50 protein-coding genes (2 of these 50 only partly in view) are annotated in these 57,671 nt (G+C 46.0%); 20 read left to right on the top strand and 30 right to left on the bottom strand.

Going from position 1 to position 57,671, the window contains the following annotated elements; genetic code table 11:
• Together MKA69_RS05440 and MKA69_RS05435 are read right to left on the bottom strand one after the other, a co-directional pair.
• Positions 1–1,927: the 5' portion of a PAS-domain containing protein gene (locus MKA69_RS05440; protein WP_305847653.1), read on the bottom strand. Its footprint begins 1,511 nt before the window's first position; 1,927 of the gene's 3,438 nt are visible here — the first part of the coding sequence; its start codon is at positions 1,925–1,927; its stop codon lies beyond the left edge, outside the window.
• A 91-nt stretch (positions 1,928–2,018) separates the two neighbouring features.
• Positions 2,019–3,209: a 3-phenylpropionate MFS transporter gene (locus MKA69_RS05435; protein ID WP_055029639.1), complete on the bottom strand. Its 1,191-nt coding sequence runs from the start codon at positions 3,207–3,209 to the stop codon at positions 2,019–2,021.
• 215 nt (positions 3,210–3,424) lie between these two features.
• On the opposite strand from MKA69_RS05435, the gene MKA69_RS05430 reads away from it, so the two are divergent.
• The 10 genes from MKA69_RS05430 (at position 3,425) to MKA69_RS05385 (ending at position 14,557) form a co-directional block, all read left to right on the top strand.
• On the top strand, positions 3,425–5,248 hold the full coding sequence (locus MKA69_RS05430; RefSeq protein ID WP_305847652.1) for a cyclic nucleotide-binding/CBS domain-containing protein: 1,824 nt from the start codon (positions 3,425–3,427) through the stop codon (positions 5,246–5,248).
• A gap of 8 nt (positions 5,249–5,256) precedes the next feature.
• Positions 5,257–5,886: a 3'-5' exonuclease gene (locus MKA69_RS05425; RefSeq protein ID WP_001104315.1), complete on the top strand. Its 630-nt coding sequence runs from the start codon at positions 5,257–5,259 to the stop codon at positions 5,884–5,886.
• A gap of 201 nt (positions 5,887–6,087) precedes the next feature.
• Positions 6,088–8,037, top strand: a complete 1,950-nt coding sequence (gene acs / locus MKA69_RS05420; RefSeq protein ID WP_055028337.1) for an acetate--CoA ligase — start codon at positions 6,088–6,090, stop codon at positions 8,035–8,037.
• 545 nt (positions 8,038–8,582) lie between these two features.
• Positions 8,583–9,035, top strand: coding sequence for a type II 3-dehydroquinate dehydratase (aroQ, locus tag MKA69_RS05415; RefSeq protein WP_000125570.1), 453 nt, complete (start codon positions 8,583–8,585; stop codon positions 9,033–9,035).
• 56 nt (positions 9,036–9,091) lie between these two features.
• Entirely contained in the window at positions 9,092–9,550 is a 459-nt protein-coding gene (gene accB / locus MKA69_RS05410; protein WP_000354614.1) for an acetyl-CoA carboxylase biotin carboxyl carrier protein, read from the top strand.
• Between the two features lie 14 nt (positions 9,551–9,564).
• Complete coding sequence (accC, locus tag MKA69_RS05405; protein WP_000884884.1) at positions 9,565–10,908, top strand: acetyl-CoA carboxylase biotin carboxylase subunit; 1,344 nt, start codon at positions 9,565–9,567, stop codon at positions 10,906–10,908.
• A gap of 196 nt (positions 10,909–11,104) precedes the next feature.
• Complete coding sequence (gene prmA, locus MKA69_RS05400) at positions 11,105–11,992, top strand: 50S ribosomal protein L11 methyltransferase (protein ID WP_305847651.1); 888 nt, start codon at positions 11,105–11,107, stop codon at positions 11,990–11,992.
• A 139-nt stretch (positions 11,993–12,131) separates the two neighbouring features.
• Positions 12,132–13,100: a tRNA dihydrouridine synthase DusB gene (gene dusB / locus MKA69_RS05395; RefSeq protein ID WP_005524774.1), complete on the top strand. Its 969-nt coding sequence runs from the start codon at positions 12,132–12,134 to the stop codon at positions 13,098–13,100.
• Between the two features lie 23 nt (positions 13,101–13,123).
• Positions 13,124–13,420 carry a DNA-binding transcriptional regulator Fis gene (gene fis / locus MKA69_RS05390; RefSeq protein ID WP_000462885.1) on the top strand — a complete coding sequence of 99 codons (297 nt, stop codon included), beginning with the start codon at positions 13,124–13,126 and terminating at the stop codon, positions 13,418–13,420.
• Positions 13,421–13,558: 138 nt separating this feature from the next.
• Positions 13,559–14,557, top strand: coding sequence for a substrate-binding domain-containing protein (locus MKA69_RS05385; RefSeq protein ID WP_055031685.1), 999 nt, complete (start codon positions 13,559–13,561; stop codon positions 14,555–14,557).
• Between the two features lie 73 nt (positions 14,558–14,630).
• Here MKA69_RS05385 and edd read toward each other — a convergent pair whose 3' ends face one another.
• Complete coding sequence (edd, locus tag MKA69_RS05380; RefSeq protein WP_095457127.1) at positions 14,631–16,427, bottom strand: phosphogluconate dehydratase; 1,797 nt, start codon at positions 16,425–16,427, stop codon at positions 14,631–14,633.
• Positions 16,424–16,939 carry a gluconokinase gene (locus MKA69_RS05375; protein ID WP_055034209.1) on the bottom strand — a complete coding sequence of 172 codons (516 nt, stop codon included), beginning with the start codon at positions 16,937–16,939 and terminating at the stop codon, positions 16,424–16,426. The genes edd and MKA69_RS05375 overlap by 4 nt, the downstream gene beginning before the upstream one ends.
• A 154-nt stretch (positions 16,940–17,093) precedes the next feature.
• On the opposite strand from MKA69_RS05375, the gene MKA69_RS05370 reads away from it, so the two are divergent.
• From MKA69_RS05370 to MKA69_RS05360, 3 genes are all read left to right on the top strand, one after another.
• A complete protein-coding gene (locus MKA69_RS05370) occupies positions 17,094–18,470 on the top strand; it encodes a GntP family permease (RefSeq protein ID WP_305847650.1) in 1,377 nt (458 codons plus the stop codon).
• A gap of 12 nt (positions 18,471–18,482) precedes the next feature.
• Positions 18,483–19,088, top strand: coding sequence for a bifunctional 4-hydroxy-2-oxoglutarate aldolase/2-dehydro-3-deoxy-phosphogluconate aldolase (locus MKA69_RS05365; RefSeq protein ID WP_000151471.1), 606 nt, complete (start codon positions 18,483–18,485; stop codon positions 19,086–19,088).
• Positions 19,089–19,292: 204 nt separating this feature from the next.
• Positions 19,293–20,933, top strand: a complete 1,641-nt coding sequence (locus MKA69_RS05360; RefSeq protein WP_305847649.1) for a methyl-accepting chemotaxis protein — start codon at positions 19,293–19,295, stop codon at positions 20,931–20,933.
• Positions 20,934–21,055: 122 nt separating this feature from the next.
• On the opposite strand, the gene MKA69_RS05355 is transcribed toward MKA69_RS05360, so the two are convergent.
• The 5 genes from MKA69_RS05355 to zntR all read right to left on the bottom strand — a co-directional run bounded on the left by MKA69_RS05355 (position 21,056) and on the right by zntR (position 27,511).
• Positions 21,056–23,191: a lysine decarboxylase CadA gene (locus tag MKA69_RS05355; RefSeq protein WP_001929329.1), complete on the bottom strand. Its 2,136-nt coding sequence runs from the start codon at positions 23,189–23,191 to the stop codon at positions 21,056–21,058.
• 109 nt (positions 23,192–23,300) lie between these two features.
• Complete coding sequence (cadB, locus tag MKA69_RS05350) at positions 23,301–24,638, bottom strand: cadaverine/lysine antiporter (RefSeq protein ID WP_032471641.1); 1,338 nt, start codon at positions 24,636–24,638, stop codon at positions 23,301–23,303.
• 287 nt (positions 24,639–24,925) lie between these two features.
• Entirely contained in the window at positions 24,926–25,153 is a 228-nt protein-coding gene (locus tag MKA69_RS05345) for a hypothetical protein (RefSeq protein WP_305847648.1), read from the bottom strand.
• Between the two features lie 173 nt (positions 25,154–25,326).
• On the bottom strand, positions 25,327–26,886 hold the full coding sequence (cadC, locus tag MKA69_RS05340) for a lysine decarboxylation/transport transcriptional activator CadC (protein WP_305847647.1): 1,560 nt from the start codon (positions 26,884–26,886) through the stop codon (positions 25,327–25,329).
• Between the two features lie 226 nt (positions 26,887–27,112).
• On the bottom strand, positions 27,113–27,511 hold the full coding sequence (gene zntR, locus MKA69_RS05335) for a Zn(2+)-responsive transcriptional regulator (RefSeq protein WP_000486335.1): 399 nt from the start codon (positions 27,509–27,511) through the stop codon (positions 27,113–27,115).
• Positions 27,512–27,544: 33 nt separating this feature from the next.
• Between zntR and MKA69_RS05330 the strand changes: the two genes are divergently transcribed.
• The 3 genes from MKA69_RS05330 to purD all read left to right on the top strand — a co-directional run bounded on the left by MKA69_RS05330 (position 27,545) and on the right by purD (position 30,740).
• On the top strand, positions 27,545–27,724 hold the full coding sequence (locus MKA69_RS05330; protein WP_000514449.1) for a hypothetical protein: 180 nt from the start codon (positions 27,545–27,547) through the stop codon (positions 27,722–27,724).
• Positions 27,725–27,799: 75 nt separating this feature from the next.
• The gene (gene purH / locus MKA69_RS05325; protein ID WP_095467646.1) at positions 27,800–29,392 is read left to right on the top strand and encodes a bifunctional phosphoribosylaminoimidazolecarboxamide formyltransferase/IMP cyclohydrolase; all 1,593 of its coding nucleotides are present in this window, start codon (positions 27,800–27,802) and stop codon (positions 29,390–29,392) included.
• 58 nt (positions 29,393–29,450) lie between these two features.
• The gene (purD, locus tag MKA69_RS05320; RefSeq protein ID WP_305847646.1) at positions 29,451–30,740 is read left to right on the top strand and encodes a phosphoribosylamine--glycine ligase; all 1,290 of its coding nucleotides are present in this window, start codon (positions 29,451–29,453) and stop codon (positions 30,738–30,740) included.
• A 75-nt stretch (positions 30,741–30,815) separates the two neighbouring features.
• Here the strand turns inward: purD and MKA69_RS05315 are convergent, their stop codons facing one another.
• Both MKA69_RS05315 and hupA read right to left on the bottom strand, forming a co-directional pair.
• Positions 30,816–31,505 carry a DUF1481 domain-containing protein gene (locus MKA69_RS05315; RefSeq protein ID WP_305847645.1) on the bottom strand — a complete coding sequence of 230 codons (690 nt, stop codon included), beginning with the start codon at positions 31,503–31,505 and terminating at the stop codon, positions 30,816–30,818.
• Between the two features lie 45 nt (positions 31,506–31,550).
• Positions 31,551–31,823: a nucleoid-associated protein HU-alpha gene (hupA, locus tag MKA69_RS05310; RefSeq protein ID WP_001044505.1), complete on the bottom strand. Its 273-nt coding sequence runs from the start codon at positions 31,821–31,823 to the stop codon at positions 31,551–31,553.
• Between the two features lie 371 nt (positions 31,824–32,194).
• Here hupA and MKA69_RS05305 point away from each other — a divergent pair, with 371 nt between their 5' ends.
• A complete protein-coding gene (locus MKA69_RS05305) occupies positions 32,195–33,253 on the top strand; it encodes a CNNM domain-containing protein (protein ID WP_095475264.1) in 1,059 nt (352 codons plus the stop codon).
• Between the two features lie 45 nt (positions 33,254–33,298).
• On the opposite strand, the gene MKA69_RS05300 is transcribed toward MKA69_RS05305, so the two are convergent.
• Positions 33,299–33,886: a YjaG family protein gene (locus MKA69_RS05300; protein ID WP_000941132.1), complete on the bottom strand. Its 588-nt coding sequence runs from the start codon at positions 33,884–33,886 to the stop codon at positions 33,299–33,301.
• A 73-nt stretch (positions 33,887–33,959) separates the two neighbouring features.
• Between MKA69_RS05300 and MKA69_RS05295 the strand changes: the two genes are divergently transcribed.
• The 3 genes from MKA69_RS05295 to MKA69_RS05285 are packed head-to-tail and all read left to right on the top strand — an operon-like array spanning position 33,960 to position 36,640.
• Positions 33,960–34,775: a D-2-hydroxyacid dehydrogenase gene (locus tag MKA69_RS05295; protein WP_305847644.1), complete on the top strand. Its 816-nt coding sequence runs from the start codon at positions 33,960–33,962 to the stop codon at positions 34,773–34,775.
• A complete protein-coding gene (locus MKA69_RS05290; RefSeq protein WP_095457132.1) occupies positions 34,775–35,347 on the top strand; it encodes a uracil-DNA glycosylase family protein in 573 nt (190 codons plus the stop codon). Before MKA69_RS05295 ends, MKA69_RS05290 begins: the two co-directional genes overlap by 1 nt.
• Before the next feature lie 54 nt (positions 35,348–35,401).
• Positions 35,402–36,640, top strand: coding sequence for a mechanosensitive ion channel family protein (locus MKA69_RS05285; RefSeq protein ID WP_055031695.1), 1,239 nt, complete (start codon positions 35,402–35,404; stop codon positions 36,638–36,640).
• 116 nt (positions 36,641–36,756) lie between these two features.
• On the opposite strand, the gene MKA69_RS05280 is transcribed toward MKA69_RS05285, so the two are convergent.
• The 18 genes from MKA69_RS05280 to hisF form a co-directional block, all read right to left on the bottom strand.
• Positions 36,757–38,073, bottom strand: coding sequence for an MBL fold metallo-hydrolase RNA specificity domain-containing protein (locus MKA69_RS05280; protein ID WP_305847643.1), 1,317 nt, complete (start codon positions 38,071–38,073; stop codon positions 36,757–36,759).
• 124 nt (positions 38,074–38,197) lie between these two features.
• Complete coding sequence (locus MKA69_RS05275; RefSeq protein ID WP_305847642.1) at positions 38,198–40,138, bottom strand: nucleoside-diphosphate sugar epimerase/dehydratase; 1,941 nt, start codon at positions 40,136–40,138, stop codon at positions 38,198–38,200.
• Positions 40,139–40,167: 29 nt separating this feature from the next.
• A complete protein-coding gene (locus MKA69_RS05270) occupies positions 40,168–40,722 on the bottom strand; it encodes a sugar transferase (protein WP_305847641.1) in 555 nt (184 codons plus the stop codon).
• A complete protein-coding gene (locus MKA69_RS05265; RefSeq protein WP_305847640.1) occupies positions 40,719–41,678 on the bottom strand; it encodes an SDR family oxidoreductase in 960 nt (319 codons plus the stop codon). Before MKA69_RS05265 ends, MKA69_RS05270 begins: the two co-directional genes overlap by 4 nt.
• A complete protein-coding gene (locus tag MKA69_RS05260; protein ID WP_305847639.1) occupies positions 41,675–42,118 on the bottom strand; it encodes a glycosyltransferase in 444 nt (147 codons plus the stop codon). Before MKA69_RS05260 ends, MKA69_RS05265 begins: the two co-directional genes overlap by 4 nt.
• 16 nt (positions 42,119–42,134) lie before the next feature.
• Positions 42,135–43,319: a mannose-6-phosphate isomerase, class I gene (manA, locus tag MKA69_RS05255; protein ID WP_305847638.1), complete on the bottom strand. Its 1,185-nt coding sequence runs from the start codon at positions 43,317–43,319 to the stop codon at positions 42,135–42,137.
• 77 nt (positions 43,320–43,396) lie between these two features.
• Positions 43,397–44,824, bottom strand: coding sequence for a phosphomannomutase (locus tag MKA69_RS05250; RefSeq protein WP_305848226.1), 1,428 nt, complete (start codon positions 44,822–44,824; stop codon positions 43,397–43,399).
• A 10-nt stretch (positions 44,825–44,834) separates the two neighbouring features.
• On the bottom strand, positions 44,835–46,241 hold the full coding sequence (locus MKA69_RS05245; RefSeq protein ID WP_305847637.1) for a mannose-1-phosphate guanylyltransferase/mannose-6-phosphate isomerase: 1,407 nt from the start codon (positions 46,239–46,241) through the stop codon (positions 44,835–44,837).
• A 665-nt stretch (positions 46,242–46,906) separates the two neighbouring features.
• The gene (locus MKA69_RS05240) at positions 46,907–48,004 is read right to left on the bottom strand and encodes a glycosyltransferase (RefSeq protein WP_305847636.1); all 1,098 of its coding nucleotides are present in this window, start codon (positions 48,002–48,004) and stop codon (positions 46,907–46,909) included.
• 214 nt (positions 48,005–48,218) lie between these two features.
• Positions 48,219–48,935, bottom strand: a complete 717-nt coding sequence (locus MKA69_RS05235) for a hypothetical protein (RefSeq protein ID WP_305847635.1) — start codon at positions 48,933–48,935, stop codon at positions 48,219–48,221.
• Positions 48,936–48,982: 47 nt separating this feature from the next.
• A complete protein-coding gene (locus MKA69_RS05230) occupies positions 48,983–50,197 on the bottom strand; it encodes a hypothetical protein (RefSeq protein ID WP_305847634.1) in 1,215 nt (404 codons plus the stop codon).
• A 104-nt stretch (positions 50,198–50,301) separates the two neighbouring features.
• Positions 50,302–51,519: a hypothetical protein gene (locus tag MKA69_RS05225; RefSeq protein ID WP_305847633.1), complete on the bottom strand. Its 1,218-nt coding sequence runs from the start codon at positions 51,517–51,519 to the stop codon at positions 50,302–50,304.
• On the bottom strand, positions 51,516–52,592 hold the full coding sequence (locus tag MKA69_RS05220; RefSeq protein ID WP_305847632.1) for a hypothetical protein: 1,077 nt from the start codon (positions 52,590–52,592) through the stop codon (positions 51,516–51,518). The genes MKA69_RS05225 and MKA69_RS05220 overlap by 4 nt, the downstream gene beginning before the upstream one ends.
• A gap of 113 nt (positions 52,593–52,705) precedes the next feature.
• A complete protein-coding gene (locus tag MKA69_RS05215; protein WP_305847631.1) occupies positions 52,706–53,839 on the bottom strand; it encodes a hypothetical protein in 1,134 nt (377 codons plus the stop codon).
• Between the two features lie 3 nt (positions 53,840–53,842).
• A complete protein-coding gene (gene pseI / locus MKA69_RS05210) occupies positions 53,843–54,895 on the bottom strand; it encodes a pseudaminic acid synthase (protein ID WP_305847630.1) in 1,053 nt (350 codons plus the stop codon).
• A gap of 7 nt (positions 54,896–54,902) precedes the next feature.
• On the bottom strand, positions 54,903–56,405 hold the full coding sequence (gene pseG, locus MKA69_RS05205) for a UDP-2,4-diacetamido-2,4,6-trideoxy-beta-L-altropyranose hydrolase (protein ID WP_305847629.1): 1,503 nt from the start codon (positions 56,403–56,405) through the stop codon (positions 54,903–54,905).
• Between the two features lie 15 nt (positions 56,406–56,420).
• A complete protein-coding gene (pseF, locus tag MKA69_RS05200; RefSeq protein ID WP_305847628.1) occupies positions 56,421–57,113 on the bottom strand; it encodes a pseudaminic acid cytidylyltransferase in 693 nt (230 codons plus the stop codon).
• A gap of 3 nt (positions 57,114–57,116) precedes the next feature.
• On the bottom strand, positions 57,117–57,671 hold the 3' portion of the coding sequence (gene hisF, locus MKA69_RS05195) for an imidazole glycerol phosphate synthase subunit HisF (protein ID WP_305847627.1). Its footprint extends 201 nt past the window's final position; the window shows 555 of its 756 coding nt (coding positions 202–756); its start codon lies off the right edge, out of view; the stop codon is at positions 57,117–57,119.

Raw genomic sequence — 57,671 nt, 5'->3', positions numbered from 1 at the left:
CCGCAATCCCTTGGCCAATGTGTTCAATCGCCCCTTGCAATAAGCCACGGCTGAAATCGTACAATTCAGAGGCTTCATCGACGATGGTCGCCACCTCTTCAAGCTGCATCTTGCGCCCTTGCAGCGCCGAGGTGAGCACCAATTTGGCCGAAGAGGCACCAAACACCCCCGCCAGCACCCGCTCAGTATGGCGAATTAAGGTAGAAGAGGCTTGCTGATTGGGCAACAGTGTTTCGCGCTGCTGGCTCCAATACTGGGCAAACGCATTACGCACCCGAGAACGTCCGACAAAACGTGAAGCCAACATTTCCAGTTCACCGACGGTCACGCGGCTTTGATAGAGGCTCATGTTTTCGTTTTCTGGTAGCGGAGTACCAACAAACGCCGCCGCTTGCAAACGCTCACTCAAACTGGCGCGCGTCACTAAAGAGATGCCGATATAACACAAGGTATTGAGCATTACGCTCAGAAGCATGCCCCAGTCGGCACTTTTTAAACCGAACGCCACCAACCAATCAGGAGGAGTGATCACCCACAGCAGCACGTTATTACTGGCATCCCCCGCCAGCATATCTGTCGCGCTCATCAGGGTAATCAGCCATAAAGCAAACCCAACAGCTAAACCGACATACACCCCTTTGCGATTGCCCTCTCGCCAGTACATGCCGCCAAAAATCGCAGGTGCAAACTGAGTAATGGCGGAAAACGACAGAAAACCGATCGCCGATAACGAAGGAATACTGTCGAGTACCAGATAAAAACCCCACGCACCAAACAGCAAAAGTAGGATTAAGGTGCGGCGGATCACCACCAACAAACCGGAAAAATGGCGATGCGTACGCTGCGACAAGCGCATCCGACGCAGCAGTAAAGGCATCACTAAATCATTGGATACCATGATCGCAAGGGCAATGGTCGAGACAATCACCATCCCCGATGCTGCCGACGTGCCACCCAAGAAGGCCAATAGAGCCATATCATGTGCCCCAGCAGAAGCGGGCAAACTGATCACAAACGTATCGGGTGAGGTACTTGGCAACAAACCTTGACCGGTCCAGGCAATCGGTAGCACAAACACACTCATTAACAGCAAGTAAACCGGAAATAGCCAACGCGCCGTGTGCAGATCTTGCGGCCGTTCATTCTCCACCACCATAGTATGAAATTGGCGCGGTAGGCAGACGATGGCAATCATAGTCAGCAGCGTATGGATAAATAAGGTCGGCCAGTTGGGTGCTTGGTAAGTACGAGAGGCGATCTCAGAAAGCTCCAATCCATTGGTACGCCAAGCCAAATACGCGATAAACACGCCAACACAAAGAAAGGCCACCAATTTGACGATCGACTCAAAAGCGATCGCCATCATCATCCCGCGGTGGTGCTCGGTATTGTCAATGTGCCGCGTACCAAACAACATGGTAAACAACGCCAATGCCAACACCACAAACCAAGACACATGAGACTCTTGGTAGCCGTATTCACTCATTAAATCAGGGGCAACGATGTTCAAGCCCATGGTAATGCCGCGCAGTTGCAGTGCGATGTAAGGCAAAATACCGAGCACGGCGATCACCGTCACCGCCACGGCTAACCCTTGTGATTTGCCGTAACGAGCCGCGATAAAATCGGCAAGTGAGGTAATGTGTTCACGTTTGGCGATCAAAATCAGCCGTGCCAAAACCCGCCAACCAAACACAAACATTAATATGGGGGCGATATAAATCGGTAGAAACGACCAAGGATTCACACTCGCCTGCCCAACCGTGCCGTAAAACGTCCACGAGGTACAGTAAACCGCAATCGACAAGCTATAGATCCATGGCCGCCAATTCGCTAACCAACGGGTTTGCCGGTCACCATACCAAGCAATCAAAAACAGCACGCCGAGATACGCGAGCGAAACGGGAATCACCAACCAACCTTGCATCAGACATCCTTGCCGTTGCGAAATTAAAAAAGCTTCTCTTGTGAGAAGCTTTATTTAAACGAGGTTACAAAATGAACTCAATCAGCACGGTTTAATTCTGTGCTTCAGGCTCCGCTTTCACGTGGCTGACATCTTGTACCTGTGAAGGAGGCATATCGACTCGAATCAATAATGCCAATGCTCCCATACCAGCCATAACCCAAAACACCATCGCGCCCCAATGTTCGTAACCCCAGCCGCTCAAGGTTGTCATACCGGCAATCACGGCGCCCAGAGGGATGGCGTTATACAACGCTTGCAGTGCCACCATTTTATTTTGCGGAACATGTTGGATGTACTGAATAGCCGCGATGTGCGCCATCGCAAAGGTCACCCCATGCAGCATTTGAATCGCCACCAACGCCACAATCGTCGTGGTTGATGCCGTTAAACCCCAGCGTACCATCACGCCAAGCGATGCCACCAAAAACAGAGTACGCAAGCTCCAGCCCGCGAACCAACGTTTGCTAAACGCAAACACCAACACTTCCGACACCACCCCTAAGCTCCATAAATAACCGATGATGTCTTCAGAATGACCCGCTTGCTTCCAATAAATCGAACCAAAACTGTAATACGCCGCATGGCTGCCTTGAATGAGCGCAACCAGCAATAAAAACTTCACGATCGGCCATTCAGTCAGTAACTGAGTTAATTTCGGACGCACCGCGTGGGCGGCATGTTCCGTCACCGGCATAGGGTTGGTTTGGCGTAAACTGAAAAGCAGTGATACCGCGACCCCAACCAGTGCGGTATACAAAATCATTGAGCTTCCCCACTGCGCGACCAAATAGCCCACCACGGTTGAACCCGCAATAAAAGCCACCGAGCCCCATAACCGCGTACGCCCATAATCAAGCATTTTGAGTTTCGCGTAGTAGTTCGCCATTGCATCCGAGAGTGGAACAATAGGGCCACAGCACAAGTTAAACAGCACCGTCGCTAACGCCATCAGCCAAAAACTGCCACCCGTAAAAAAGTGAAATCCGACAAACAACAACGCCGCAAAACTGAGCCAACGTAGTGCTGGCATGAGCTGCTCAACACGATGTAAACGTGGCGTGAGCACCAGGTTCGCGACACAGCGCGTTGCAAAACCAATTCCCACTAACAAACCAATATCGGTAGCAGAGACGCCTTGGTCAGCAAACCAAAGCGACCAAAATGGTAGGTAAACGCCGTACGCAAAGAAAAAACCGATGAAATATTGTGAAATCCAACCATAGGGAGTGGGGGTAAACATGATCATTCCTAATCAAAAAAGGGAGGTAAAAACGCGCACATTATGCATGTGGATTAACGTCTAAAAAAGGGAAGATTGCACAACCCATCATTTCCCGATTGCACTTAATCTCAGCCCTGAAATCCCCCACCTTCGTGCATTAGACCAAAGTCGTCTGGAGGGTAAGGGGAAATTTGTCACACTTAGTGAACCTGTCCCACCGATGAGTGCACCCTATGCCAGATAAGTTCAATATGCAGTCACCACCGTTCAACCGCTTGACGGTCGAGCAACAGCACCAACTGCGCAGTGCTTTGGATGTGGCCTATTTTCGGCAGCGTGATGTGCTGATTGACACACAACAGCCAAGCACTCATCTGCATATTTTGATCAAAGGGACAGTTGAAGAGCGCAGCCCCGACGGGAAAGAAGTCTTCGCTCATTACGCGAATGATGACTTGTTTGATGTGCGCGCCATGTTTGATGAACAGAGTAAGCATCAATACATGGCCTTAGAAGACACCTTGTCTTATCTGCTGCCTAAGACAACTTTCTTGCAGTTGTACGAACAAAACGGTGAATTCGCCGCGTATTTCGATAATAACCTCGCCAAACGCCAAGAATTAATTGAAGCCGCCGCGCAGCAGAAAAACATCGCAGAATTCATTCTGACTAAAGTCGATAGCTCCATCTATCATCCGCCTTTCATTTTGTCGCCAGACCTGCCGCTCAACACCGTGACTCAATTGATGAAAGAGCGGGGCATTGACGCGGCGTTAGTCGCTCTTGAGCCGCATGACCCAAGATTAGATCGCCTCCATGCCCATCCTTACGCGATTGTGACACGCACCAATATGCTGCATGCAGTCATGCTCGAAGGCCGCCCTTTGGATACGCCCGTCGGTGAAATTGCCACCTTTCCGGTATTGCACGTCGATGAGGGCGATTTTTTGTTTAATGCCATGGTGATGATGACGCGCCAACGCATTAAACGGGTTATGGTGTGTAATGGCAATCAAGCCGTGGGGTTGCTGTCGATGATTCAGATCCTCAGTGCATTCTCCACCCATTCTCATGTATTGACGCTCGCGATTGCCCGTGCCGCCAGCATTGATGAGTTAGCACTCGCGGCTAATAAACAGCGTGAATTGGTAGAAAATCTCATGTCACGCGGCGTGCGTACCCGTTTTGTGATGGAACTGATTTCCGCCGTCAATGAACAGATCATCGAAAAAGCCTTTGAATTAGTGGTTCCTCCGGCGTTGCACGATCAGTGCTGCTTAGTGGTGCTCGGCTCGGAAGGTCGTGGCGAGCAGATCCTCAAAACCGATCAAGACAACGCGCTGATCATTCAAGATGGTTTGGAATGGCACCAATGCCAACCGATCATGGAAAACTTCACCCACACCTTACTTCAACTGGGTTATCCACTCTGCCCCGGTAAAGTGATGGTCAATAACCCGAAATGGGTGCGCAGCCAAAGCGAATGGAAACGCACCCTTTCTGATTGGGTGAAAGCCGCTCGCCCCGAACAAGTGATGGACATCGCCATTTTTGCCGATGCCCATGCCGTGGCCGGAAACCGCGCCTTGCTGGCGCCAGTGAAAACCTATTTACGCCAATTAATGGCCGATCAAGAGCTCATCTTGGCCGAATTCACCCGTCCGGCTCTCAACTTCTCGGTACCGCTCACCTTGTTTGGTAACGTAAAAAGCAGCAAGCAAGGGATTGATATTAAGCAAGGCGGCATTTTCCCCATCGTACATGGTGTGCGCGCCTTAAGTTTGGAGCACGCCATCGAGGCCAATAACACCTTTGACCGAATTGAAGCGCTCGTACACAAACGCGTTCTTGAACAAGAGACCGGCGACAACCTAAGCGAAGCCTTTAAGCTATTTTTGAAACTGCGCCTAGCCCAGCAACTTGGTAATCAGCACAGCACTAACCAGATCGACTTCAAGCAGCTCGACCGTACCGAGCGCGATTTATTGCGTCACAGCCTGCATGTGGTGAAAAAATTTAAACAGTGGCTCGGTTACCACTATCAAATACGTGATTGAGGTGCGGAATGAACTGGTTACTGCGCCGCTACTGGCACGCCAAGCTTAAGGATTCTCCCTATCAACGGCTGTTTGAAACGGCTCGCCATCATGAGTACGTCTCGCTCGATTGCGAAACCACTAGCCTAGATCCTAAACGCGCCGAGCTGGTGACTATCGCTGCGACCAAAATTATCGACAACCGTATATTGACCAGTCAGCCGTTTGAAGTGCGACTGTGCGCACCGCAGTCGCTCGACTCGGGCTCGGTTCGCATTCATAAAATTCGCCATCAAGATTTGCAAGATGGACTGAGTGAAAAGGAAGCGCTGATCCAACTCATCGATTTCATTGGTAATCGGCCTTTAGTGGGCTACCACATTCGTTACGATAAAACGATTTTGGATATCGCCTGCCGTAAGCATCTCGGCTTTCCGCTGCCTAATCGACTGATTGAAGTGAGCCAGATCTATCACGATAAACTGGAAAAACATCTGCCCAATGCCTACTTCGACCTGAGTTTAGAGGCAATTTGCCGCCATCTGGATCTCCCATTGCAAGACAAACACGACGCGCTGCAAGATGCGATTGCCGCCGCTTTAGTCTTTGTGCGCTTGACCAAGGGCGATTTACCACAATTTATTGCTCCCGGTGTGTAATCAGCACTGCATTTCAGTGATCTCTCCCGCTCTTTTGTTGACTGGTTGCCGTGAAATCCCCTCAGCTCAGGCTTTCATCCTAAAGTCTAATTGTAGAAATTCCTGCCCTGACTGAGAGTTATAAGCGAAACGAATTTCCTCCTCTCGTGTTTCAAACGCGCCATTTCAGGAAATTTGCCGAATTCACAAGGAGAACCCGCAATGAGTGAAGCCCATATTTATCCGGTCAAACAGAACATCAAAGCGCATACCCATGCCGATAACGACACTTATCTGGCAATGTATCAGCAATCAATCAAAGATCCGGAAGGCTTTTGGAGCGAGCACGGCAAAATCGTCGACTGGATTAAACCCTTTACTAAGGTCAAACATACTTCTTTTGACCCAGGCCATATCGATATTCGCTGGTTCGAAGATGGCACCTTAAACGTCTCTGCCAACTGTATCGATCGTCATCTGGCGACGCGTGGCGACCAAGTCGCGATTATTTGGGAAGGTGACGACCCAACTCAAGACAAAACCCTGACTTATAAGCAACTGCACCAAGAAGTGTGCCGTTTTGCCAATGCGCTGAAAGAACAAGGCGTACGTAAGGGCGATGTCGTGTGTATCTACATGCCAATGGTGCCAGAAGCGGCAGTAGCCATGCTCGCTTGTACCCGTATTGGTGCAGTGCATACTATCGTCTTTGGGGGCTTCTCACCGGAGGCGCTAGCAGGCCGTATTATCGACTCTAACGCCAAATTGGTGATCACCGCCGACGAAGGGGTTCGTGGCGGCCGAGCCGTCCCCCTAAAGAAAAATGTGGATGAAGCACTCACCAACCCAGAAGTCAAAAACATCAGCAAAGTGATGGTACTCAAGCGCACCGGCGGCAATGTCGCTTGGCATGAGCACCGTGATATTTGGTGGCATGAAGCAACGGCAAAAGCGTCCGATCATTGCCCACCAGAGGAGATGAAAGCCGAAGATCCGCTGTTTATCCTCTACACTTCCGGTTCAACCGGCAAGCCGAAAGGCGTATTGCACACCACGGGCGGTTACTTAGTCTATGCGACCATGACCTTCAAATATGTGTTCGACTATCAACCTAACGAAGTGTTTTGGTGTACTGCCGACGTAGGTTGGATCACCGGTCACTCCTATCTGGTGTATGGCCCATTGGCGAATGGCGCAAAAACTATTTTGTTTGAAGGTGTACCTAACTACCCCACTACCGCACGCATGAGCGAAGTGGTGGATAAACACAAGGTCAACATTCTTTACACTGCGCCAACGGCGATCCGTGCGCTGATGGCCAAAGGTGATGAAGCGATTAAAGGCACCCGCCGTGACAGCTTGCGCATTATGGGCTCTGTGGGTGAACCAATTAACCCAGAAGCATGGGAATGGTACTACCGCACGATCGGTAACGAAAAATCACCGATTGTGGATACTTGGTGGCAAACCGAAACGGGCGGCATCTTGATCACGCCACTGCCGGGTGCAACCGCACTGAAACCTGGTTCGGCGACACGCCCCTTCTTTGGCGTACAGCCAGCACTGGTCGATAACATGGGCGAAATTGTGGAAGGCGCAACTGAAGGTAACTTGGTGCTGCTCGATTCATGGCCGGGGCAAATGCGTACTGTGTATGGCGATCACGACCGCTTTGAACAAACCTACTTCTCCACCTTTAAAGGCATGTACTTTACCGGTGATGGTGCACGTCGCGATGAAGATGGTTACTACTGGATCACAGGCCGCGTCGATGACGTACTCAACGTTTCTGGTCACCGCATGGGTACGGCAGAAATTGAATCCGCACTGGTGGCATTCAATAAGATTGCCGAAGCTGCCGTGGTCGGTGTTCCACACGACATCAAAGGCCAAGCGATTTACGCTTACATCACACTCAATGATGGGGTGTACCCAAGTGCTGAGCTGCATAAAGAAGTGAAAGATTGGGTACGCAAAGAGATTGGCGCTATCGCGACACCAGATGTCCTGCACTGGACCGATGCGCTACCGAAAACCCGCTCAGGTAAAATTATGCGCCGCATTTTGCGTAAAATTGCCACCGGCGATACCAGCAACTTGGGCGATACCTCAACGCTAGCGGATCCAAGCGTAGTTGACCGCCTGATTGCCGAAAAAGCGCAACTGAAATAACAACGACGATACCCTAATAACTTAACGTCACAGGTGGGTAGTTGAGTGAGTGAGACAATCCCAATTGCATCGACAAGCGATGTAATTGGGCTAACGAGCTTAACCACGGTAGCGTCAAGTAGAAAGGGATAAACCTTTGCTTGCTATTCAAAACTCCGGAACACTTGATGGCCGGAGTTTTTCTTTTGCCTTTACGCTAGCCAATCACTGTTCCTCGCGCATTGTTCCGCTCATGACGTAAAAATGAAGGGATCTGGTTACGAACCAATAACCATCTTGCAAGAAAACACACTCCACTTTGCAAAACATTGGGTTTAGGCTCATCGTATTCGCTGGTTATCTCCCCTATTTTGTTAACCTGACTGCAGATTCAAACCATCAAACTAGGTGATTAGACCAGTAAATTGCTGCCATTTGTTATGAATTAGCTATAATCGTGGGCAATTTAATAAAATCCGCGAACTTTTGACAAAAACTTTATGTCGAATAAGTAAATTTGTGGGAAACTGCTTATTCACCACACAATAAAGGACGATGGCTACACAATGACTGCAAAATCTCGCATTCTTGTTCTAAACGGACCAAACCTCAATTTATTGGGTTTGCGTGAACCTGCCCACTATGGTTCACAGACTTTGGAACAGATCGTATCGACATTGCACGAGCAAGCACAACAGGCAGGCATTGAGTTAGAACATCTGCAATCTAACCGCGAATATGAGCTGATTGAAGCCATTCACCAAGCTTTCGGCAAAGTGGATTTCATCATCATCAATCCGGCGGCCTTTACCCATACTAGTGTTGCGTTACGCGATGCCTTGCTTGGGGTGGCGATTCCTTTTATTGAAGTGCATTTGTCCAACGTTCATGCACGTGAGCCCTTCCGCCATCACTCCTACCTATCTGATAAAGCCCAAGGGGTGATTTGTGGTTTAGGCGCTCAAGGTTACGAATTCGCTTTGTCTGCCGCGATTCGAGCGTTGCAGGCCAAGCAATAAAGACACTCTGCAGCCCATTGGGGCTGTCTTATTCACAAGATAAAAGAGAAAGAAACATGGATATCCGCAAAATCAAGAAGCTTATCGAGTTAGTTGAAGAGTCTGGCATCGCAGAACTGGAAATTTCTGAAGGTGAAGAGTCAGTACGCATCAGTCGTTATGGCCAACCAGCTCCAGCACCTCAAGTGCACTACGCAGCAGCTCCCGCTCCCGTTGCGGCACCAGCGCCTGTTGCTCAAGCAGCAGTAGCCGAAGCACCTGTAGCAGCTAAAGTACCAACAGGCCATAAAGTGCTTTCTCCAATGGTCGGCACGTTCTACAGCTCACCAAGCCCAGACGCCAAAGCGTTTGTCGAAGTAGGTCAGAGTGTATCTGTTGGCGATACTCTGTGTATCGTTGAAGCGATGAAAATGATGAACCAGATCGAAGCGGACAAATCAGGCGTAGTAACGGCGATTCTTGTTCAAGATGGTCAGCCAGTTGAATTCGACCAACCGCTTGTTGTTATCGAATAATCGAGGCCACCTTTATGTTAGATAAAGTAGTCATCGCGAACCGGGGTGAAATTGCGCTCCGTATTCTTCGTGCATGTAAAGAATTAGGTATCAAGACGGTAGCCGTGCATTCAACCGCTGACCGCGACTTGAAACACGTGCTGCTGGCCGATGAGTCTATCTGTATCGGCCCTGCAAAAAGCATCGACAGCTACCTGAACATTCCACGCATTATCTCTGCAGCGGAAGTCACTGGTGCAGTGGCAATCCACCCAGGTTACGGCTTTTTGTCTGAAAACGCGGATTTCGCAGAACAAGTTGAACGCAGTGGCTTCATCTTTGTGGGTCCAAAAGCGGAAACCATCCGTTTGATGGGCGACAAAGTGTCAGCGATCAACGCGATGAAAAAAGCCGGTGTACCTTGTGTACCAGGTTCAGACGGCCCATTGGATAACGACGAAGCGAAAAACAAAGCTCACGCAAAACGCATCGGCTACCCAGTGATTATCAAAGCCTCTGGCGGCGGCGGCGGTCGTGGTATGCGTGTGGTGCGTAACGAAGCTGAATTGACCAAATCGATCCAGATGACGCGCGCAGAAGCGAAAGCCGCATTCAACAACGACATGGTGTACATGGAGAAATTCCTAGAGAACCCACGTCACGTTGAAGTGCAAGTGATTGCTGATGGTCAAGGCAATGCGATTCATCTTGGTGAGCGTGACTGTTCAATGCAGCGTCGTCACCAAAAAGTAGTGGAAGAAGCACCAGCACCGGGCATCACTGAAGACTTGCGTAAGTTCATCGGTGAGCGTTGTACCCGTGCGTGTATCGAGATCGGTTACCGTGGTGCCGGTACGTTTGAATTCCTGTACGAAAACGGTGAGTTCTACTTCATTGAAATGAACACCCGTATTCAGGTTGAGCACCCAGTGACTGAAATGATCACCGGCGTTGACCTGATCAAAGAACAGTTGCGTATCGCCGCTGGTCAACCGCTGTCTTTCAAACAAGAAGACATCAAAATCCGCGGCCATGCGATCGAGTGTCGTATCAACGCGGAAGACCCAGAGCGCTTCCTACCTTGCCCAGGCAAGATTGAACGTTTCCACGCAGCGGGCGGTATGGGTGTACGTTGGGAGTCACACATTTACTCTGGCTACACCGTACCAGCACACTACGATTCGATGATCGGCAAACTCATCACTTACGGTGAAAACCGTGATGTAGCGATTGCTCGTATGCGTAACGCGCTCAATGAGATGATTGTTGAAGGGATCAAAACCAACATCCCACTGCAACAATCGATCATGAAAGATGAAAACTTCCAGAAAGGTGGCACTAACATCCACTATCTGGAGAAAAAACTCGGTATCAAGTAAGCCGCCGTTTTTATTCTCATCGCGCATAGTCCAATCAACACTCCCCAAACGACTTGGATTGGCTGATTGCACTAGGAATACGATAAAGCCCACTCCGGTGGGCTTTTTGTTTTAATTCCGCACACTTTCTGGCCTGAACATCAGTGGCAAATCTGCTACACTCTGCGCCAATCTAAACCCGATGAGATCTTAAGCCATGCCTTGGATTCAAATTAAACTCAATGCGACTAACGACAATGCAGAAGCGATTGGCGATATGCTGATGGAAGAAACTGGCGCCGTGTCTGTCACTTTCCTCGATGCCCAAGATACGCCTGTATTTGAACCTCTGCCGGGTGAAACCCGCCTTTGGGGGGATACCGATGTGGTGGCACTGTACGAAGCGGATATGGATACCTCGCTGATCCTTCAGCAGATCAAAGCAAGCAACATGCTAGCTGAAGGTTTTGCTCACAAAGTGGAGCAAGTGGAAGACAAGGACTGGGAACGCGAATGGATGGATAACTTCCACCCAATGCAATTTGGTCGCCGCCTCTGGATTTGCCCAAGCTGGCGTGAAGTGCCAGACCCACAAGCGGTGAACGTGATGCTCGACCCAGGCTTGGCTTTTGGTACCGGCACTCACCCCACGACCGCACTGTGCCTAGAGTGGTTGGATAACCTCGACCTGACTGGCAAAACCGTGATCGATTTTGGTTGTGGCTCGGGCATTCTGGCGATTGCTGCCATCAAACTTGGCGCCGCGAAAGTGATCGGTATTGATATCGATCCACAAGCTCTACTGGCGTCCAAAGACAACGCAGCACGTAACGGCGTGGAAGATCAAATCGAAGTTTACCTGCCGAAAGACCAACCAGAAGGTTTGCTGGCTGATGTGGTAGTCGCGAACATTCTGGCCGGCCCACTACGTGAGCTTTCTCCGATCATCAAAGGACTCCTGAAGCCCGGCGGCCAACTGGCCATGTCTGGCATTTTAGATACGCAAGCCGAAAGCGTAGCGGAATTCTACCGTGACGATCTGGAACTTGACCCCATCGCAGAAAAGAGCGAATGGTGCCGCATTTCTGGCCGCAAGCTAGGCTAGACAAGACTTTGAAGCCTAATTGACTGATAAATCGACTATTTGGCAAAACAATTTGCCAATGCTCAAATATTAGTCTTTTCAGGCATCAAAAAAATGCGTAAAATGCGCGCCCTTGCTGGTACGAAGCTGTGAAGACGTTTTGAAAATCGGAAATCATCAACTTAAGAACAATCTGATCGTCGCCCCTATGGCGGGTGTCACCGACAGACCCTTTCGAGAGTTATGTTTACGCTACGGGGCAGGAATGGCGGTCAGTGAAATGATGTCATGCAATCCTGCGTTGTGGAAAACGGCCAAATCGCAAAACCGTATGGTACATGAAGGCGAATCGGGCATTCGCTCAGTACAAATTGCGGGAAGCGATCCACAGCTCATGGCCGAAGCCGCGCAGTTCAGCGTTGAAAACGGTGCGCAAATCATCGATATCAACATGGGCTGCCCAGCCAAAAAAGTAAATAAAAAGCTAGCCGGCTCTGCACTACTCCGCCATCCGGATGTGATTGAAAGCATCCTGAAAACGGTCGTCAATGCAGTGAATGTTCCTGTGACACTCAAAACCCGTACTGGCTGGGATACAGACAATAAAAACTGTGTCTCGATTGCTCAATTAGCCGAAGACTGCGGCATTCAGGCATTGGCTCTCCACGGACGTACCCGTGCCTGCATGTACAAAGGTGAGGCGGAATACGACAGCATTAAAGCGGTGAAAGCGGCTGTGAGCATTCCAGTTATCGCTAACGGTGATATCGATAGCCCGGAAAAAGCCCGCTACGTACTGGAGTACACCGGTGCAGACGCTTTAATGATCGGTCGTCCAGCCCAAGGACGACCATGGATTTTTCAGGAAATCCAACACTTTTTGGAACACGGCACCACAATGCCAGAACTTCCGATTTCGGAAGTGAAAGACATCATGCTTGGTCATGTAAAAGCACTCCATCAGTTTTATGGAGAGTACTTAGGCCCACGGATTGCACGCAAACACGTGAGTTGGTATCTGCAAGAGCATGAACAAGCGAGTGCGTTTCGCCGTACCTTCAACGCCATTGAGACTGCTGACCAGCAACTTGATGAGCTCGAAGGGTATTTTGATAACGTTGCATCATAATTAAGAGAAGAGCTAGACCGAATATGTTCGAACAAAATCTGACTTCAGAAGCTTTAACCGTTACTACCGTAACTTCACAAGACCAAATCACGCAAAAGCCACTGCGTGACTCTGTTAAAGCGTCTCTTAAAAATTACTTGGCTCAACTGAACGGCCAAGAAGTGACTGAACTGTATGAATTAGTTCTAGCTGAAGTTGAACAACCACTTCTGGACACCATCATGCAATACACTCGCGGTAACCAAACTCGCGCAGCAACTATGATGGGTATCAACCGCGGCACTCTTCGTAAGAAACTGAAAAAATACGGCATGAACTAATCTTCACCGACGTTTTTTAAGCCCTGACTTTGTCAGGGCTTTTTTATTGGTTTGTATTCCACACACTCAATGGTTGTGCGCATTCCGTCACTTCTTCATAATGTTACTCATAACATTTTATAAAAGACTCAATAACCTATGACAAGAAAACAGCGCGCGACATTGCAAGATGTTGCGGATCAAGTTGGCGTAACAAAAATGACTGTGTCGCGTTATCTGAGAAACCCGGATTCGGTGGCGGCAGCCACGCGGGAGAAGATAGCGCTGGTGGTCGAGGCTTTGGGATACATTGAAAATCGCGCCCCTGCGATGCTCTCCAAGTCATCCAGTAAAGCGATTGGTATTTTACTACCTTCCTTATCGAACCAAATTTTTGCCTCTTTTGTACAAGGAATTGAAGCGGTAACTAAAGCTAATGGCTACGAAACCCTACTCGCCCACTTTGGTTACGATGAAGAGGAAGAAGAGCGAAAAATTGCGTCACTGCTCGCTTATCAGGTCGATGGTCTCATCCTCACTGAAAGCCATCACACCAAACGTACCTTACAAATGATTGCCAACTCTGGCGTACCGGTAGTCGAAACCATGGAACTGCCCGCCAACCCGATCGATATGGCGGTGGGTATGGATCACGTTGAAGCCTCTTATCAGGCGGTGAAAAAAATCATCGCAGCGGGCAAACGTTCGATTGCCTATTTCGGCGCACGGCTCGATACCCGTACCAAACTGCGTATGCAGGGCTATGACCAAGCGATGCAAGAAGCCGGGCTTCCCATTAAACATGTATTAACCGGTTCGCATTCGAGCTTCTCTCTCGCGGCTCAGTTGCTTGATGAAGCCTTTGCTCGTTACCCCGATCTGGATGGCGTGTTCTGCACCAACGATGACATTGCGATTGGTACTTTGTTGGTGGCGCAACAACGCGGCATTCGAATTCCAGAACAGCTTTCGGTGATTGGTTATAACGCGTTGGACATCGGTCGTACCATTACCCCGAAACTGACCAGTGTCGATACGCCACGTTATGCGATTGGTGAGAAAAGTGCCGAACTGTTGATTGCCGCGCTCAAAGGGGAGCGCGCTGAAAATCATGTGCTGGATATGGGCTATCGTTTTACTGCGGGTGAGAGCGTATAACGCCAAAATCGATGACAGAGATACGAAAAAGGCGGTATACACCGCCTTTTTTGATGCTTCACCTTCTGCAAGGTTAAACAATAAAGCTCGCACCCAGCTCTGCCGAAGATACGGCTTGGCGCATCACTTTAAATAGTTCACGGCCCCACATTTGTTGGTCACGCTCGGTATCGAGTGCCAAGGCTTGGCGGTGACTCATGTCAGTCAGGTTTTCCAACGTACCCGTGCTGCAATCTAGGCGCACTAGGTCACCATCACGCACTAGGCCAATGGCTCCGCCGCGTACCGCTTCTGGTGATACATGGATAGCGGAAGGAATTTTGCCTGATGCGCCGGACAAACGACCATCCGTCACTAACGCGACTTTGAATCCAGCCTTTTGCACGTTGCCCAAAATTGGCATCAGTTTGTGCAACTCTGGCATACCATTGGCCGCTGGGCCATTGTGCGTCACCACCACGATGCAATCTTTATTGAGCTCGCCACGCTGGTACGCGGCTTCCACTTCATGCTGACATTGGAATACCACCGCCGGTGCTTCAATGATTCGCTGCTCCTCTTTCACCGCAGAGACTTTAATCACCGCACGGCCTAAGTTACCGCTGAGCACTTTGGTGCCGCCAGTCGCTTGGAAACACGCTTCGCTAGCCGCGATCACTTGCGCATCACGCGTGCCATCACACGCAACCCAACGCAGCTCGCCGTCCACCAACTCAGGCAGAGTCAGCTGATCACTAAACTCACCAAACACTGGTGTTACGTCTGAATGCAGCAACTTGGCTTCATGCAAACGCTTCATCAGCGCGGGTACACCGCCCGCTTGTTGGAAAGCGTTCATATCCGCGGGGCCATTCGGGTACACCTTCGCTAGCAGAGGAACCACGTCAGACAGATCACTCATGTCTTGCCACGTCAGCAAAATTCCTGCCGCACGTGCCACCGCCAGCATATGAATCGTATGGTTCGTGCTGCCACCTGATGCCAACAGAGCCACAATACCATTAAGTAAGCTTTTCTCTGTTACCACTTCATAGAGTGGTCGATATTGAGCGGAACCTTGCGTCATGCTAGCGATTTTTACGGTGGCATCATCATTCAATGCTTGGCGCAGCGCTGAGTGAGGGTGCACAAACGCCGAGCCCGGCAGCATCAACCCCATCGCTTCAAACACTAATTGGTTGGTGTTGGCGGTGCCGTAGAAAGTACACGTACCCGGCGCGTGGTAAGCCTGACACTCCATATTCAGCAGTGCCTCTTTACCCACTTCACCCGCCGCATACTTTTGGCGAATATCGACTTTCTCTTCGTTACTGATACCAGTCGCCATTAATCCTGCAGGCATAAACGCGGTCGGCAGATGAGCGTAAGAGAGCGCGCCCATCAATTGCCCCGGGGCAATTTTGTCACAGATGCCGAGCAGCAAAGTGGCATCAAACACATTGTGACTGAGGGAGAGTGCGGTCGCCTGCGCAATCAAATCACGCGAAAACAGCGACATATCCATCCCCGGTTGGCCCTGCGTCACGCCATCGCACATCGCGGGCACACCTCCGGCTACCTGCGCTGTGTGGCCATATTCAGCCAACACCATTTTAATGCGGTCTGGATAGTGCTGATAAGGTTGATGCGCACTGAGCATGTCATTGTACGAGGTGACAATCGCCACATTACTGCGCGTGAAATCGAGAATCGCTTTTTTCTCTGTGCTGCAAGAGGCCGCCACTGCGTGGGCTAAATTACCGCAAGAGAGTGAGGTGCGACCTTTGCCGGCTTTTTCTTGTGCTTGACTGCGTGCAATGAATGCCGCGCGTGCTTCACGGCTACGCTCGATTAGATTTTCAGTGACTTTGGCTAAAACCGGATGAATCATAACCCCTCCTGCTCTTGCAGTGCTTGAATGGCACCATTCACAATCTCTTGCACTGAGCAATCAATCGAAATGATCAGCGTTTTCGGCTCACCATCTGGGCGCTGTAAGGTTTCAAATTGGCTGTTGACCATGTTCTCTTTCATGAAATGGCCTTGGCGAGCGCGCATACGCTCCATGATCAGCTCTTTCGAGCCATCTAAGAACAAGAAGGTCACATTCTGGTTGCCTTCACGGATCTGATCGCGGTACTGCTTTTTGAGTGCCGAACACACAATCACGCCGTGTTCATTTTTACTCTCAAGGCTGTAGGCGGCATCGCGAATACGCTCCAACCAAGGCTTACGGTCTTCGTCATCTAACGGTTGGCCGGAGGCCATTTTCTGAATATTGGCGCGCGGATGAAGATCATCTCCATCAATGAATTTACGTCCAGTCTGCTTTGCCAATAACTCACCAATGGTGCTTTTACCGCAAGCACAAACCCCCATCACAATGATGCTACTACCGGCCATAACGACTCCTTAATACCAAACTTGCGCGTGATCGCATTTTTAAAATTCACTTCGAAATATGGGTTTATCTTATTCATGTTATGGGTAACATGTTACCGGTAACTTCACTAAATGTGAGCTATAACACAAACTATAAAATCTGGACGGTGAACTCATGGCCCCTTTACTACAAACCTCTGATCCAACCTATCTCTTATCCGTGGCGGCGGTTGCGATTGTTGCGCTACTGCTGCTGATTATTCGCTTTAAAATCCACGCTTTTGCTTCACTGACCTTAGTCAGTTTAGGCACGGCGATTGCCACTGGCGTCTCTTCAGACAAGGTGGTTTCCACCATGATGACGGGGTTTGGCGGTACGCTCGCTTCCGTTGCGTTACTGGTCGGCCTTGGTGCAATGATCGGTAAAATTTTAGAAGTGACAGGCGGTGCGAAAGTGCTGGCGGATACGCTGATCGGCCGCTTCGGCGAACAGCGCGCCCCGTTTGCGCTCGGCGTAGCATCGCTACTGTTTGGCTTCCCCATCTTCTTTGATGCGGGCCTGATTGTGATGATGCCGATCATTTTCAGCGTTGCGAAACGCTTTGGTGGCTCACCACTGAAATACGCGCTGCCTTCAGCAGGTGCGTTTGCGGTAATGCACGCCTTTGTTCCACCTCACCCGGGGCCGGTTGCGGCAGCCGAACTGCTGGGTGCAAACATTGGCCTGCTCCTGATGGTCGGTATTCTGGTGGCAATCCCAACATGGTATTTGGGCGCTTACTTATTCGGTCTGTATGCCGGTAAAAAATTCGACATCCCTCTGTCTAAAGCGTTCTTCAATACCGATGCGATCATTGATGAAGCCAAGCTGCCAAAATTCGCCACGGTAATGACCATTCTGGTATTGCCAGTACTGCTGATTTTCATGGATACCGGCTTAAACACCCTCGCGGTTGCAGGCATCATTGATGGCAAAACACCGGCCGTAGAATTCCTACGTATGCTGGGGAAAACTCCGATTGCTCTGTTGATCACTCTGCTGGTTTGTTTGGCGGCATTTGCCAAAGATTACGGTATGGCACGCCTCGAAAAACTGTGTGGTGACTCTCTTGCACCAATCTGTGCGGTGATTCTAGTGACGGGTGCGGGCGGCATGTTCGGTGGCGTACTGCGTGCCAGCGGCATTGGTAGCGCGCTGGCTGGCGTGCTCTCGGATACAGGTATGCCAATTGTGATAGCAGCATTTGTCATTTCTACCTGTTTGCGTGTGGCACAAGGCTCAGCCACTGTAGCACTCACTACCACGGCAGCCCTAATTGCACCAACGGTAGCGGCAACCACTGGCTTATCGGAACTGGATCTGTGCTTTATCGTGATTTCGATTGCCGGCGGTGCTACTGTGCTTTCACACTTTAACGATTCTGGTTTCTGGCTGGTGTCACGTTTGATGGAGATGGATGAAAAAACCACTCTGAAAACGTGGACCGTGATGGAAACCCTTTTAGGCGGTATCGCCTTCCTGATTGTGGCAACACTCAGCTTTATTCTGTAGAGGTATGGACTCATGACCATTGAACAACGCTTACGAGCGATCAAAATTGTCCCTGTTATTGCGATTAACGATGTCGCCCACGCACTGCCATTGGCCAAAGTGCTGGTAGAAAACGGTTTGCCTTGTGCAGAAGTCACTTTCCGTACCGAAGCCGCAGCGGAATCCATCCGCATCATGCGTGAAGCTTACCCTGAGCTGCTGATCGGTGCGGGTACCGTACTCACAAGCGCACAAGTGGACGAAGCGATTGCAGCGGGTGCGGATTTCATCGTAAGCCCAGGGCTTAACCCGACCACAGTGAAATATTGTCAGCAGCGCAATATCGCGATCATTCCGGGCGTCAACAACCCAAGTTTGGTTGAGCAAGCGATGGAAATGGGTCTACGCACTGTGAAATTCTTCCCTGCGGAACCTTCAGGTGGTATTGCGATGCTGAAAGCACTCAGCGCCGTGTACCCAGTAAGCTTTATGCCAACGGGCGGTATCAATCCAAACAATGCGCAAGAGTATCTGGCGCTTAAATCTGTCGTAGCGTGTGGCGGTACTTGGATGGTACCAACCGACCTGATGGACAAAGGCGATTGGGATGCACTGGCTGAACTGGTACGCAACGTCTAACACAATCAACACTCTTGATAAGGCCAAGCTATGCTTGGCCTTTTTTATTTCGACTTCGATACGCTTAAAAGAGACCCTGCCCACAACTTCACCACTTTTCCCCTTTGGTCGCATTTACCTTACTAAAAACAATTTGTTACAGTCTTGCGTGCGATGAAAATTTAACCCACGCGTTCGCCTGTCATATCTCAAGGAGTGATGCTTATGACGACCCTTAGCCTGCGCCACCTGTCTATCCGTAACCGCTTATTTTTACTAACGGCGGTCATTTTATTACTGCTTGCCATTCCATTCGGTATCACAGTGAAAGACTATCGAAGCGACCTTATGCTGGAGAAGCAAAGCCAAACCCAGCACTTGGTCGAAACCGCTTATACCTTGCTTGAACACTATGCTCAGCAAGCAACACAAGGCGCATTGAGTACGAAACAAGCGCAAGCCGCTGCCAAGCAAGCGATCGCCCAATTACATTATGGCAACAACGATTATTTCTGGATCAACGATGCGCAGCCTGCCATGGTAATGCACCCGATGAAACCCGATTTGAATGGCAAAGATCTACGCAGCTTTAAAGATCCAAACGGTAAAGCGCTATTTATCGAAATGGTCAAAGTCGCGCAACAAAGCCAACAAGGCGTCGTTGAATATCAGTGGCCGAAACCGGGCGCCGAGCAACCCGTCGACAAAGTCTCTTACGTCAAACTGTTTAAACCTTGGGGCTGGATTATTGGTACAGGCATCTATGTCGATGATGTGAATGCGCTGGTGATGCAGCGACTCAGCTCCGTGTTTGTCTGGGTTATCGCCACGCTCATCTTGTTAATTGCCTTTGCTAGCCTGATCGGCCGGAGCATTACGCAACCGTGCGGGGAAACACTGGCAACCCTAAAAAATATTGCGCAAGGTGAGGGGGATCTCACCCGCCAGCTCAGTGCAACCGGTAAAGATGAACTGACGCACATCGCCCAAGCCTTTAACCTATTTACCGGTAAAATTCGCACCATTCTGCAAGACATTACCCCGATCACCGACAGTGTTACTGGCTCTGCGGATGAACTGACTCAAGTCGCGCAAAGCGCGTCAAGCAAAGCGTATGATCAGCATCAAGCCGTCGATACCGTCGCCTCGGCAATGAATGAACTTCATGCGTCAAACCAAGAGGTGGCTCAAGCCGCTAGCCAAGCGGAACAAGCTGCTCGCAATGCCGACAACGCAGCTAGCCAAGGCCGCCAAGCGATTAATCAAACTTCTTCGCACATGCAAACCCTGCGCGATCAACTGACTCGTACCGAGCAAGAGACGCAAACTCTCGCCCAAGAGACTCAATCGGTTAGCGCGGTCTTAGAAGTGATCCGCGGAGTGGCCGAGCAAACCAATTTACTGGCACTGAACGCAGCCATTGAAGCAGCCCGCGCCGGTGAGCAAGGCCGAGGTTTTGCGGTAGTGGCGGATGAAGTTCGCACCTTGGCGACTCGCACACAATCTAGCACCAATGAGATTGAACAGATCATTGGCGGTTTGCAGAAAAAAGCGCAAAGCGTCAGTCAATCCATGACGCAAACTCAGCAGCAATCACGCGTGACGCAACAGCAAGCAGATCAAGCGCAACAGATGCTTAATGAGATTGAAGCGCAAATCCAAACCATTTTGTCTTTCAACCAACATATTGCCAGTGCGAGCGCCCAACAATCCGAGGCCACCAACGAAATTACCCGTAACCTCACCCAGATTGCCGAGCACAGCACCCAAGCCGCCGCTCAAGCGAATCAAGTGGCGGCGGCCAGTGAACAGTTGATGGAAAATGGCCAACATCTGGCTCGCAGCTTAGCGGTGTTTAAAATCTGATCCCGCTATCACGCTTTTCAGCCTAGATTGCATCATAAAAAAAGAGAGAGCCGTTAGGCTCTCTCTGTGTATCAGCGTCCATTGGGGAATTACGCTGTCTTTATAGGGTGATTCAAGCGGGCTTAGTCTTTCAGCACTTTCACGGTGTAAGAGCCATCTTTTTGGCGATACAAACCGTGAATGTCGGTCTCAAAACCTGGGTAATGCGCACCGATTTCACACAGCATTTCCAAGAAATCCAGTACAGGGCGAGAGCTGTCTGTCACCATTTCACCTGGCAGTACCAATGGCACGCCTGGAGGATAAGGCAGGATCATATTGGCGCTCACGCGACCCACCATCTCGTTAAGCAGGATCTCTTCGGTTTGACCGCGCAGCTCTTGTTGCCATGCCACGTGTGGCGTCACTTTCATCTCTGGCAGCACATCAAACGCTTTGTACATCAGCTCTGGCAGTTGGTATTTACGGGTTAAGTCGTGGATACCTTGCGCCAACTCTTGAATACGCATGCCTTCGTAGAAAGCTGGGTCTTCACGGTACAGTGAAGGCAGCATGGTACGAATGGTCAGGTTCAGATCGTAACCGCGTTTGAACTCAGTCAGGCCGCGCAGCAACTGCATCGCTTTTGACTTATCAATACCGATAGAGAACAGGAACAACAGGTTGTAAGGGCCGGTTTTCTCAACCACGATGCCGTGTTCATCAAGGTATTTAGAGACTAGTGATGCCGGAATACCGCTCTGCTCCAATTCGCCATCTTTGCTCATTCCCGGCGTGAGCAGAGTGATTTTGATGGGATCAAGGTACATGTGGTTGTCATCAAGATTCTTGAAACCATGCCAATCTTGGTTTGGATCGAGTTTCCAGCACTCGGTAGTATCAATGTTCTCGGGTTGCCACACATCGAAGAACCAGCCTTCGCTCTCGCCTTTCAGACGTTTGATCTCTTTACGGAAGCGAATCGCACGATCAATCGAATCCTGCATCAGCTTACGGCCGGTGTTGCCACGCATCATCGCCGCAGCAGTTTCCGTCGATGCCACAATACCGTACTGTGGTGAGGTTGAGGTGTGCATCATGAACGCTTCGTTGAACGACTCGCGATCAAACTCACCTTTGACATGAATCATCGAGGCTTGCGAGAACGCCGCCAGCAGTTTGTGGGTTGACTGGGTTTCGTAGAACACTTTACCCGGCATCGCTTCGCCACTCATGCCGCATTTGCCTTCATAAATACGGTTGAAGTTAGTGTAAGGTACCCATGCACTGTCGAAGTGGATGTGTTTGCAATCGAGAGACTCTTTGATGAACTGAGTGTTGTACAGTAGGCCATCATAAGTCGAGTTGGTGATCACCGCGTAGCTTGGCGCGCTCGCTCCCGGGGTGTTTGCCACTTTCTCTGCAATCACTTCACGGCTGAATTCGCTCTGTGGAATACCACCGAGAATGCCGTAAGCGTTACGGGTTGGACGGAAGTAAATGGGGGTGACGTCCGTCATCATCATTAAGTGAGTCAATGATTTATGACAGTTACGATCCACCAGCACTGTGCTGCCCGCCGGTGCGGAGAACATACCGACGATCTTGTTCGAGGTCGATGTGCCGTTGGTCACGATGTAAGAAGCATCTGCATTGAAGGTGCGCGCGATGTACTCTTCCGCTTCTTTGTGTGGGCCGGAGTGATCGAGCAGTGAACCCAGTTCTGGCATCGAAATCGAAACGTCCGCTTTGAAGGTATTTGGGCCGTAGAAATCGTAGAAAATACTGCCGACTGGGCTTTTTTGGAACGCAGTACCACCCATATGGCCCGGAGTACAGAAGGTGTATTTACCCTCTTCTACATATTTGAACAGCGCCTTAGTAAACGGAGGCATGATCGCGTCTTTGTATTCTTGAGTCGCTTGGTTGATTTTGATCGCGATGTCGTCGGCCATGCCCAGAGCGTATTCGAAGAAATGCACGTTGAGGCGTAGGTCGGTTAGCGAAATATCTAACGTCGATTGCTCATTGGCAAAGGCGTGCACTGGCAGTTTTTCATTGACTTTACTGATGCGCTCACACAGCTCTAGCGAGTATTTATCCCAGTCGAACAGCACGCCGCAAATGCGTGGGTTCATCTCAATCATCTTGATCAGATCTTTGTCATCCACCGGATAAACCACGTCGTAACCGGCTTTTTCTAATGCTGCATGCAGTTGGCGAACAGGCTCTTCTTTAAAGAACACACCCATGTGGTTCAAGATAGCGAATATATTCATTTGGACATCTCCAAGGCGAAAAAAGGCGCTCTCTGTGCACTGCACAGTGAGTAAGACGAGCGCCATAGTGAATTCAGAAAGCTGGCGTGGCAGACGCCAGCAGAGTCAATCAGAACTGAGCCGAAGCTGGTTGTGGATGAGTCTCAAGATATTTATCCAGACCCGCTTTTTTGCTGTAGAACATCAAAATAATCAGCGACATGATGAAGGTTGCAGTCAGGGTTGAACCTTCAGCTCCCGCCAGCGCCACCATACAGAACAGGCTGGCAATACCGGAGAACAGCATCACAAACGTATTGCGAGTGGTCATGCCTTCGAAGCGGATCAGGTTAATGCTGGAGTAAAAATAAGGCAGCATGGTCAGCAGTACCGCATCGGTGGTCAGTTGGTTAAACAGATCGGAAGCGTGCGCCGTTTCTGAACTGAAGAACATCAGTACCAGCATCAGCAGTGTCATCATGCTGGAAGCAATCAGCAGACCTTTTTTCGGTACACCGTTGCGATCGGTTTCACCGAACACTTTCGGGAAGTTGCCATCGTTAGCGGCACGTTTGCCAGCTTCGCCCACCAGCATCATCCAAGAACCAAGTGACGTGAAACACGCTAGTGCAGTAAAGGCAGAAACGAATGGCGCAGTCCAGCTACCAAACAGTGCAGTGGTCGCCAATGCAAAAGGTGCACCCGATGCCGCCACTTCAGAGGCAGGGAACATGCCGCTGATCATTTGGGTAGAAAGAATGTAGATAAGACCCGCAAGACCAGTACCTAACATGGTTGCCAGTGGTACCGTGCGTTTTGGGTTTTCGACCATACCGGAAGAAACCGCCGCCGATTCAACACCCACGAAAGACCACAGACAAATCAGCACTGCGGTGATCACCGCATGGCCATCGCTACCGGCAGACACGTTCCAGTTTTGGCTGTAAAGCGCGCTGTCAAAGTGCGTCCAACCAAACAGAGCCGTACCGACTACAGGGATCAAAATCAGCACCAAACCAATGGTACATAAGCGGCTTACCCAGCTACCACCAAGCAAGTTGACTAAGGTAAATAGCCAGACCGAAGCAATGGTCGCTAAACCAGCGGGGATCGGGTTATTCAGCACCGGGAAGAACACCGAAAGGTAAGAGACACCGGTAATCGCAATCGCCAAATTACCAATCCAGTTAGCGTGGTAGTAAAGCACGCCCGTTTGGAAACCAAACACCGGTGACACTTCCCCTGCATAAGCAATCGGGCCACCCTCTTGCGGGTTTTTGGTTGCCAAACGAGCAAACACAAACGCCAAACTGAGTGCGCCAACAATGCAGATCAGCCAGCTATAAATGGAAATTGAACCTACGCTTGCTAGCGTAGAAGGAAGCAGTGCAATGCCACTGCCCATCATGTTGCCAGCCACCACACCCGTACAGGCGATCAGGCCGATTTTTTTTGCATTTGATGACATAACATCTCCAAATCGATTCTACTTAAGTTACAAAACTCAAACTGAATGGGTTAGCGAGATGTCATGAGTGCAATCACCTGCGCTACCTCGCTAAATTTCGAGGTGCAGACTACGCCCAAAAAAACGAAAAAAAATAAACTTCCGCTTATCAATAAAATGATGAGCCAAGCATGAGTTTCTTGATATCAACCTGATAAACACCACCTATAAACCTCTTTATTTTCATATCGTTATTAAAAAACCTAAAAACATCAGGAGAGACAACTAAAAATATCAAGGTGAAAACATCAGGCTAAATGCTGTTCTGCGGAACCATCACGGGGGAGGTTTATCACCAAAAACCGTAAGTATTGCCGTGAGGTTTGCCACTCAACCGGTAAGACGTTCGATTTAGCAACATCCATCGGCAGAGAATGCCAATGGCGCTCACTGAATTTGGCTTGAGGAATAGGCTCAAACGAATGGCGATGACAAGTTAAACGGCTAGTGAGTACATAGACATCGTTCGATGTCATTAGCGGGCGTTTTTCAGTCAGAAGGATTCCGAGAGATAAAGCGGCGCGCCCTCCCCTCTAAACCGTGCTAAAGCCAGTTCGGAGAAAGAAGTCGCAAGTTCGCTCTATCCCCTTCTTACCAGTCATTCCAAGTCGTTTGGGGATAGAGAGATGAAATTGACCGTAGACGAGCGTTACAGTAAACGAACCACCGAAGGATGCACCGAGCGGTACATGGCGTAATCAATGGATTTTAGGTTGGAGTGGAACACCAAGTTTTCGCACAGCAGATAAGTTTCCAGCGACGTGTCCATGTAAAAGGCTTCACTATAGGCATCACTGGCCCCATCCAGATCGCCTTTGAGTTCAGCGTGCTTGCCTTGCAGCACATACGAGAGCACCGACTCCCGTAGACCCTGCGCTTGCGTCAAATAGTGCGTGGCCGCTTCCACTTGGTTTTCGACCGTTGCTTGCAGTGCTAAAGCCTCATAAATGCGTGGCTGAACCACTGCCTCTGGGGCATAGCTCACCTGTTGTAAGGTTTCACTCAAGACCAAGATTCGATCTTGATTGAGCGCCTGATCAGGGTTCAGAGCTTGCTGAACATGGTAGGCAATCAGTAATTCGGCTTGAACATAATGGTTGTCCGGCTCCAACTTCAGCACTTGCTCCAATAAATAAATGCCTTTTTGAAACTGCTGACGATCGGCAACATTCAAGTAATGATTGGCGCGCACATACAGCCCCAATGCCGCAGGTTGACGCGGAAAGTCCACCAACAAACGCTGCGCTTGCTGCTCTGCATTCGGGATTTTCAACGCTTGCATGACATCCCATTCTGCACTTTTCAACACAGAGGCCAGATGTTGGCTATCGAGCGGATATTGCCGACTAAACAGCACCGCATCGGAAGAGTTGTTTTTAAGCTCAAGATCTAAAAACTCATGCCCGTCCTTATCATTGACTCGCACCATGATCGACTTACCGGGCAAAATGCCTGAGCTATAAGCCGTTTTACCGAGAATCACTCGATAATCACTCACCTGGGTCAGATCGGCCATCAGCTTTTGCGCGATACCATCGGCAAGGTCATGCGTGAGCGCCTGTGCATGAAAACTGTCTTGGAATTTAAATTCAATCAGGTGGGTATCCACCACTTGGGTGATGCGCACTTGCGACTGTTGCACGGTAAAAAAGCCCATCGCTACAATCACTAGACCAATCCAGATCGCATTGAGCAAGTTTAAGCGCCAACGGCTCACATTCGGCTTAGCTGATTTTTTCGGCTGCTGACTTTGGCATACGGCGCGCGTTAACGGACCAGCAGGAAACACGATCTCGGGAACGGCTTCTTCCACTTCGTCGATATCGTCCGTCAAACCGACATCACTGGCCGCCGACTCTTCTTGACGAGAGAGGTAAGGATTGCCATCAAGGCGCTGCACATTCGCGACTAACTTATAGCCACGCTTGGGCACCGTCACCACATAACTGAGGTTTTCTTCGCGTCCGTCGCGCAATAGCTTACGCAACTCAAAAATGGATTGAGTGACCACTTGGTCGGTGACAATCGCCCCGTCCCAGACATGTTGAATGAGTTCCTCACGGCCGAATACCTCTCCGGCATGCTCCGCAAGAAAATGCAGTAAGTTAATAAGACGCGGCTCGGCCGAGACCTCCCTATCTTGGCGATACAGCTTATTCTCATCAATGCACAGAACCCAGTCATTGATTTGAAAACAGATTCCAATCATAGAATAGCTCTTTGTATCAGGAAGATAGCATCGGTAAGAGGCAGAATATGCTCGAGCACCACACACCGATGAAGAGCGAAATTATAAGTGCACTACTCTATTTCACCTACTATTGATAAGGCTAAAAATTGCAAACTTAGGTTGTTTAACCATCAGACAACGTCATTCCTAGTGGTAAAAACTAAATTACCCTTATCAATCAGAATATAAATTAGGCGTTATTTCTCTACTCTAACGCGGCTAAAATCGAGCAGTGGCTGGCGTTATCTTCCACATGCCCACAGCAGGCATCATTGATTTTTTTCAGCGCGCTGCGAATACGGGTCAGCTCTTCAATCTTTTGGTCGATCACCGCCAGCTTAGCGCTGGTGATCGCTTTCACTTCAGCACAGCTGTGTTCGGTCGCTTCCAAACGAATTTCGAGCAGCTCTTTAATCTCTTCGAGGCTCAGCCCTAACTCTTTAGCTTTTAAAATAAACGTGACTTGTTGCTGGCTCTTTTCATCGTACAGTCGATAGCCCGACTCGGTACGCGTTGCCGGAGCAATCAGCTCATTTTTTTCATAGAAACGCAGTGTATCGGTCGAAACGCCGCAGCGTTTGGCTAACTCTCCAATCTGAAACATCACTCCTCCTCCTCCCTGACTACTTGGAGTAGTTTGGGGAAATTTAAGCTTTCGTTAAAATTTGTGCTTGAAAAACCGTTTTTTAGCGATTATTTTTCCCATGCCAAACGATTGCGCGAGATCTTTTGTAATAAATTGGTTAGAATACGCGCCATTCAAATCGCGGCGGATAAGGTATTTCCCCAAATGGCTCTGTTGTTTTTTGCGCAGTGAGGCTTTGAAGCGAGCTTCCCCAACACCGCACAGCAGATCACTTTCGGCAAATATCTTTTAAAGGAAAATGGAAGCATGAACAACGCTCGTCCTATTCACCGTGCGCTTCTCAGCGTATCAGATAAAACCGGCATTGTTGAGTTCGCAAAAGCGCTTGCAGAGCGCGGCGTTGAACTTCTCTCCACCGGTGGCACCGCTCGTCTATTGGCTGAACAAGGCCTGACGGTAACGGAAGTCTCCGATTACACCGGTTTCCCAGAAATGATGGACGGACGCGTCAAAACCCTGCATCCGAAAGTGCATGGCGGTATTTTAGGCCGTCGCGGCCAAGATGACGCGGTGATGAACACCCACGGCATTCAGCCGATCGATATGGTGGTGGTGAACCTCTATCCTTTCGCCCAAACGGTAGCTAACCCAAATTGCACGCTGGCTGATGCGGTGGAAAACATCGATATCGGCGGGCCGACTATGGTGCGTTCTGCTGCGAAAAACCATAAAGATGTGGCCATTGTGGTGAATGCGCACGATTACGAGCGTGTGATCCGCGAAATGGATGCCAACCACAACTCCCTGACCTTAACCACGCGTTTTGATCTGGCGATTGCCGCTTTTGAACATACCGCGGCGTACGATGGCATGATTGCGAACTACTTCGGCACGCTGGTGCCTTCTTATGGTGATAACAAAGAAGGGGATGAAGAGAGCAAATTCCCTCGCACCTTCAATGCGCAGTTCATCAAAAAGCAAGATATGCGTTACGGCGAAAACAGCCACCAAGCGGCCGCGTTTTATGTGGAAGCCAATCCACAAGAAGCCTCGGTTGCTACGGCTCGCCAAATCCAAGGTAAAGCCCTCTCTTACAACAACATTGCCGATACCGATGCCGCACTGGAGTGCGTCAAAGAGTTCAGCGAGCCAGCCTGTGTGATTGTGAAACACGCGAACCCATGTGGTGTAGCGTTGGGTGACGATCTGCTGCAAGCCTACAACCGCGCTTATCAAACTGACCCAACCTCAGCATTTGGCGGCATCATTGCTTTTAACCGCGAGCTGGATGGTGAAACGGCCAAAGCGATCATCGAGCGTCAGTTTGTTGAAGTGATCATCGCGCCGAAAGTCTCGCAAGCCGCGATCGACATCGTCGCAGCCAAACAAAACGTACGTTTGCTGGAGTGTGGTGAATGGCAAGGCCAAACCACAGGATTTGATTTGAAGCGCGTGAATGGTGGCTTATTGGTGCAAGATCGTGACCAAGGCATGGTGGCACAAGATGACCTACAAGTGGTTTCGACTCGTCAACCTAGCGACGCTGAGCTGAAAGATGCCCTGTTCTGCTGGAAAGTAGCGAAATACGTGAAATCCAACGCGATTGTGTACGCCAAAGGCGACATGACCATCGGTATCGGCGCGGGTCAAATGAGCCGTGTTTACTCCGCGAAAATCGCCGGTATCAAAGCCGCCGATGAAGGCTTGGAAGTGGCAGGCAGCGTGATGGCCTCGGATGCCTTCTTCCCATTCCGTGATGGGATTGATGCTGCGGCAGAAGCAGGCATCACTTGCGTGATCCAACCAGGTGGCTCAATGCGCGACCAAGAAGTGATTGATGCGGCCAACGAACACGGTATGGCGATGATCTTCACCGGTATGCGTCACTTCCGTCATTAATTGGCATGATTCGTATGGGGTGCAACGCGCCCCATCTTGTTTAAGTAAGGATTTCACAATGCAAGTTCTCATCATCGGCTCTGGCGGTCGCGAACACGCACTGGCGTGGAAAGTGGCACAAAACCCACAAGTTGACACCATTTACGTGGCTCCCGGTAATGCGGGCACCGCCCTTGAGCACAAGGTGCAAAACGTCAACATTGGCATCACCGATATCCCAGCACTGGTTGCCTTTGCCCAAGATAAAGCGATTGAGCTGACCATCGTTGGCCCAGAAGCACCACTGGTGATTGGTGTGGTGGATGCGTTTCGTGCTGCGGGTCTGCCGATTTTTGGACCAACCCAAGGCGCAGCGCAACTGGAAGGCTCCAAAGCTTTCACTAAAGATTTCCTCGCTCGCCATAACATTCCAACCGCAGCTTACGCCAACTTTACTGAGATTGAGCCAGCATTGGCTTATGTGCGTGAAAAAGGTGCGCCGATTGTGGTGAAAGCGGACGGTTTAGCGGCGGGTAAAGGCGTGATTGTTGCCATGACTCTGCAAGAGGCCGAAGACACAATTCAAGACATGCTAGCTGGTAATGCGTTTGGTTCAGCAGGCAGCCGCGTGGTGGTTGAAGAATTCCTCGACGGTGAAGAAGCCAGCTTTATCGTGATGGTCGATGGTGAAAACGTACTGCCAATGGCCACCAGCCAAGATCACAAACGTGTTGGTGATGCCGATACTGGCCCAAATACGGGTGGTATGGGAGCTTACTCACCAGCGCCAGTAGTGACACAGGACATCCATGATCGCGTGATGCGTGAAGTGATTTACCCAACCGTGCGCGGCATGGCAGCCGAAGGCAACACCTACACTGGCTTCCTCTACGCCGGCTTGATGATTGATAGCACTGGCGCACCGAAAGTGATTGAGTATAACTGCCGCTTTGGTGACCCAGAAACTCAACCGATCATGATGCGTCTGCAATCGGATCTGGTTGAACTTTGCCAAGCAGCGATTGCGGGCAAGCTGGATCAAATGGAATCGAAGTGGGATCCGCGCGCCTCGATCGGTGTGGTACTGGCCGCTGGCGGCTACCCAGGCGATTACGCCAAAGGTGAGGTGATTTCAGGTCTACCGACTCAAGAAATCGCTGGACAAAAAGTGTTCCATGCGGGCACCGAAACCCAAGGCGACCAAGTGGTGACGAATGGCGGTCGCGTGCTATGTGCAACGGCGCTGGGTAATACGGTATTAGAAGCGCAGCAACGCGCTTACCAGCTCGCCGATCAAATCCGTTGGAATGGCATGTTCTGCCGCCGCGATATCGGTTATCGCGCGATTGCCCGTGAGCAAGCCAAGTAAGGCAAACTTCATCGTCTACGCATTAAAAAAGCGCGAACTTCGCGCTTTTTTATTTCATGGCATTGGTTAACCGATTTAATCGATCAACTCAGGTTGTTGCACACAGTCGTGATCCGCATCATCGAGCAATAGCAGCTCATCAATATGCACTTTACCGTTGCGGATTTTGCCCAAAAACGCCACATAGCTTTCAATAGAAGCAAGACGATTAAACACAAAGCTCGGTAAGGTTTTATTAAACTCGACACGCTGATACTCAACCCCAGCACAGGTTTCAAACACTTTACCATTCCAATAGCCTTGAATAAGCTCTAAGCCCTGCTTATCTTGCTCTTTCGTGGCTTCCGCCACCGCTTTCGCTTGCAATACATAGTGAGCGATCTGCTCTTCGCTCATCGGCAACACCTTTCCACCCAGTCGATACTGCTGGTAGACAGCTTCGCCCTCTTTACTAAAACGAATATGAACTCGGAACGGTAGCAATTTTTTGCCATCCAGATGTTCACCCTCACGGCGAATTTCACGTACTTGCCCCTCTTCCCAGTGATAACTGGTTTGGTAGCTGCCGTAATCACCAGAAGTCACGTAATCGGAGGCTGAGCTCGGCTTTAGAAAGCGCTCGGTATACCAATAAAAGCTGGTCGCATCACCAATCGTTTTACCACCGGTAAATTGATTGATCTGCTCAAGATTAGGATTTGGAGTAGAAGAACACCCAGCCAACAGGCCAGACATCAAAAGAAGAATAGGAAATTGATGCTTCATAAACAAAAACGCCGAGATGTTTAGTCTCGGCGTAGTATAAAGCAATTACTTGATCGCGTCTTTCAGCGCTTTACCTGCTACGAATGCAGGAACGTTAGCTGCCGCAATTTTGATCTCTTCACCGGTTTTTGGGTTACGGCCAGTACGAGCAGAACGATGATTAACTTTGAATGTACCAAAACCAATCAGTTGTACTTGGTCGCCGTCTTTCAGAGCACCTTCAACCGCACCCAGAGTCGCTTCAAGAGCCGCTTTCGCTTGCGCTTTAGTCAGGTCCGCTTTCTCTGCGATAAAGTCGATCAATTGGGTCTTGTTCATTTAGGTTTCCCTTCTCAATAGGTTATCGAATCGAGCTCACTCTAAAACATAAATGCCCGATCTGGCAAAGGTTTGTCGCGCAACTTTCGCTTTTATGACGCACTTTTAACCGTAATCTGAGTAACAACTCACAATTTGTTACTAATCAAGCCGCAGGTCCGCTTGTAATTGACTGCCTGAGGCCTTATTAAAAGAGAGCTAATCGACTGGGAAGCCTGTCATTTCAATCGATTTAGTGACTGAAAAAAGCACTTTCGACTCCTTCAGGCGAAGCGATTTTTCTTCATATTCTCACCGCAATGTTCAGCATCCGCTCAACGTTAGTGAGAAGAAAAGAGCTCGAACGTGCACTCTAAAAACCAAGGAATTTTATGTTTCTGCTTGCGATATATATTTCTGTCGCGATTGGCGTATCGTTTATCTGTTCAGTATTAGAAGCGGTACTCCTGAGTATTACCCCGAGCTATCTTGCCCAACTGCGTCAACAAGGCCACCCTGCGGCCACTCGTTTGGCGGAGTTAAAAGCGGATATCGACCGTCCACTCGCCTCGATCCTAACCCTAAACACCATTGCCCACACGATTGGTGCCGCGACTGCCGGTGCTCAAGCTGCGGTCGTGTTTGGTAGCCAATGGCTCGGCCTATTTTCTGCCGTGCTTACGTTGGGTATTTTGGTGCTGTCTGAAATCGTCCCAAAAACGATAGGGGCAACCTACTGGCGCGAGCTGGCACCGAATTCAGCCTTAGTGCTGCGTTGGATGGTGTGGGCGCTGACGCCGTTCGTCTGGTTCTCCGAACAAATCACGAAACGTTTGGCGCGCAAAGTCGAAGCCCCAAAGCTGCGTGAAGAGATTTCTGCGATGGCGATGTTGGCTAACGAGAATGGCGAATTTGCCGAGGGCGAATCGAAAATGCTCAACAACTTGTTGGCCATTCAAAGCGTGCCAGTAACGCAGGTGATGACGCCGCGTCCCGTTCTGTTTCGCGTTGCCGCCGATCTAACGATTGATGAGTTTCTTGAACAACACCGTGACACACCGTTCTCGCGCCCGCTGATTTACAGCGAAGAGAAAGACAATATTGTCGGTTTTGTGCACCGTCTTGAGCTGTTCAAACACAAACAAAATGGTCAAGGCACTGCCACGCTTGGCGAGGTGATGCGCCCGATCCATGTTCTGCTCAATACCTTGAGCCTGCCTAAAGCCTTTGATCAGATGATGCAAAAGCGCTTGCAGCTCTCGGTAGTCGTCGATGAATACGGCTCAGTGCAGGGTTTGCTGACTTTGGAAGATATCTTCGAGCATCTGCTCGGCGAAGAGATTATCGATGAAGCCGACCGCACCACCGATATGCAACAACTGGCTGCTGAACGCTGGGAACATTGGAAGCGTAAACATCGCATGATCGAAAGCCGCGACGAAGAAGAATAAAAAACGGGAGCTTAAGCTCCCGTTTCTCTTGGCAATGAAGGGGAATTACAACTCCACTCCGATATTGCTGACCCCCTCTTCGCGCAGCTCTTTGCGTAGGTCTTTGATGAGATCAATGTCGCGCTCAACCGCTTCACGCAGCGGACGGAAAATCGCCCACTGTACGTCCCATTCGGCGCACACGGCTTCATTCTCTTTTTGGTTATCGTTGGTGATAGCTTCACCGGTTTGTGCTTCTTCCAGTTGAGCGACAGTTTGTACCGAAATCTGGCTCACTTTGATCATAGATTCCGCTAAATCATCACGATCCAACAAACCGTGCAGCAGGGTTGCTAAGCCTTCACAGGCATCAATCGCGGGATACACGGCGTACAAATCAAACGCATCCGAAGTTGGGATCAGCTCTTCGAGCTTTTCAAGCTGATGCTCAAAGTTCACTTTGGCATTTTTTACCGTCATCAATTCCCACACGCTGTCGAGAATGTCACGGTAGATACGCGCCTCAGCAAACTGCGTGTGCTCACAGAACATAGCGTAATTCGGATACATACGTTCACACAGACAGGCCATAAAGGTAATCTGTTGCCAAGGTTCAAACTTCTCAAGACGAAGCTGTAGAGGGTTTTGTAACATAGTCACTTCAAATCGTTGCGGAAAAAGACAGCGGAAGTGTACTGGATAACCATAAGGGAAAAAAGACGCGCCTATGAACAATTTCCACCAGCTGTATATTCTGACTGAACATGATGAACACTACCGCGAGCTGATCTTAGAGCGTCAGCTCGCTGGCCTTAGCGTCACCAACGATCGCACGCAAGCCACGATTTTATTGGCCGCACCACCGATGGCGGCGCGCTGTTTGGATGAGTTTCCGCACTTGCAATGGCTACATTCCGCCTATGCGGGTGTCGATACCTTAATGGCACCCAAGCTGCGCAAAAACTATCTGCTAACCAACGTCAAAGGCATCTTCGGCCACCTGATTGCTGAATATGTGATGGGTTACGCTATTCAGTACCAACGCGATTTCAATCTTTACCAAACGCAACAAGTCGAACGGTGTTGGCAAGCACACCCCTACTCTTCTCTAGCCAATCAAACCCTAGTGATTTTGGGTACAGGCTCGATTGGCAGCCATTTGGCCTGTGTAGCCAAACAGTTTGGGTTGCGAGTAGTAGGCGTAAATCGCACCGGTATTCCGGCCAAAGAAGGGCATTTTGATGCCACTTATCACATCAGTGAGCTGCTGTTCAACGTGGGGCGTGGCAAAACGTTAGTGGAGCAGGATCTACCAGATTTAATTGCGGCAGGACACATTCGCCACGCGTTTTTGGATGTGTTTATCAAAGAGCCACTCGCTCAAGATCACCCATTCTGGAGCAATCCGGCGATCACCATCACGCCACACATCGCGGCGGTCAGCTTTCCAGAGCAAGTGGTCGATATCTTCGCCGATAACTACCAACGTTGGTGTGATAACTTGCCACTGCGTAACCAGATTGATTTTGAAAAAGGCTACTGATGCTTGAATCACTGCTGACGGAAATTCGCCAGTGCACAGTGTGCGAACCACATTTACCGTTGGGTGCGAATCCGGTGATCCGCGCCCATCCGGCGGCGAAAATTGTAATTATTGGTCAAGCTCCGGGGACGAAAGTGCACAACACCTCGATTCCGTGGAATGATGCCAGCGGCGAACGGCTGCGTCAGTGGTTGGGGTTAGATCGCGAAGCGTTTTATTGCCAAGAAAACATCGCCATTATGCCGATGGGGCTTTGCTATCCGGGCAAAGGGCGCAGCGGAGATTTACCGCCGCGTAAAGAGTGTGCGCCACTGTGGCATGCCAAAGTGTTGGAGCAACTCCCCAATCGGCAACTCACTCTCCTGATTGGACAATATGCACAGCATTATTATCTGCCGGACAAACCCGCCACCTTGACCGAAACCGTACAGCAATGGCAGCGCTGGGCTCCTTCGATGTTACCGCTACCGCATCCCTCTCCGCGCAACACCTTATGGTTACAAAAGCATCCGTGGTTTGAGCAAGAAGTCGTCCCCCACCTACGCCAACAAGTGAAGCAAGTGCTTACATAGCAAGCCGTTAGGGTTTGAGGTAGTATGGCGCGCAGATTGATTAAGGAGTACGCCATGCTTGAAACATTAACCCTATGGTTACAGCAGTTTGATATTGAAATTGAGCGTGTGATTCAGCTTTCTGAAGCGCTTGGCCTGATTGCCGCTATTTCTATTGCTATTCACTTGGTGTTGCATCGTGGCGTTTTACTGTGGCTCAAGCGCCACACTCGCCATGAACAGAGCGTTTGGCGCAATGCGCTGTTTAAAGAGCACCTGTTTAGTCGCGTTGCGCTACTGATCCAAGGCGTCGTGATTGCGGTGCAAACCCAACTATGGCTCAGCCCCGGAACATTCACTTATGACGTACTGCATACCGTCACCGCCTTATGGATTGTGGTGTTCAGCATGCTGGCCACATACTCTATTTTGAATGTGTTGGAAGTATTGCTCAGCAAAACTCAAGTAGGGAAAAACCTGCCTACTCGCGGTATTTTGCAGAGTATCAAGATCATTGTATTTATTATCGCTGCGCTGTTTTTTACCTCGATTTTGATTGGTAAATCCCCCGTCATCCTACTCAGTGGTTTAGGTGCCATGACGGCGGTATTTATGTTGGTGTTTAAAGACCCGATCCTCGGCTTAGTTGCAGGGGTACAACTTTCCGCCAACAAAATGCTCTCGGTCGGTGATTGGTTGGAAATGCCCAAATATGGCGCAGATGGCGCCGTACTAGACATCAGCCTAACCACCGTTAAAGTGCAGAACTGGGACAAAACCATCACCACCATTCCTAGCTACGCACTGATCTCAGATTCATTTAAAAACTGGAAAGGGATGCAGGAATCCGGTGGTCGCCGCATCAAACGCAGCATTTTGATTGATGCCACCAGCGTGCATTTTTTGACAGAAGAAGAGAAACTCGCACTGAAAAAAGCCCAGTTGCTTGAGCCTTACTTAGCCGAGAAAGAGCAGGAGATCAGCAGCTACAACCAACAAAAACATTGGGACTTAGCCTGCCGTATCAACGGCCGCCGCCTGACCAACATCGGCAGTTTTCGCGCTTATTTAGAACGCTACCTACGCAGTCACCCGAATATTCACCAAGATATGACGCTGATGGTACGTCAGTTAGCGCCCACTCACGATGGTATTTCGCTAGAGGTGTACTGCTTTACCAGCACCACTGTGTGGGTGGAGTATGAGCGTATTCAGTCGGATATTTTTGATCATATCTACGCGGTACTGCCTGAATTTGACCTGCGTGTCTCGCAAGCCCCTACCGGCAATGACTTTCGGGCTCTGAGAGGCTAAACACAGTCCCTCCATTCGAGAGCAGTTGACCTTCCCTCTTCGCGAACATCGAACTTCCCCCTCCCCCTTCTAGGGGGAGGCTAGGAGGGGATTTCACATCAAACCAAGCTTCCCACTCAAAGCACCGAATATCCGAGTTGAGTAAGCTCAGCCGCGAACGCTTGCTTGGCTGAGGCTTCACCGTGGATCAGGTGCACTTGCTTGGGCTTTTCCGGAATGCTGGTAATAAAGCGCAGCAAATCCGCTTTATCGGCGTGGGCGGAATAACCGGACATCGTATGAATATGCGCGTTGACTTCCACTTCAGTCCCCTCAATCCAGACCGAAGGTTGACCACTTTGAATACTGCGCCCAAGCGTACCTTCAGCTTGAAAGCCGGCCAAAATCAGGTCGGTTCGCTTATCCGGCAGCAGCGCTTTTAAATAATCCATAATGCGGCCGCCCTGACACATCCCCGAAGCAGCCACCACAATCGCCGCCTCTCCGGTTGAGGCTAAACGGTTGACCAAACGCTCATGGGTTCGGTGATCTTCCACCGTAATACACTGCTCAAACGCCAACGGATGCCGATGCATTTGCAGCCGCGCTTTGGCTTCTCGTCCCCATAACTGCCTAAAGCGACGATAAGAACGCGTCACTCGCTGCGCCATCGGCGAATCGAGAATAATCGGCAAATTAGCATCGATTTGCTGAGAAAAGATGAGCTGCTCAATATCAAAGAGCAGCTCTTGGGTACGCCCGACACTGAACGCCGGGATCAAAATTGCACCGCCGTCAGTCAGTGAGTGCTCAATCATCGCGCGCAGCCGCTGCCCTCGGCTCTGCACATCCTCGTGCTGCTTATCGCCATAAGTGGTTTCAATAAACAGATAATCGGCCCGCTCTGGCGACTGCGGATCAGGCAACAACGGCGTATGGCTTGGCCCCAAATCCCCTGAAAACACCACCACCTCACCATTCGGACGCCGAATTTCCACATACGCTGAGCCCAAAATATGCCCCGCAGGCTGAAAGCGCACCCAGAGCGAATCGGCACGCTTAGGCGGCACCGCAAACCACTTTTGGTAATCTTGCACCCGCAGCAAACGGCGCACCTCGGTAAGTACGCGCTCACTCTGCTTGGGAGACATACCTAACTGCAGCTTTAAACCATCTTCCAGCATCAATGGCACCAGCTCCGCCGTTGCCGCTGTGCAGTAAATCGGCTGCTTAAAGCCCGCCGCCAATAACCAAGGCAAACGGCCAATATGGTCAATGTGCGCATGGGTTAAGATCAGAGCATCCACATGCCCCAACGCAAACTCCACCGCCAACGGGCGCTCATCCGCCCCTTGAAACAAGCCGCAATCAATCAGCAGCGCTTGCCCATCGGCTTGCAATTCATGGCATGAACCCGTGACACTCGCCTTCCCTCCGTGATGAACCACTTCCATGTTGTTTTCCACTCCTGAGTACATTAATCAACCGATGGGATCATACCGATTTCGAACAAGCATGAATCGAAAGGATAAAAAAACCGCGGTAGAGACCGCGGCTTTTAAACTTAAATCGACACCATTAATGCATGAGCTGTTTTTCAAGCTGAGTTTGGTTGTCTTGCGTACGCTGCCAAACTAAATCACCAATACCATCCGTCGGATTAAAATCGGTCGGCGCTTCAAGCAATAGCTCACGGATACGCTCATGGTTAAACGCATGACAAGCTTTGTCTAGCTCGTTAAGATGCTGTTCAAATTCAGTTAAAGGTAAATAACGTTCATTGGCTGTCATGATTCGCTCATGAGCCGTTTTTTGAACATTATCGCCAATCAGCAGTTCTTCATAGAGCTTCTCACCTGGCCTTAACCCTGTGAACTCAATAGCAATATCCCCATAAGGATGCTGCTCATCTTTCACTTCCAGCCCAGAAAGCTGAATAAGGTTAACCGCGAGGTCAGTGATGCGCACAGGCTCACCCATATCAAGCACAAACACATCCCCACCTTTACCCATAGCTCCGGCTTGGATCACCAGTTGCGCCGCTTCAGGGATGGTCATGAAATAACGAATAATGTCTGGGTGCGTCACCGTAATTGGGCCGCCTGCCTCAATTTGACGTTTAAACAGCGGAACCACAGAACCCGATGAGCCCAAAACATTACCAAAACGCACCATACAAAAGCGAGTTCCTTTGGCTTTACGGTTTTCTTGTTCCGCAAGCGCTTGCAAACCTAGTTCGGCCATACGCTTGGTGGTTCCCATGACATTGGTCGGGCGCACCGCTTTATCAGTGGAGATCAGAACAAACGATTCAACACCTGCTTCAATGGCCGCCTGCGCAGCGTAGTAAGTACCAAAAACGTTATTGCGTACCCCTTCAACGACATTGTACTCAACAAGAGGTACATGTTTATAAGCAGCAGCATGATACACAGTTTGAACCTTGAAGCTTTTCATTGTTACCACAAGGCGATTGATTCTCTGTACCGACCCCAATAGCGGGATGATTTCAACGTGCAGACCCTCGGCTTCCATCAGTTGTTTGAGTTCTCTATCGATTTGATATAACCCAAACTCTGAAAGCTCAAACAACACTAGTGCTTTAGGTTTTTGTCGCACAATCTGACGACAGAGCTCGGAGCCGATAGAACCGCCAGCCCCAGTCACCATAACGACCTTACCTAAGATATTCGATTCCATTAAACATTGCTGAGGTGTCACCGGATCGCGCCCCAGTAAGTCTTCAATCGCCACATCTTTCAACTGATCGATGGATGCCTTGCCTTCAACGATATCTTTCATATCAGGAACCGTAAGCACTTCCGCCGACAAGTCTATCAATGACTCGAGAATCTTCTTCCTACGCGCTCGTGAAGCACTCGGTACTGCAAGTAAAATTTGGGCAACATCATGCTTCTCAACGAGGTAAGCTGCTCGGCTAATATCATAAACTTGCAAACCCATGATCACGGTATTTTCAAGGGTTTTATCTTGATCGATAAACCCAACCACTTTGTAGTTTTCTGAGTTACGAAGGGCAATAGCCAACTGTCTTCCCGCTGAGCCAGCACCATAAATCAGCACTGATTTACGACCTTTGCCATTAAGACCAGATACGAGAACACGAACAATAAGTCGAGATCCCCCACATAACAGGCACAAAAAGGTACCATAGATGATAGGTAAAGAACGAGGCACTGGCGCATTAAAATAGAAAGCTGCAATAGCAACTGACGCCGTAGAGATTAAAGTGCCAACGCTTACCACAGCTAAAGCATGGAAAGTAAGGTAACGGAGAATCGCTCGATACAATCCAAGTCGTGCAAAAGCAAAAAGCGTTACTAGCACTACACTACTAAGTAGATACGGAATCGTTTCAGATTGGATAAATTGAATATTGCCTATACGGACCCAATAAGCACAATAGAACGAGAATAAGATGAACAAAGTATCAACCACAACACTAATGATACGTTTATTCGTCCGAGATAAACTCCAGATAAAATTCAGCCTAGCCATAATAATTGCTTCACACTTAGATAATTGGTCTATTGTTTACTTACTGCGTCACCAGCACCACTCCCCATCACTGTTTTGAGGATATAAACAAAGTAGTTCTTTAAGGTCAGAGTCTCAATCATCTTTTTGTCAGTTTGAGCTAGGAGTTTCGGAGTCGACATATCAATATTTTGAATTTGAGCCAGTCCAGTGATCCCAGGAAGGACATCGTAAACTCCTAAAGCATCACGTTCGGCAATCAACTCATCTTGGTTAAAAAGGTTTGGCCGCGGTCCTACTAAACTCATTTCACCTTTCAAAACGTTAATGAGTTGGGGCAATTCGTCAAGCTTAGTTTTACGCAAAAAAGTTCCTAGCTTAGTAATGGAGCTCGCACTCGCCAGATGAGAAGCCACTGACTGAGTATTAACCGACATAGTACGAAACTTAACTAACCTAAATGGTTTTTTGTTACGCCCAACACGCTCCTGAACAAAAATTGGTGAGCCTGTATCAAAAAGACCGATGATGGTGACTACCAATAGCACAGGCCATAAAAACAACAGACCGAAAAAAGCAGCCAGAAAATCGAAGAGACGGATCATGATTTACCACTATTATTTTTTGAGCGAAGAAAAGCTTGCGCTGTTTGCTTAAAGCCTTGTTGTAAAGTTTTCGGGGGTGTCCAGCCAAGTGTTTGTTTGGTATGGGTAATATCAACCTGCAATGAACCGATTAGCCTATCTACCACCTCTAACTTATTAAATAGTTTACCCGCTAATTTGTAACACCAAACTGGGATAGGAAGCTGCCAAGACGGCTTACCTAGTGCGATAGCCATTTCTCGTACCATTTCAGAGGTGGAAACATCATGATCATCGGAAACCAGAAAAACTTGATTGGCTGCCTTGGGGTGGTCAATACAGGTGATGATTAAATCAACCAGATTATCGATAAAAACAAGGCTACGTTTGTTATGAGTAATACAGCCAAATGGCAGTGGAAGACCTTTAGTGACTAAGTTCATTAATGAAGCAAAGTTAGCTTTTACACCAGGGCCATAAACTAAAGTTGGACGGATAATAACCACCTCCATACCAGAATCTTTAGCGAGCGCTACTAGCTGTATCTCTGCTTCAGATTTAGATAATCCGTAATCGTCTTCAGGAGCATGATTATCCCCTGATTTAAATGGTATATCTGCTACTGTACCCTCTCCATTCACCTTTATACTACTGATAAAAATAAAACGCTTAACTCCCGAATCGCTCGCTTGCTTGGCTAAGTTAATAGTACCGGCACTGTTTACCTCTCGATAAAGTTCCAATGGCTCAGCTTCTTTGTCGTCCATAATATGGACACGTGCTGCACAGTGGATTACCACTTGGCATCCCTCCAATGCTTTCATGTAGTCATTATGACTATTAATTTCACCTTGAAAAAACGAGCAAGTCAGATGTTTATTCTCTATACCTCTATCTAGGAGTATAAGTGGTTGCTCTTTGACTCGCTCAACAATATGACTACCTAAAAAACCATTTGAACCTGTGATCAATATCATTTCAAAAGTAGCCCCATTGTTTTTTCAGGATATTTACTATGTACTAATAACCAAGAGCACGACAAGCCATTTTTACGACACGACTGGATGATTCCTTTATTGAGTAAAATGTTGGCTGAGATGCCAGAGGTACCAACTCCTTGTTCCCTCATTTTTACGACTTCTTCCTGCATATAATGGAAGGATGAATTCGGCACTGAAAATGCCATTATTAAATAATCAAAATCAGTTGCAATTTTAAAATTAAGACTATGGAAGCCACTTGATGTGTAATGTGGTGCTTTCTTGGTTAGCGTGAAATCGTAAAAAACAATAGCCAAATAGACACCATCAACAACAATATATTCAATATTTAGATATGTCTGCGGCTTACCCGAGTCAATCGTATCTTTTATCGTTTTCTCGGGGTTATAACAAACAGTAATTATAGATACTTTCATATTTAATTAGTACTACTTAGCAGTAAGTTCGAGCAATCGTACCTTTGCTATTTAATGAATAGCTGGACGTTGCCGCAGGAATAACCGCTGACTCTCCGGCTATCAAAATCACCCGACTCTGAGATGAGCAGAGCTCCACCGCCCCATCGATACACAATACAATTTCCGGTGATGAAACAGCAACATCTAACGTCCCATCGTGGATAATATCAAACTTAAAATCGTCTACAGGGATTGGATATACAGAACGCTGCCTATTTTGTGAAGGGTTTAATCTTAATTCACTCAACTTAATAGACTCAAACTTGGTATTGGTTAAAAGTGCCTGTACATCGATGTATTTTGGTGTTAATCCTGCACGCAACACATTGTCCGAGTTAGCCATCACCTCAACTCCTACCCCTTTCAAGTAGGCATGTGGTGTTTCGGCAAACAAAAACATCGCTTCACCAGGTTTTAGCTCGATAACATTGAGGAATAAAGGAGAAAAAAGGCCCACATCGCACGGATAGATTTTTGCAAGTTCAGCAATAAGCTTGAAGGCTTCGATAATCTCAGGAGGCTCTTCATTAGTCGGTTCAAAACTCAATAGCTCTTTCGCCGCAAAAGACTTTTGATTTTCATCCATTTGCATAATCGCGGCAAATAACTGCGCTAAAGTCTCCCGAGTCGGCATCACTAGAAATGGTGCTAATACTTCATTTAACGATGGTAATTCGGGTGTAGAAAATAGCAGATGGATCGTTTTCAGCTCACGAAAACCATTCATCGCCCAATAGGGGGTGATAGCATACAACAGTTCAGGTTTATGGTTTGCATCTTTGAAATTTCGCTCTGGTGCATCTAGTGCAATGCCTTGCTTGTTTTCGTGGTCAAACCCCAATCGCGCAGCTTGTTTGCTAGGATGAACCTGGATAGACAAAGGTTGGTCTGCAGCCAAGATTTTCACTAAAAAAGGCAGTTTGTCTTCATAGTCTCCACTTTTGTCACCCAACCATAAAACTGGATCCGAACTTATCGCATCCACTAGGGCACATTCTTTTTTATCAATCGTTAACGTTGAACTACCGTTTGGATGCGCCCCCATCCACAACTCCGCTTGCGGTAACTGTTGAGGATTCTCGATTGCGAATAGGTCAGAAAATGCTCTTGTGCAACCCCATTGAAAGTTTTTTATAGGATTATTTAATTTAAAAATCATCGTTCAGCTGCCACTCCCCACACACAACTATAAGGAAAGAAGTATAGCTGGAAAATGATCCAGCATACCGATAGAAATTAACAGAACGAATCGCTTTGTAGATGTTCTAAAGTCTGAACTACGATTTGATTTGCTTTTTCAATAGAATCCGATTCCGCATAGCAACGCAGTTCTGGGGCATTTCCCGAAGGACGCAAATGTACCACATCACCAGTTTTCAATATCATTCTTAAACCGTCGGTCGTATCGATACTCTCTACTACTGCCGCCTGAAAACCTAGAGCCTCAAGCAAGCAGCAGGGTTGTAAAGTCGCTTTAGCGATGATTTGATGGCTTTTTTCTGTCGCAAAGTTTTGAATGCGATCACTGGTAGTATAGCGGGGGGGCAATGCACTCACCATATCAGAGATCCTCATTTGCTTTGATTTAGCCAACAGCATCAAAGCAGGCAAAACCGCATCACGTGTAGGAAGTGCTTTTAAATTATGGCCATTGATCGTTATGTCGGAGCCTAAGATAAACCCTCCGTTTGCTTCAAAACCCGCGACGGTTTGGTAATTTGCCAATAATTCCTCAAACTCTGCAATCACATAGGGCGAGCCAATCTTGGTTTTCGAAACATTCTTAAACATTGCTGAACTTGTAATTACTGAGTTACAACTGACTGGTATCGCCAATGCGTCAATGCCCATTGCTTGCGCACAAAGTAGGCCTAGTATATCACCACGCAGCCATTCACCATTCTCATCTGCCACTAGCGGCCTATCACCATCTCCATCAGTTGAGAAAATAAAGTCAAGCTGGTTAGCCTTAGACCAAGCTCGCGCTTTAATCTTATCCGCTTCAGCAACAGCTTCAGTGTCAATTGGCACAAAATCATCGGTTCTTTCTAGGGAAATCACCTCTGCGCCGAGTGATTGAAATAGGCCTTGGTATATATCACGACCTGCACTTGAATGTTCATATATGCCAATGCGCTTACCTTTAAGCAGTTCAGTTTCAAACAGGCTTGTATAACGCTCAACATATTGCTCAGCCGCTCTTGAACTAGCTATCAAATTGGGTAGGATGATATCATTTTCAAAACTGACCTCTGCCGCCAAAATTGCCTGTTCGTCAATTTTAGTGATCTCGCCATCTGGACGATAAAATTTTAACCCATTACGCTCGAAGGGAATGTGACTACCGGTGACCATGATACATGGAATCTCATCTTGCATCGCTGAATAAGCAAGCGCCGGAGTGGGAATGACACCATAGTAGATGGCTTCTAAGCCCTGCGCCTGAATCGCTGCAATACATGCTTGAGCCATAACAGGGCTACTTGGCCGATTGTCAATCGCTATAGCTACTTGCTTGAATGCAAATCGGCCTGAAAGCCCATGTAAAAAGGCATAAACAAAAGCCGCACACACATCGGGATTAAACTGAGTAACCAATCCACGTGCACCACTGGTGCCAAACTGCACACCCGATTCAGCAATGACCTCTCTTGTATTTAACATCACCATGGTTTTAGTACCCCACTCCATACTCTTCTAGACGTACAATGTCATCTTCTTGCAGATAACTGCCTGAGCGAACTTCAATTAAATGCAAATCAACCTTACCTGGGTTTGCAATACGGTGTGCAGACCCCAGTGGAATGTAAGTCGATTGACTTTCGCTGATTAAATAGCTTTTATCACCATTGGTCACTTTGGCGGTCCCTTGTACAACAACCCAGTGCTCAGCTCGATGATGATGCATTTGCAGAGCCGTTTGCTCCCCTGGTTTGACCAGTACATGTTTAACGTGGAAACGCTTGCCTTCGGCTATTTCATCGTGCGATCCCCAAGGACGATAAACTTCACGATGCTGTTCACTCTCGCGGCGATTTTGAGCTTTTAACTGATTTACAATATTTTTGACATCTTGCACTTTGTCTTTATTAGCGACCAATACCGCATCTTTGGTTTCTATAATCACCAGATTCTCGACCCCAACTGTCGCGACCAATTTATTTTGTGCATAGATATAACTGTTACTGGTTTGGTCGTGTATCACATCGCCAACCAGTGTATTACCTACGTGATCTTTTTTAGACACTTCCCATAAAGCACTAAATGACCCCACATCACTCCAACCAGCATCCATTGGCACCACAAGGGCATCTAGAGTTTTTTCCATCACCGCATAATCAATGGAATCATCGGGACATTCAGCAAACTTATCTTCAGCCACTCGAATAAAATCAAGATCAGCTCTTGCTCCTTGCATCGCTAATTCACAGGCTTGCAAGATATCAGGGCGATGTGCTTTTAGCTCAACTAAATAGCGTGATGCTTTAAATAAGAACATACCGCTATTCCAGTAATACTCACCTGAAGCAAGATACTGCTCAGCAGTGACAAGGTTAGGTTTTTCCACAAATTGAGCAACGCGGTATGCGGTTTTTCCTACTCGTTCACCTTGCTTAATGTAGCCATAACCGGTTTCTGCCGTTGTTGGAACAATTCCAAAGGTAACCAACATACCTTGTTGAGCATGAGGGATGGCCGCTTGTACGGCTTGAGTAAAAACTAAAGAGTTTTGGATTACATGATCAGCGGCTAACACTAACAAAAGCGGATCGCCACCACATTTAGTTGCTTGTAGGGCAGCTAAAGCTATCGCTGGCGCAGTATTACGGCCAATAGGCTCAAGAATAATTCCTCCATGCTTTAAATTTTGCTGACGCAGCTGTTCGGCGACGATGAAACGATGTTCTTGGTTACAAATTAACAACGGCGCTTGGTGCTCAAGACCTTCAAGACGCAGCAATGTTTCTTGCAACATAGTTTTATCGCTCATCAAGCTGATAAATTGTTTAGGGTATAAACTGCGTGAAAGCGGCCAAAGGCGGCTACCTGAGCCCCCCGCCATAATTACAGGTAATAACATGACAGTTACCTACTTTTATTTATAATCATCGGGAAAATACGCTTTGGCAGGCAAGGCCTGAGCATAGGTTAACAATATGTTAATCACCAAGCAAAACCCGCTCACGGAATTCAGCATTCAAAACGTATTTCAACTTCCGCATTTTCAAGATGCCTTTCATCTCGACAACTTGATAAACTTCATGCACATATGCCTTATTCGCGACAGTTTTTCCACCACATGGCGTATACAATTTCGCTCTTATCTCCATTCATCACCGCATCTAACAACCAGCGATCCAAGTCTAGCACTCCAACAATACGCGTATTGTGGCTCATCATTCAATGAGATAGTTACTGAATTTTCTAAACCATGTCAAACTCTCTTCGCCGAAAGCCTCAATATCACCCCGAGTATTCATTCCGAATAATAAATTTAGAACATCACTTCGAAGAAGTTATAGATGTTTTTATTTCATGACAGATTCCACTCAATATAAAAAATACTCATTAAATTTTATATAATTCATATTAATATTTTATATCTTGCGATAAACACTAAAAGCTTACGCCTAGAACGCTAGACCGTTCTATTTATAAAATAGGAGCAATATTGCGTCAATAAAATGTATGAACCCTGATAACAATATCGAGTAATTTAGAAAATTTAGGTAATAAACAAAGACACTATCGTTCTAGTAACTTATCATATATCTCAATATATGAAAGACTCATTCTTCGATATTCAAAAAAATCCAAAGCCCTACGATGGCAACTTTTGCTCATATTATCATAATCAGTACAATTAATTAACCTTATCATGGCATGACTCAAAGCATCGCTATCTTCTGGGGGGATAACATAACCAGTCTCATTATTCTTATTAACATAAGACGTTCCTGTAGAGATATCACATGAAATAACAGGGACACCTAAATATAAAGCCTCTATAATTGATACCCCAAACGCTTCAGTTCTTAAATGTGATGGAAAAACCAAGCCCTTACAGTTAGATAACAAAGCTATTTTTTCATTATCAGACACGAAACCAGCAAACTTAACATTCACAAGGTTATGCTGTGCTACGTATTGCTTGAGTTTTATCTCTTCAGGACCACTACCGGCAATAACAACAGGTAAATGATTATCTTTAGCGGCTTCCAATAAATAATCCAGCCCCTTATAATAACGAAGGACTCCCAAAAAAAGAAAAAAATCCTTTCCGTATTCTTGGGTTATATTAAGCATTACATCTTTGTCAACTGAGTCATAATCATCAAAGTTAATTCCTAACGGAATCACCTCTACTTTGTCTATATATTTTTGAAGATTATTACTAGATTCGAAATAATTCTGACTTGTCGCGATAATTTTCTTTGATTTTGATAATGTATATTTTTCTAATGGTTTATACATTATGCCTAACAATTTTTGCCGAAGAATATCAGAGTGATAAGTCACTACAATCGGCTTATTCGTCAAAAATGAAACAAAATCTCCGGAAGGCCAAGGGTAATGTAAATTTATAATATCTGCCCAATCAGACAGTTTTTTAAATTCTTTATAAAAAGAGAACGAAAAACAATTTGATTTTATAGAAAAATTCCTCTTGCATAAATGAATCTGAGTACCTTCGAACTCAAATGCATCATCAACATCAGAAAGAGATAATATTTTTACATTATGTCCTAGCTCAATAGCCCCTTTTGATAAATACCTCATAACTTGTTCAACGCCACCGTTGGTAACTGGGTAACAAGTTCTGTATACATGTAATATATTCAAAAAAACCTCTACTTTTATATATAAGCCAACGGAAAAATCATGAAAATTCCGCATAAGATCAGGATAGATCGTTAGTTCAACCTGTTTCTTAAAGTTTTATGCCCAAGATTGGGTGGAAAGTGCGTCAATAGCATACATTGACTCTATAGATTTACGTCTACAAGGCACAATCAAACCTTAACGGTCCAACTGGCTAAATTTTAAGTAACAAAAACTATCCGGCTGAAGGAGGATCGCTCTTCTTAGTTATTCTCGGATTTCCACACTTATAATTATAGTCAATATCATATAAATCTTTAATAGAAACATGTTTAAAATCATATATAATATATTTCTTAGATGTACCGATGAGTAAATCCATTTCAACTTTTCCAGATAGAACACTTCCAGATAAAACATTCACATTATTTTCCACATGAGCCCCTGGATTAAGAGTGACACGTGAACCTAAATAGACGCCATCACCAATAATGATTTCTTTAATGTTTATATACCTAGTTTCGCCTAAATCTTGATGTATGAAACCATGAGTCCAAAACTGAGAATTACGGCCTCCAATAACACAATTAAAACCGATATCAATGGAAGATGACAGATCAAAATAATGACCAGATGTAATTTTACTTAACTTGCCAAGGTTAAATTTTGTAGCTGATTGAACAACCCTTTCACCACCATTTTTAAACTGACAAAAGTTTGAAATTACAGCACCTTTTTTCAAATTAAGATCAAAAAATCCATTTAGTATATTAAATCTTCCGATTTCCGCCTTGTCTTCTAAATAAACCACGCCCCTTATCAAATACATGCTAAAGGAGGATATTTTTGATTTTTCACCTAAATGGAGTTTTGTTTTCCAAAGAATACAAAAACCGACATGAGAGGATTTATGCAGTTCATGACCAAGTAAGTTAAGAAGATAAATCTTCAACTTACAGCTTGGAAAAAAACAGGAAAATAATAGGGATAAAAAGGATCTCATTTTTTAAGGTACTCCATCTTAAGCTCGGAATAAAGTACTAAAGATATATTTTCTATATTTTCCACAGATACACTATAATCACTAAAAATGGGATCGGAAATCAAACCAACATGCGAATTCCCATCGAGATTGCTCATTAATGACTCTTTAGAATAAATAGGCACGGATAATTTAATTTCAGAACCATCTAAATAGCTCACATTTGGGTAACCCAATAGCTTAGAGGATTTTTCCGTTATTACAGATTTTCCTGCTAATACAGCTTCAATACCGATAGTACCAGTTACAGTATATATTGTTTCAATTTTATCAAAGATATCATCCATAGCGATACTACTAGAAATAGCATGTACATTATCAAGAGAAGAGATCAAAGAGACTAAGTCACTTGATAACTCATATTTTGACTTAGGATTCGGCTTTATCAACACAATCTTACCAGGAGGCAAAGATTCTACCAGACGCTTTAGATTTATGGTTTGATCATTATAAGGATACCCCCACACATCAATATTTGATTCTGGTTGCATTTGTAAAGGGTATAAAACTGTATTTTCCCAGTCGATATTTTCACAGTCTTTTAGGCTAATTCTCTCTAACTTTTTTTGATTAATTAAATTTTCAATAGTAATAACAAATTTTTTAAAAGGTGATGGTGTATTATATCGTTCACCCTCCAACCAAGACAATAAAGAGAAAATTTTATTATATACAAGCCTAGACTTGAGCATTATATTTCTTAGTCCTTTCTGCCTTTTCATGTAATCTGGAGTTTTATTTCGACAAACAACATCTTCAATCATTTGATAATGATAATTTTCCACCATGCAATCACGATAATTTAATACATCTAAGGTTCCATTCACATAAAGTGAAAACTTTCCTACTGGGTAACGGCATGTAGATGGTGTTATATATTTAACTCCGAGCTCTTTACAAACCTCTATCGTAATTAACTCATGAAATAATGTGGACTCACCAATTACAAAGTTTGGCTTGAATTTACTAATATAACTCTTAATAGACTGATAGTAATAATAATAATGACTAGTTCCGCTCTCAAAAGCGTATACTCCTCTGTCCATTTGAGCTAACTTTTTAAAAAAATCGCTATTACAATTAAAGTTTAATTGCGAACTTTCAGGATAGTTAATAACAAAACAATCTTCATCTTTGGGTCTGAATTTTTTATTTTGCACTATCCAAGACACTAAAATGTCATCGTGGTCTCTTCGTAGTTTTCTTACAATTTCAGACCAAAAAAAAGTCTTAAATCTATTTTCAATAAACAACAATCGCACAACAATACCTCGAATTAAAAACGCTTATTATTAAAATAAAGATAAGCACTAGACATTACCATCCATGTATATGCCACTATTAATGAATAAAGTATATTTTCAATCATATTAAAAGGAAGTAAATGCTTTAACATAAAAATAAAAAATACAAATACCAACACCGATGAAGCATGTGAATAAAAAATAAATCTATTCAAATCGATAGAATAAAGTAAGTAGTGAATAAATATCGCCATACAATATAGGACTATTATTGGATATAAAAAACTCAATATCCATAGGTACGATAAATATTCTTCTTTTCCCAATAAATGTAGCAGTGGCTGAGTAAATATATAAAACCCTAAGACTGTAGTGACTATAAAGAAAAATGTATGTAGTGCTGATTTTTTCAGAACCTGATTGTAGCTATAATAATCTAGAGCATTGAATGATTTCAGAAGCTTTGGGTATGAAAAAGATATGACCAATGGTTCGAGAAAACTCAATGCGCTGACCATTAGTGTGATGTAGAATATATATACACCAACAATTTCTAGACTAGAATAGCTCCCCAATATATATCTATCTAAAAAAAACAGGGACTTGAAAGAAACTCCAGCACATAGTATTAATATTGACTTCCTTAGACCTGAACCCAAATATTCAAAATTAACTGAGGATAATTTAAAGCTAATTTTAACTTGATGATTAAGAAGGTAAATTGATAGCATAAGTGTGCAAACACTAGCTGAAAGCCAAAAAACAAACAAGTCATGCAAATTATAGTCATCCACTATTAGAATATAAATAACATAACATAACACCCAAAGCCCACTTCGGGTAAATAGTAAAATACTCGCTATCATCTGCTCTTCAAAATATATTAAATATCTTGATATTTCTTGATTTAAGTGCTCACTAACTAACAATAAAAAAATAAATATGGTTGTTATAGAATAATCACCACTACCGTTAGTGTATATCCATAAAAATGCAAACACGTACATAATTGCATGCAATATCAGTTGATTTGATAATACATTTTCAAAACTTCCGCCTTTGCTTAATTCACTTTGTGAAAACGTATAAAAATCCAACCCGATGATTAAAACCAAAATATTGACCAACGCTAAAATTAATCCGTACTCACCTACGTCTTTCACAGAAAAATATTTAGCCAACAACATCATTAAGAACAATTTACTGGTCATAGACACTATTCTTAATGATGCAATAATAGCTCTTTTCATCTAAAAAACCTAATACAAGAAATAAAGTAAATTACATATATCAATGAAATCTGGATCAAACCTAACCCACCATACAAATAGTTTTCTATTGGTGATAATGCCACAATAATAAGAAATATATAATTTATTACAGAGATTTTCTTAAGAAAGATGACTGCCATAGTATTAATAAAAGACAACAATGCTACTATAATTATGCTTTTAATAACTCCATGGTCATAAAATAAGGAAGCGAAAAGTGTTTGATACACACCTGACCTGATATTATTTTCTAATATCAGGCTTTCATAATATGATTTGTCACACAGAGATACACTACAAAACTCCACGATTAGGTATGCTGGTTGGCTTTCACCGAATCCTACAGCATTATTTATTAGAAATGCTAATTCAGAAATAGAGTGCGACAAATAGTGAAAAAGAAACAGTAACGGATATAAAAATGATACATAACTATCCATTATATCAAGTACATTTGGCGAAACTGATAAAACTTGGGTAGATATAGTATTTTCTATGTGTATGCGCCAATCAAAATCACCAATGAGACGCTGAGATGTTGTATAATGGAACATATACAAAAAAGCCAATATCAACAATGACATTGATATCAGCAATTTAAAGCTTATCTTGTATCTTCCATCCCATGAAATGGCATATAATAATAATATAAAGACAGGTACATTTCTTGTTCCTACAAATATCATATCTATAAGCAAGAAAGAAAATATAATTGTGTAAACGAAAAATATAATCTTACGATCTATAGCTTTTATTTTTTCTCGAGCGGATGTTAAAAAAAGGATAGCCGCAGGATAGAAGAATATGCTCAAATAACTGTATATACCACCTCCTCCAGCACTTTCCCTAGCATCTATAAGGCCTGATGATATCCAAGTACTTATATAACCATAACGACTGATGCATTTTCCTATCGTGGCAACCAATAGTATAATTATGACAACTTCAATTCTTGGACTATATATATCAATATTATTTCCAGTAATATTAATTGCCATTTTTATAAAGAAGTAATTTGAAAAAACAAATGTGTTAATTAAAAACAAAACCATATACATATTCTCAACATATTCCGTAAATATGCTAAGATATAATAGCTGCACTACAAATAGTATCACTGAGAAAGTAATAAGTCTATTGAGTACTACTTGTCCTCGATTTCTCATTATATATAAAACTTCTTAGATAATAGAGCCTTCCTATATTCTCTCTCTTTTTCTATTTCAAGATCATGTTTTTCCCTTTCAAATTCAGATATAAATTTAATTAGTCCTTCAATGCTATATGCAAACACTACGGTATTGAAGCTATATATTTCATTCAAAGAATCAGCTGTTTCTTGTAAAATATTGTTCGCATGATCCGTATCTGAAAACCTCGGAATTATAATTAATGCATCAGATAAGAGTGCTTCGTAGAATGAAAGTGAATTGAATGATATAACAATGTCTGTTTTCTTTAAAAAATCTAACACGTTCCCATCAACAAATTTCACCTCACTATTTTTTCTATCAATTTTATTTTTATAGTTATTTGCTTGATTTATATTTTTGAACTTCGCAAATATTTCATATTTATGACTAATTTCACTTAATGATAAGAGTATATGACTAAATGTTAAGGGAGCCAAGTAATCATAACCAGGGAATGTCAAATAAAGAACCTTTATCTTACCCGTTTTAATTTTTCTTTCTGTAAACTCTTTCTTGATATTTAATAGCCTTGGCATTACTAGTTTTTTAGGGCCGTTAGCTTCTAACGTGAATGGTAATAATATGTTGAATGATGATGGACCATAAACATACAATTCATCAAACTTAAAGTTATGCTTAACATCCCTGTAGATATTAATACTAACCTCCTCAACATAGGGGATAGTATAATTTTCATGAAAATAAGCTATGTACTTTGTTTTATAACCAAATATTTCCCTTGAGCAAAATATCGAGACCTCAAAATAGTCCACACCTCCAAATATCAAATTCAGTTCGTTGCTCTTAGTCAAATTAATCCAATACTTAACTAGTCTTTCTAATCTTTCATGTAATATTTCTTGATAACCTAAACTAATAACCTGTTCTAAGTATAAATCTGGAATGATTAACCGAAGCAATCTTCTTATTAAGTTCATATCTAGGACAACAGGTTTCACATCAGTTACTTCTGATGTAAATATATTGATATCATGTTTAAAAGTTCCGCGAGAGAAATAAACATCTGTTCGTTTCTCACTATTTACTTTTCTAAATTTAATTCTAAAATAAAGTAGAATTATTGTTTGGAAAATCCAATTTTTCACAACTTAGCTCTCTAAATATTCAAGTGTTAAAGCTGTACCTTTTTTTAAACTTCGAGTTACTTTCTTTCCTATCACGTCATCATAGAACTTAGGTGGTAAACCAAAACCAGGTCTTATACTTCGTACATTATCAGCAGTCAGTACTTCTCCTGCTTGAATATCTTTTACTATGTACAATGAACGGCGGAACTTAACATTTCCTTTTTCAGCTTCCGCTCTTTCATAATTGACTTGTCCCATTGCTTGCCAAGCCGTTTTCGTATCATTGCACAGTGCAGTTAGCTCATGAGGCTCAAGAGAAAAACTGTCATCCGCACCACCACCATTGCGATCCATAGTGACATGTTTCTCTATTATGCATGCTCCTAATGTCACTGAAGCTACTGCCGTAGCGTTATCTATTGTATGGTCGGAAAGGCCAGATAATACTTTAAAGCGCTCAGAAATATCGGCTATTGTCCTTAAATTATATTGTTCAGCAGGTGCTGGATAACCACTCACACAATGCAGGACAACTAATTCTTTACATCCATTCTCTCGTGCAGTTTTAACTGCTTCTGCAATTTCTTCCTCATTTGCCATTCCTGTTGAAATAATCATCGGTTTCCCAGTTTGAGCGACACGCTTTATCAAAGGTAAATCAATTACTTCAAAAGAAGCTATCTTGTAAGCTGGAGCCTCTAAGGACTCCAATAAATCAACCGCGGTAAAATCAAAAGGAGAACTAAAAATAGTGATCCCAAGTTCTTTCGCTTTTTCAAATAATGGCTTATGCCATTCCCACGGCATATGTGCTCCCTTATAAAGCTCATATAGCGTTTGTCCATCCCATAAGCCACCATGAATTTGAAACTCCTCAGAGTCACAATCCATCGTGATAGTTTCATGGGTATACGTTTGTAATTTGATTGCATCTGCGCCCGCTTTTTTCGCTTCTTCCATAATTTGGAAAGCACGGTTTATATCACCATTATGATTAGCGGAAAGCTCTGCAATAATATATGGTGGATGATCCGGTCCGATCTTTCGGCCGTCAATAGTTATGTATGGCTTCATTTTCGCCTCACTCAATTGGTTGTCGGATATAATTTTCTTCATCAACTTGTTGATAACGAGCTTTTTTGAATAGTCGTTGAGATGCTACATTTGCTTTCAATACCGTTGCATGCAATGTGACATCCGGATGAATCGCATCTATTGCATTTAGTGCTTGGAATGCAATTCCCTTCCCATAACTATTAGGATCGACAAATATAGAAACAAGGTAATGTCCAGATTTCATTCTATCTAAACGTACGGCGCCGACTTTACTTCTATCTGCTCTATTGATGAGCATGTAAAAATAATCAGACGTGGATTGTAGCTTTTTCAACATCCAAGCCTGGTGCTCATTCCATTTTGGTACATTGGGTGTAAGCGCATACTTTCTAGTATCTGGATGACTTTGCCATTCATATACCAGTGCGATATCGTCTTGAGAAGCATATTGCAAAGATACTCCCTCGCGCTTTTTGCTAACTAAATGCTCGATTTCAAAAGCAACTCGGCGAGCTCCTCGTCCATCACAGAGAGCAAGATTAGCCTCTTTAAATTGAGACCATTCTTCGAGCACTTTCATAAAAGCACTATGCAACGTCGATGGAATATCTTTGATATCAACATGGACAGCTGCATCATGTTTAACAAGTTGCTCACAAATAAGTTGTTGGTTTTCGGCAAGAGGGACAATTATATTTGGCAACCCAAGACAAGCCCTCTCCCAACTTGTGCTTCCAGGCGCTCCGATAGCAATATCATGCTCTAGCATTAAACTTGCCATATCAAAGACAAATTCTTGATGTCGAACGTTAGGGCGCGTTAAACACCATTCATTAACCTGCTGAAAATGAGGCGCTCTAGGGGACAACAAAACGGTAAAGTCGGCATTAACATGACAACAAAGACTCTCTAAAACTCTTAGTGTCGCGTTCGGAGCATCAACCCCCCCCATAGAGACAAGAACTCTGAGGGATGCATCAGATAGTTGCCTTGTAAGAGCTACTTCTCGCTTATTTGAGAAATCCGCTCTCAGCAACGCATATTCACTGCCGACGAGAACCTCTGTATTGGACGAAGCGTAATCAGCCTCACTTCGCTCTAAAGTTTGATCTAAAACTAAATTAGCTCTATGACATCTTCCTAAATCATCGATAGCAAGCAAGAAACAATTTAATGCTGCAACGATTTGCCCTTGCCATTCAGCACCAATAGCGTAGTGGTCCGTCACAACAAGATCGGCAGACTTAACCACAGATAAGAAGTCTTGTGCATCTTCCATTACGCTCTTTTGAAGCCAAGCTTCATAATCAGCGTCATGCTGTGGTTCGATTATACGCTGGGGTTTAGCAAGGGTGATAACATTGAAGCCACGCTCACGAATAAACGTTCGCATATCTCCTTTTAGTGGAGAACAAGCAAAGTCGATTTGGTGCCCTTTTTTACCTAAAGCGTCGGCAAGGACTAAGCAGCGCATAACATGACCACTGCCAATCAATAGAGAGGCATCGACCCTAAAAATAACCTTCATTGCCCATCCTATCTATTACTTTGCAAGCTTTAGCACTGAAAATAAGGACTCTGCGAACTCCCAATCTTCATGAGTATCAATATCTTGAACTCGGTTGCGAGGTAAAAGTACAGCCTTAGAGTGAGGAGAAAAAAGGGAAAGTTTTGCTAAAAATGCACTAGTTTTTCCCCAATAAAATTGTCCAGCATCATGATACGCTTCTTCAAGATCTTGCGATCTTACTTGTTCATTTTCAGGCGTAAACATTGAAACTGCTCCCTCTTTATCAAGTTTAATGGCACGCTGAATTGGGAAAGGAAATGACGTTGCACTAAAGGCAAATTGCACACTAGGGTCTCGTAACAAAGCATAACCTTGCTGTAAGTCCTCTGGCGATACAAATGGTGCCGTTGCATATAAACAGCAAACGACTTCAACATCCCAGCCTTCATTTTGACACCAATGAATAGCATGAGCCATTACATCCATTGTTGTCGCATAGTCATTGGAGATATCTGCAGGACGTAAAAAGGGCACTTCGGCACCATAGGCTACAGCCACTGCTTCAATCTCTGCATCATCAGTTGAAACAATCACTTTATCAAAGCAGCCGGAGGCAAGGGCCGCTTCAATGGAATAGGCGATCATTGGTTTACCATGAAATGCTTTGATATTTTTTCTCGGTATACGCTTACTACCGCCTCGTGCGGGAATGATTGCAATTTTCACAGCTTAGCTTCTCACATTTATACCATGTGCCTTCAAATAGGCTTTAGCTTCATTCGGTGTTTGTTCAGTAAAGTGGTACATCGCAGCAGAAGCCAATGCATCAATTCCACACTTTTCGAACGCAACTTTCATATCGTTATAATCTTTTGCTCCGCCAGCACCTATAACAGGTATATCAACCAAATTAACCGCATACTCCAGCAAATCATGATCATATCCACCCAGCGTACCATCTCGCTCGATACTGGTAACAAGTAACTCACCAGCACCATTAGCTTGAGCTAGCTTTGCAGCATCTGCTAAAGTGATTCCAGCTTGATTTTTGCCAGAATGAGTAAAAATTTCATACTCACCATCAATTTTCTTCACATCAAGAGATACAATTATGCACTGATTACCAAATACTTGAGAGGCTTCTTGTATTAATGATGGATTTTCTATCGCAGCTGTATTCAAAACAACTTTGTCAGCTCCCGCTAAAAGCACTTTGCGGATATGTTCAACAGACTTAATCCCCCCACCAACAGCTAAAGGCATAAAACACTCATCAGCAATATC

The organism is Vibrio sp. AH4, from assembly GCF_030710545.1.
GTDB lineage: Bacteria > Pseudomonadota > Gammaproteobacteria > Enterobacterales > Vibrionaceae > Vibrio > Vibrio metoecus.
This window is presented reverse-complemented; position numbering and strand designations above follow the sequence as displayed.

Coding starts and splice junctions, on each gene's coding strand:
- MKA69_RS05435 (WP_055029639.1), bottom strand. CDS start 3,209: ATGTTTACCCCCACTCCCTATGGTTGGATTTCACAATATTTCATCGGT.
- MKA69_RS05430 (WP_305847652.1), top strand. CDS start 3,425: ATGCCAGATAAGTTCAATATGCAGTCACCACCGTTCAACCGCTTGACG.
- MKA69_RS05425 (WP_001104315.1), top strand. CDS start 5,257: ATGAACTGGTTACTGCGCCGCTACTGGCACGCCAAGCTTAAGGATTCT.
- acs (WP_055028337.1), top strand. CDS start 6,088: ATGAGTGAAGCCCATATTTATCCGGTCAAACAGAACATCAAAGCGCAT.
- aroQ (WP_000125570.1), top strand. CDS start 8,583: ATGACTGCAAAATCTCGCATTCTTGTTCTAAACGGACCAAACCTCAAT.
- accB (WP_000354614.1), top strand. CDS start 9,092: ATGGATATCCGCAAAATCAAGAAGCTTATCGAGTTAGTTGAAGAGTCT.
- accC (WP_000884884.1), top strand. CDS start 9,565: ATGTTAGATAAAGTAGTCATCGCGAACCGGGGTGAAATTGCGCTCCGT.
- prmA (WP_305847651.1), top strand. CDS start 11,105: ATGCCTTGGATTCAAATTAAACTCAATGCGACTAACGACAATGCAGAA.
- fis (WP_000462885.1), top strand. CDS start 13,124: ATGTTCGAACAAAATCTGACTTCAGAAGCTTTAACCGTTACTACCGTA.
- MKA69_RS05385 (WP_055031685.1), top strand. CDS start 13,559: ATGACAAGAAAACAGCGCGCGACATTGCAAGATGTTGCGGATCAAGTT.
- edd (WP_095457127.1), bottom strand. CDS start 16,427: ATGATTCATCCGGTTTTAGCCAAAGTCACTGAAAATCTAATCGAGCGT.
- MKA69_RS05375 (WP_055034209.1), bottom strand. CDS start 16,939: ATGGCCGGTAGTAGCATCATTGTGATGGGGGTTTGTGCTTGCGGTAAA.
- MKA69_RS05370 (WP_305847650.1), top strand. CDS start 17,094: ATGGCCCCTTTACTACAAACCTCTGATCCAACCTATCTCTTATCCGTG.
- MKA69_RS05365 (WP_000151471.1), top strand. CDS start 18,483: ATGACCATTGAACAACGCTTACGAGCGATCAAAATTGTCCCTGTTATT.
- MKA69_RS05360 (WP_305847649.1), top strand. CDS start 19,293: ATGACGACCCTTAGCCTGCGCCACCTGTCTATCCGTAACCGCTTATTT.
- MKA69_RS05355 (WP_001929329.1), bottom strand. CDS start 23,191: ATGAATATATTCGCTATCTTGAACCACATGGGTGTGTTCTTTAAAGAA.
- cadB (WP_032471641.1), bottom strand. CDS start 24,638: ATGTCATCAAATGCAAAAAAAATCGGCCTGATCGCCTGTACGGGTGTG.
- MKA69_RS05345 (WP_305847648.1), bottom strand. CDS start 25,153: ATGACATCGAACGATGTCTATGTACTCACTAGCCGTTTAACTTGTCAT.
- cadC (WP_305847647.1), bottom strand. CDS start 26,886: ATGATTGGAATCTGTTTTCAAATCAATGACTGGGTTCTGTGCATTGAT.
- zntR (WP_000486335.1), bottom strand. CDS start 27,511: ATGTTTCAGATTGGAGAGTTAGCCAAACGCTGCGGCGTTTCGACCGAT.
- purH (WP_095467646.1), top strand. CDS start 27,800: ATGAACAACGCTCGTCCTATTCACCGTGCGCTTCTCAGCGTATCAGAT.
- purD (WP_305847646.1), top strand. CDS start 29,451: ATGCAAGTTCTCATCATCGGCTCTGGCGGTCGCGAACACGCACTGGCG.
- MKA69_RS05315 (WP_305847645.1), bottom strand. CDS start 31,505: ATGAAGCATCAATTTCCTATTCTTCTTTTGATGTCTGGCCTGTTGGCT.
- hupA (WP_001044505.1), bottom strand. CDS start 31,823: ATGAACAAGACCCAATTGATCGACTTTATCGCAGAGAAAGCGGACCTG.
- MKA69_RS05305 (WP_095475264.1), top strand. CDS start 32,195: ATGTTTCTGCTTGCGATATATATTTCTGTCGCGATTGGCGTATCGTTT.
- MKA69_RS05300 (WP_000941132.1), bottom strand. CDS start 33,886: ATGTTACAAAACCCTCTACAGCTTCGTCTTGAGAAGTTTGAACCTTGG.
- MKA69_RS05295 (WP_305847644.1), top strand. CDS start 33,960: ATGAACAATTTCCACCAGCTGTATATTCTGACTGAACATGATGAACAC.
- MKA69_RS05290 (WP_095457132.1), top strand. CDS start 34,775: ATGCTTGAATCACTGCTGACGGAAATTCGCCAGTGCACAGTGTGCGAA.
- MKA69_RS05285 (WP_055031695.1), top strand. CDS start 35,402: ATGCTTGAAACATTAACCCTATGGTTACAGCAGTTTGATATTGAAATT.
- MKA69_RS05280 (WP_305847643.1), bottom strand. CDS start 38,073: ATGGAAGTGGTTCATCACGGAGGGAAGGCGAGTGTCACGGGTTCATGC.
- MKA69_RS05275 (WP_305847642.1), bottom strand. CDS start 40,138: ATGGCTAGGCTGAATTTTATCTGGAGTTTATCTCGGACGAATAAACGT.
- MKA69_RS05270 (WP_305847641.1), bottom strand. CDS start 40,722: ATGATCCGTCTCTTCGATTTTCTGGCTGCTTTTTTCGGTCTGTTGTTT.
- MKA69_RS05265 (WP_305847640.1), bottom strand. CDS start 41,678: ATGATATTGATCACAGGTTCAAATGGTTTTTTAGGTAGTCATATTGTT.
- MKA69_RS05260 (WP_305847639.1), bottom strand. CDS start 42,118: ATGAAAGTATCTATAATTACTGTTTGTTATAACCCCGAGAAAACGATA.
- manA (WP_305847638.1), bottom strand. CDS start 43,319: ATGATTTTTAAATTAAATAATCCTATAAAAAACTTTCAATGGGGTTGC.
- MKA69_RS05250 (WP_305848226.1), bottom strand. CDS start 44,824: ATGTTAAATACAAGAGAGGTCATTGCTGAATCGGGTGTGCAGTTTGGC.
- MKA69_RS05245 (WP_305847637.1), bottom strand. CDS start 46,241: ATGTTATTACCTGTAATTATGGCGGGGGGCTCAGGTAGCCGCCTTTGG.
- MKA69_RS05225 (WP_305847633.1), bottom strand. CDS start 51,519: ATGAAAAGAGCTATTATTGCATCATTAAGAATAGTGTCTATGACCAGT.
- MKA69_RS05220 (WP_305847632.1), bottom strand. CDS start 52,592: ATGGTTTTGTTTTTAATTAACACATTTGTTTTTTCAAATTACTTCTTT.
- pseI (WP_305847630.1), bottom strand. CDS start 54,895: ATGAAGCCATACATAACTATTGACGGCCGAAAGATCGGACCGGATCAT.
- pseG (WP_305847629.1), bottom strand. CDS start 56,405: ATGAAGGTTATTTTTAGGGTCGATGCCTCTCTATTGATTGGCAGTGGT.